Genomic DNA, 57,671 nt, shown 5'->3' with positions numbered 1-57,671 from the left:
ATTAACCATGATATATGAAACGGATGACCTACCTATTGTCGCTTGCTCGACTGGCCTAAATGAAAATACGGCCATAGGGGTTATCCGTTTATCTGGTTTTTCCGACATTGGTTCTATAGGACCATTCTTTAAAAAAGATTTATCAAAACTAGAAATTCGCAAGGCCACTTTTACTAAGTTATACGACCAGGAAGGAAACTTCCTAGACGAAGTCGTTATTACGTATTTTAAGGGCCCAAATAGTTACAATGGTGAAAATATATTAGAGATAGCTGCACACGGTAATACACTCAATTTAAAGCGTATTATGAATGCATTCATTAACTCTGGTAACTTTCGTTTAGCAAAGAATGGTGAATTCACTTATCGAGCACTAAAGAATAAGAAGCTCTCACTTGCTCAAGTCGAAGGACTTGATGCTCTCTTAAATGCTTCTTCTTCTCTAATGCTTGATGAAGGTCTTAAACTTCTTAATGGAAGCCTTTATCAAAAATATACAGATCTCTACGATAAGTTTTTAAAACTGAAAGCGGCCGTCGAAATTAATATCGACTTTGCTGAAGACGTAGGGGAGGAACAGTCTCAGAAATTACTAGATGATGCTGTTGCCGATATTAGTGGTCATATTACTTCACTTCATCGAAGTGCTAGTGTGAATGCTAAGAGTTTAATGTCACCGGATATTGTTCTCTGTGGTGAACCAAATGCAGGAAAGAGCTCACTATTCAATTTATTCTTAAATGAGTCTCGCTCAATTGTATCTGATATTGCTGGAACCACACGTGATTATATTTCTGAATATATCAGCCTAGGAAATGAAACTTTTAAATTAGTTGATACGGCCGGACTTCGCAATACCACTGACGTTATTGAAGAAGAGGGGATTAAAAGAAGTCGTAATTTAATTGAAAATGCTTTCTATAAAATACTTCTCGTGAATATTAATGAAGTCGAAAAATATCAGTATCACGATATTAAAGAGACTCTTTTTGATGCTCTAATCTTTACACATTTTGATGAATTCAAAGGTGATATCAGTTTAGAAAAATTTAAATCAAATCTTCCAAAGGCTATTAAATACTATAGTGCCGACACTTCAAAAGGCGAGGGAAGTCTTGTAGAAATATGTGGTCCTATCGGACCAGATACACAAAGTGGTTCTATAGAACCAGTTGAAAAAGATCTTGGTCCTATGGGGGCAGACCACAAGAATGGTCCTATAGAACCAAAAGATATTTCTGGTCCTACAGGGGCAAAATCTGAAATGAATCAGAATACTGGTCCTATAGAACCAGCTCATATAACAGAGTTAATCACTCAGGATATATTATCTAAGTATCTGAAATTACGTAATAGCGACCCTATTTCAATCGAAAGACACCGTGTTGTTATCAATGATATTTATGGAAAATTTACAGAATTTTCTAATAATATTAGGTGCTTAGACGATATTGCTATCATTTCATCTGAAGTTTCGATTCTTGAAAAGAAAACCGCAGAACTTATTGGAATTATTAGTCCAGACGACACTCTTACACATATCTTTACCAACTTCTGCATAGGTAAATAATATATAAACCATTGATTTTTCTTAAAATATAGCTTAAATGTTCCACGTAGAACTTTATTATTAGAACTGCGCCTTTTGTTCCACGTAGAACAAATTATGGTAAAAGTTCCACGTGGAACACGTGTAGAATTGGAATTAATATGTTTGATGTTGCCATCATTGGTGGAGGACATGCAGGACTTGAAGCTGCGTGGGCTGCCGCTCAATTTGATTTAAAAGTTGCAATCGTAACAATGCCTGGTGTGAGCATAGCATCGGCTCCATGTAATCCAGCAGTGGGTGGAGTAGGTAAAGGTCAGGTTGTAAGAGAGATAGATGCCCTTGGCGGTATCATGGGTAAACTTGCTGATAGAAGTGCTATCCAATATCGTACCCTTAATGAATCGAAGGGCTATGCTGTACAGTCAACTCGAGTACAGATTGATAAGGAAGTATACGCTAGGAACGCAGAAGCTGAAGTTGCTGCGAATGATAATATAACTGTTATTCGTGAGATGGTAGAGAGGGTAAGCAAGGATCAAGACTCTTTTCTTATTAAAACAGCTGAAGGTGAGTATCTTTCAAAGAAGATCGTTGTGACGACAGGTACATTCTTAGCTGGGAAGATGCATACAGGAGAAGAGCAGTCAGATGGTGGTCGTGTCGACTGTCTGAAAGCCGACTCTCTTGAGAATATCTTTGTAGGTGTATCAGCACTCAAGACTAGGTTTAAAACAGGAACTCCTGCACGTCTTAAGAGAGATTCGATCGATTTTTCTAAGATGGTGGAGCAGGAAAGTGATCCCACTGCAGTAAACTTCCACTTTGGGCATGATTTAAACGAAAGATTTGTTAAACAGGTGTCTTGCCACCTTACTAAAACGAATGAAAAGACCCTGGGGATTATACGCGATAATAAAGAAAGAAGTCCTATCTTTAATGGTCAGATTAAAGGTGTTGGACCTAGATATTGCCCTTCTATTGAGGATAAGGCTTATCGTTATGAAGATAAGGATGTTCACCACGTCTTTGTTGAACCAGAATCACTAGAATTAGATACGTTTTATCCAAATGGTATCTCTACATCTCTTCCTCGTGAGATACAGCTAGACTTTATTCGCACAATCGAAGGCCTGGAGAAAGCAGAGATTGCTATCTATGGATACGCTGTTGAATACGATGTAGTCGATACAACATGTCTGGATAGAACACTTCAGTCTAAAGAAATGCCAGGACTCTATTTCGCAGGACAAGTAAATGGTACTTCAGGTTATGAAGAGGCCGCTGGACAAGGCTTGATTGCAGGAATTAATGCTGCAAGATCAGCTATTGGTGCAGAAAAGTTTATTTTAGATCGCGAGGATTCATATATTGGAGTTATGGTAGAGGACCTTGTTTCAAATAAGAGAGATGAACCTTATAGACTATTTACTGCACGTAATGAAAACCGTCTTTATGTAAGAGAGGATAATACAATTCTACGTATGAAAAAGTATCGTCAACAACTAGGATTATATGCAGATGTTGACCAATACCAAGAATCCTTTGAAAGAAGCTTTAATATCATATGGAATGTAGCTAAGAATTATACATATAAGGCCAACCCAAATAATAAAGACTATTTCACTGAAAAAGGCTATGGACCTCTTAATTCAAATATAACTCTTGCTGAGTTATCAAAGAGGGCACATTTAAATCCTGTTGATGTATTAGCAGCGGAGTTAAATGAGAATAATATGGCCTTCGATCCGAATGTTATTCGTACGGTAGCTATCTCTCTTAAATACGAAGGTTATATTGATCGTGCACTAGTAGAGAATGCAAAGATTAATCGTTTGAGTAAGAAACCAGTTGATTGGAAGGTATTAGTAGCAAGTGAGAATATCTCATTTGAATGCCGCCAACGTATAACAGAAATAAGGCCAGAAAGTTTTGGCCAATTACAAAGAATAGTAGGGATTCGTCCTGCAACCTTAGCTTATGTAGCAGGTAATATTTTATGATGAAAGATACAGAGTTTTGCCAAAAGTACTTAGAACAAATCAATGGTCCATTTGCAGGAATTAACTTAACAAGAATTAATACACCAGAAGAGTTTTTTGATAAGCAATATGTAGATAGTGTTAAACCTATCGAAAACGTAGCTTCACTTAAGAAGATCTATGACAAGACGAAGATCCATGTCGATATTGGTTTTGGCGGAGGCTTTCCATTACTACCACTTGCTAGTTTAAATCCAGATAAGAAGTATATTGGTTTTGAAGCAAGAGGGAAGAAGTCGAAGGTAGTTAACCAGATTGCTGAAGCCATCGGTCTTGATAATGTTAAGACTTATCATCAAAGATTTGAGAACGTATATTTTGATCGCGACTGTACTATTACATTCAAGGCCGTATCAACGATACAAAATCTTCTCCCATTAATTATCACTGATAAGACTGTAAACGTGATCTTCTACAAAGGGCCTAACTTCTATGAATTAGAAGATCTGGATTGGCTTGGAAATAAGTGGGAGATAGTTGAAGAGACCCTTGTCGACATTCCAAATACTGAAGGCCGTATGATGATTGCCTTACGTAATAAGAATGTTCTACGTGGAACAGAAATCACAAGTTTTAGAAAAAATAAAAATAAACAACTTGTCACTTTGTCTTCATTTCTTTAAAAATATAGTAACAACTATATCTTTTGGGAGACATAAATGGCTAAAATTATTGCACTCATGAATCAGAAGGGTGGTGTTGGTAAGACAACAACTACAATTAACCTTGCTGCCTGCCTTGCAGTAGCCGAGAAAAAAACTCTGGTAATTGACCTAGACCCTCAGGGTAACGGTAGTGTTAGCTTAGGGCTTGATTCAGCGCAGCATAATGGAAGCAATATCTATCATGCAATGATTGGTAAAACAGATATTCGTGAATGTATCTACGAAACTGAATTACCTAATCTTCATATCTGTCCATCTGATAATAACTTATCTGGAGCAGAGATTGAGTTAGTAAGTGAATTCGCTAGAGAATCAAAGCTTAAGACAGCTTTTATGCCCGTAATGGATTCTTACGACTATATCCTAATTGATTGTCCTCCTTCACTTGGTCTTTTAACTGTGAACGCGTTAAACGCTGCTCATAGCTTTATTGTACCAATGCAAACTGAATATCTTGCAATGGAAGGTCTGGCACAACTTGTAAACACAGTTAAACTTATTAAAGCAAATTTAAATCCTACATTAGAAATGGACGGAATCGTCCTTACTATGTTTGATGGGAGAGCATCTCTTCACAAGCAAGTTGCAGAAGAGATTAGAAGGCACTTCGGCGAAAAAGTATTTCAATCGGTAATACCTAGAAATGTAAAACTCGCCGAGTGTCCATCTTTTGGTAAACCAATTATCCTTTACGATATTGAATCAAAAGGTTCTGAAGCTTACTTATCACTAGCTAAAGAACTTATTATTAAAGATCGTGCACAATCAGTAGAAATTCAAAATGAATTACCTCAGGTTCCTTCGACTAATGAAATCGATGGTTCACTAGCTGGTAATATTCAATAGGTAAGGGGAAGAGACAATGGCTAAGAAAATGGCGTTAGGAAAAGGAATGGGATCATTACTTGGTGGCACTCAAGGTGCTTCCAAAGCATCAAAGGCTCAAGCAGCTTTTTCTGATCTTCAAAAAGTAGCAGCAGATAATCCAGCTCTTACAAAACCAGTACTTAATACAACTCCAGCTGTACAAGTAGAAACTAATCCTTCAATGCTTGATATTACAGTTATTCATGCAAACCCAAACCAACCAAGAAAGATCTTTAAAGAAGAAGAGCTTCATGAGCTTTCTAATTCAATTAAAGAAAACGGAGTTATTCAACCACTAATCGTTGTTAAGGCCGATAATGGATATGAACTTGTTGCTGGTGAGAGAAGACTTCGTGCTTCTAAACTTGCCGGTCTTACACAAGTTCCTGTTGTTATTAAAAGAGCAACTGATCGTGAAAAGATGGTTATGTCGATCATCGAAAACGTTCAAAGATCTGATCTTAATTGTGTAGAAGAAGCTCTAGCTTACTTTGCACTAATGGAAGACTTCAACTTAACTCAAGAAGAAGTTGCAAAGAAAGTAGGAAAGGAAAGATCTACAGTAGCTAACTTCCTACGAATTCTTAAGTTACCACGCGATGTTGTTGAGTTAATTCAAAAGGATCAACTTTCATTTGGACACGCTAAGATTTTAGCTGGTGTGAAAGAAAGAGAAGATTGTATCCGTATTGCAAATAAAGCAGCTCTTGATAATCTATCAGTTCGTGAAACTGAAAAATTAATCAAGTCAGCGAAGAGACCAACAAAAGTTGGCAAAGAAGAAGAGAACTTCGACTTTTTTAATGGAAAAATGTCACAGTACCGTGAAAAACTAGAACAAAAAACTGGTTATCATTTCGGTATTAAAACAAATAAAAACGGTGGAGGAGAAGTTGTACTTAAATTCTCTAATGAAGCCGAATTTAATGATATTTTTGAATACTTACTTTTAAATAGATAATGTTTTATTGGTCCTATGGGACCAGTCTTGATGGCCGGTCCTATAGAACCAAAATTTAAATCAAATATGGTCCTATAGAACCAGCCACGGAAAGGGTAGATTTATGACACAAGGAACAATGGCAGCGATTATCGAAGACGGGTGTAAGCTCGAGGGTAATATCACACTAAACGGTGTAGGGCGCATTGCGGGAATTGTGAACGGAACTATCTTTTCAAATGATACGGTAATTATTTCCGAGGCTGCTGTAATTAATGCAGACATTATTGCTGACGTAATTATGATTAGTGGAATTGTAAAAGGTGACATCAAGGCGACTTCTCGCGTTGAAATTATCAAGCCAGCTCGCTTTGAGGGTACTATCACTACGCCTTCGCTTATCGTGGAAGACGGCGTTATTTTCCACGGTACAACGAAGATGCACGACGAGAAATAATTAAATAAATTTGATTATTTACAACTTAAATAAATATTAACAATCATTCAGAAAAAAGCGGTTTATCTTGACGATAGGCCAGATAAAGTTTAATTATTAGTGAACTTTTAACCAATCTTATTACACAATTTGGGGTAGTCACTAATGGATACTATCAATACAGTATTAAACTCTCTAGGTATCAACTCTACTTTTTTCATTCAATTGGCCATCGTTACAGTTCTTTACTTTGTAACAAGAAACCTAATCTGGTCTAAGCTTCAAGAAGTTCTTGAGAACCGTGAAGCAAAAACTACTAAAATGGAATCTGGTGCTGACGAAAAGACACGTCTTGCGACTGAGCTAGAAAATGAATATAAGTCAAAAATTGAAGGCGCTCAATCTGAAGCTTTCAACTTAATTCAAAATAAGAAAGAAGAAGTTACTAAGCGTGAAGCAGTTAAGGTAAAAGAACTTGCTAATAAGCTTGAAACAGAAGCTAACTCAGAAAAGGCAAAATACTCTCAAGAATTAGAAGAGAAGAAAGTTGCTATCATGAAAGATGCTGATGAGCTTTCATCACTTCTAGTTGATAAAATTGTACAGTAGTCATTAAAATTATAAGGATACTAAATGAAATTATTATTAGCTCTAGTTTTTAGTAATATCGTATTTGCAGCTGGTGGTGAGTACCACGGTGGTCATTTATCAGACCTACTAGTTCCTGCAATTAACTTCACAATTGTTTTTGGATTCATGGCATGGAAAATTATCCCTTTCATGAAAAACTCATTTGTAGAAAAAGCAGATTCAATTAAGGATCTTGTAGAGTATGCAGCTGAGAAAGATGCAAAAGCAGAAAAAGTATTATCAGCTTCAAAAGCTAAGCTAGATAATATCGAAGGTGAGAAAGAACAAATTATCACAAACGCAAAAAAAGATGGTGATAAGTTCGAAGAAACTTACGTTCAAGAAATCAAAGCATCAATGGAAAAAATGGAAGTAGATTCTTCACACAAATTAGAATCTGAAAAGAAGATGATGCTTAAGCAACTTAATGAATCGCTATTAGATGAAGTAATTTCTAAAACAAAGAATAAAATTCACTCAGATAGTTCATTATCAAATAAAGCAACAAGCAATTTAATTTCAAGACTATAGTTCTAGGGTTAGTAAGATGAAAGAAAAGAATGTAGCCAAAGCGTATGCAAAAGCGATTTTCAGCCTAGGTAAAGAGTCTAATATTAATACAGCACAAGAGCTTACTGCTCTTACAGAAGTAATCAATGCAAGTAATGATTTAGAAAACGTAATGTTTCTAGATGTATTTACTGTTGAGGAAAAAGCTTCTGTTCTAAATGATGTATTAGCAAAGTTAGGGCTTTCTCAAGTTGTAAAATCATTTATTAATTTCCTACTTCAAGAAAAGAGAATTGGTATTCTACCTCTAATCTTTAAAGAAGTTATCGTTATGGATGATCATGAAAAAGGTTTCATGAGAGGAACAATTGAAGGTAATGCAGATTCAATTGATACTGAGTCACTTAATAAGATTAAGTCTTTTATTAAGTCACAACTTGGATCAGAACCTGAGTTAACTTATACAAAAAACGAAAAAATTACAGCAGGTGTTCGTGTGACAGTTGAAGACTATCAAATCGATGCATCTGTAGATAAACAACTTAATACTTTAAAAGAATCAATTATAAATGGCTAATGGCCAATTATTGTAGAGGTAAATGATGTCAATGAATCCAGAAGAAATTACGAGCATTATCAAAGACAGAATTGCTAACTTCGAAACTAAACTTCAAGTAGACGAAGTAGGTACAGTTCTTACTGTTGGTGATGGTGTTGCTAGAGTTTTCGGTCTTAAAAACGTAATGGCCGGAGAGCTTGTAGAATTTGCTACAGGTACAAAAGGTATGGTTCTAAACCTAGAAACTAACAACGTTGGTGTTGCTATTCTTGGTGATGATCCAAAAATCACAGAAGGTTCAACAGTTAAAAGAACTCAAAAGATCGTTGAAGTACCAGTAGGTGACGCTCTTTTAGGTCGTGTTGTTGATGCTATTGGTAATCCAATCGACGGACAAGGTGAAATCGTTTCTGAACACGCTAGACGTGTTGAAATTAAAGCTCCAGGTATTCTTGGTAGAAAATCTGTACATGAGCCACTTCAAACAGGTATTAAAGCGATCGACGCTATGATCCCAATCGGACGTGGTCAACGTGAGCTTATCATTGGTGACAGAAAGACAGGTAAAACTGCTGTTGCAATCGATACAATCATCAACCAAAAAGGTAAAGATGTTGTTTGTATCTACGTAGCTATTGGTCAAAAGAACTCAACAGTACGTCAAGTACAACAAAAACTAAAAGAAGCTGGTGCTCTTGATTATACAATCATCGTATCTGCAACTGCTTCTAACTCTGCACCACTTCAGTACCTAGCACCATATACTGGTTGTACTATGGGTGAGTACTACAGAGATAGCGGTAAGCACGCACTAATCGTTTATGATGATTTAACAAAACAAGCACAAGCTTATCGTCAACTTTCACTACTTCTTAGACGTCCACCAGGACGTGAAGCATTCCCAGGGGACGTTTTCTACTGTCACTCAAGACTACTTGAGCGTGCGGCGAAACTATCTGATGACCTAGGAGCTGGTTCACTAACTGCACTTCCAGTTATTGAAACTCAAGAAGGTGACGTTTCTGCATATATTCCAACAAACGTAATTTCGATTACAGATGGTCAGATCTTCCTAGAAGGTGACCTTTTCAACTCTGGTATCCGTCCGGCCGTTAACGTTGGTATCTCGGTATCACGTGTTGGTGGTTCTGCTCAGATTAAAGCAATGAAAAAAGTTGCTGGTACTCTAAGACTTGATCTTGCTCAGTACCGTGAACTTCAAGCTTTCGCGGCTTTCGGTTCAGATCTAGATGAAGCGACTCAAAAACAACTTTCAAAAGGTGAGAGACTTGTTGAGCTACTTAAACAAGCACAATATTCTCCATTTGATGTTATCGACCAAACTGTATCTGTATACGCTGGTACAAAAGGTATGTTCGACTCAGTACCTGTTGATAGAGTAAGAGATGCTGAAAAAGATCTTCTAGATCACCTAAATACTTCTCACTCAGATCTTATGAGTTCACTAAGATCAGAGAAACAAATCTCTGGTGAGAATGATGGTAAATTAGCAACTGCAATTAAAGAATTTATTGCAAGTAAGAACTACTAATTAATTGAGGAGCCATAATGGCAAATATTAAGGATCTTAAAAAGAAAATCAAAAGTACTAAGGGTACTTTAAAGATTACGGAAGCTATGAAACTTGTTTCAGCTGCAAAGCTAAACAAGGCTCAGAATGCTATTCTGAATGCGCGTCCTTATGCAAATGAATTAGAAGATTCAATTAAGACAATTTCTGCTTTAGTTGAAGGTTACAATCACTCTTTCTTAAATAATAACGAATCTAAGAAAGAAGTACTTCTTGTAATCTCTTCAAATAAAGGTCTTTGTGGTGGTTATAACTCAGGTCTTGCAAAAGCTGTTAAAGCTTATCTTGCAAACCATGAAGATACTAACAACCTTGAAGTTCACTTTATTGGTACTAAAGTAAAAGAACTTGTTGTGAAACTTGTTAATGAAGGTGAAACTTATGGTTTTGAAAGAACAGAACCACAATTTCATGAAGTTCAAAATATTGCGTCTAAGCTTTCTGAGCTTTTCGCAACTGGTGAAGTAGGAAAGGTAAGTATTGCTTACAATATCTTCCATTCTGCTATCCAGGTTGAACCAACTGTTAAACAAGTACTTCCAATGACTCTTGATTCATCTGAAAGAGATGAGCTAAAGGAAAAGTATCCGTTTGATTTCAGATACAACCCTGGTGCTGAAAATATTTTAGATGGCCTTATCCCAGAAGCATACACAAGTGCAATGTGGACTGCAGTATTAGATGCTACAGCAGCGGAGCATGGATCACGTATGTCAGCAATGGATAGTGCCGTTGGAAACTGTAAAGATGCAATTAGAACACTAACTATTAAAATGAATAAATTGAGACAAGCGGCGATTACAACTGAACTTATTGAAGTTGTATCTGGTGCTGAGTCCCTCAATGGTTAAGGAGCGTAGAATGTCACAAGCAAAAGGTGTTATTCGTCAAGTTATGGGTCCTGTTGTAGACGTTGAATTTGCTGATGGAAATTTACCGGAAATCTATAACGCCCTTTTAGTTACAAACTCAACAATCAACGACAAAGAAAATAACCTTGTTCTTGAAGTTGCAACTCACCTAGGTGATAACGTTGTTAGAACGATCGCTATGGACCAAACAGAAGGTCTTTCAAGAGGTTTAGTTGTTACTGACTCTGGTGCTCCAATTCAAGCGCCTGTAGGACGTGAGTGTCTTGGTCGTATCATCAACGTAGTTGGTGAGGCTATTGATGAAGCTGGTGAATTAGGTAATAAGAAATCTTATTCAATCCACAGAGAAGCTCCATCATTTGAAAATCAATCAACAAAACTTGAGCCATTCTTTACTGGTATTAAAGTTATTGACCTTCTTGCTCCATACCTAAAAGGTGGAAAGATTGGTCTATTTGGTGGTGCTGGTGTTGGTAAAACAGTTCTTATTATGGAACTTATCAACAACATTGCTACTCAACACGGTGGTTTCTCAGTATTCGCAGGTGTTGGTGAAAGAACTCGTGAAGGAAACGACCTTTACGAAGAAATGAAAGAATCAGGAGTTATCGATAAGACAGCTCTAGTATATGGACAGATGAATGAGCCACCAGGTGCACGTGCACGTGTTGCTCTTACTGGTCTTTCTCTAGCGGAATACTTCCGTGATGAAGAAAAACAAGACGTACTATTCTTCGTTGATAATATCTTCCGTTTTACACAAGCTGGTTCAGAGGTATCTGCACTACTTGGACGTATTCCATCTGCCGTAGGTTACCAACCAACTCTTGGTACTGAGATGGGTGCTATGCAGGAACGTATTACTTCAACTAAAGATGGTTCGATTACTTCTATCCAAGCTGTATACGTACCTGCCGATGACTATACTGACCCGGCTCCAGCAACTACATTCGCTCACCTTGATGCGACTACAGAACTTTCACGTTCAATTGCTGAAAAAGGTATCTACCCAGCGGTAGACCCACTTTCGTCATCTTCAACAATTCTATCTCCAGCTATCCTTGGTGATGATCACTATGATACTGCTCGTTCAGTTCAACAGATCCTTCAAAGATATAAGGAACTTCAAGATATCATCGCGATTCTTGGTATGGATGAACTTTCTGAAGAAGATAAAGTACTTGTTGGTCGTGCTAGAAAGATTGAGAAATTCCTTTCTCAACCATTCTTCGTTGCTGAGCAGTTTACAGGTATCCCAGGTCAATTCGTTGATATCAACGATACGATCAAAGCATTCAAAGCTATCTTAGCTGGTGAATGTGATGAAGTTCCTGAGCAAGCTTTCTACCTTGTTGGTAACCTAAACATGGTATATGAAAAGTGGGAACAACTTAAGAAAGACGCATAACTAAGTAGTAGGTTCCATGGGCCAAAAGCCTGTGGAACTTAAGCAAAGGATTAATAAATGAGTAACTTTGTTGTAAATATTCTAACGCCTAGCTCAGTTGTTGCGAAGAACGTACCAGCAGACTCAGTTTTCATCCCTACTTTAAAGGGTGAGATTGAAGTTCTTGATGGTCACACTCACATTGTTGAGAAGCTAGCTACTGGTAGCGTTGCTGTACACGGTGATGATTCTGAAAGATTCTTTACTGTTACTAACGGTATCGTAAAGGTTTTAAACGACCAAATTACTATCCTATCTATGACTTCTGAAGAAGATTGTCAGATTGATGAGGAAAGAGCTACAAATGCACTAATTTACGCTCGTGAAAAGCTGAAAGGAACACTAACTGATGAAGAATTAGTTAAGTACCGTCGTAAGCTTGATAGAGCGGAACTTAGATTACAACTAGTTAAGCAAATTTCGAAATAATAGATTAGGCCCTGGAAACAGGGCCTTTCTTTTGCCAATTAGAACTCACCCGGCAATTTCTGCCCCTTTAGTCTTAAATATCCCAATAGTGAGAAAATAGAGCTAATGATTATTAGGTTTATTTTTCTCTTCATTTCTTTATTTTTAGCAAATGCATATGCATTAAGTGGCGGAGATATAGTTACTCTTAAGCCTAAGAGTTTCGATGTTAAAGAAACATTTGAATTGCATAAACGTTTTGTCCCACCGGTCGCTTATCAAGGGCATGTTGAGTCTGATGAAATTGTTATGGCGAGTTCTGGGGTTCAAAAAGGTGCTAAGGTAAGCGGTAATATCAAAGATGGGGAAGAACTCGTTTTCTTTTCTTACGGCGATAATAAAGGCAAGAAAGAAGCTCTTAAGAACCCTTCTGCTTTAACGAAGGCACCAATTGTTAAAGTTAAGCCAACAGCATTAGGGAAACCTAAGAATTATAAACCAGTCATTGATTTTTCAAGCTTTATTCAGTCAGCTGCACGTAAGAAGAAATCAGTTTCAAATTTCAAAGTAAAGTTACGTGAGTTTGGGCCTAAGGGTATTTCAAAGAATAATTTAACGGATTTTGACTTAGTTCCTACGTATAACTTGAATGAGCTATTTACTGATGCAGGGATGGGTGAAATTACTATTCCAATTTCTAGCGATGATAGCTTTTCAACTTTTCGGGGTTCAGTTGCTGCTCAAGGAATTATTAGAACTAATTTTGAGTTAAGTGCACGAAGTGATACGACCTTTGATATTCCTGTCATTAATGGTGATTATCTTTTCAAGATATTAGAAAAGAATAAAGTGAAAGAAGAAACAGGGGCCCATATTTTAGTGGATCTTGGTGATAAGATTGATACGTCTACTTTCATGGGTAGCTTCAAAAAGAAGGTCTTTCTTAATCGAAACTTTAAAGAAGTCGACCCTGGGGATGCCTTTGTTTACGAGCTCTATCTCGATGTTGAATTAGGAAATCATCTAATTAAGTATATGGACTTTAAGGGCAAGGTTGCACAAAAAATTATCCATCTTGTTCAAGATGAAATTACATATGAGGCACCTTTACTCTTAGATGCGAAGGCCATTAATTTTTCTGTTTATGAAGAAAATCTTGCAGCTAAAACACTGCAGTCTTTGAATTTGAACGATAATGATATTCGCTACTTTAACCGTGAAATTTCGGCTTCTAAAGTGGGGCTTAATCGCTATAAAATTCTTACCCCATTGCGGGATGCCAGTTTTAAACACTATATTGAAGTTGGTAAAGAGACCTCGGTCTTTGTGGGATTCAACGATATTAAGAAAGTCGTGATTCCATCCATTGAGTATATTGATTACTTAAAAGAGCTCTTTCAAAATCGGGCCGATAATGGTGCATGTGTTATTCAAATTAATTTGAATAATCCGTTAGTTGGTTTTGAAGCTTATATGTCGTCACAGCGGCCATCCGGTTCCTATGATTTTTATTATATGGACAAGGATGGAACAGTTAGTGCCGAAATAACAGGACTTACGGAGAAGGTATTTGTGATCTCCCATGATTACGGGATTATGAATACGAAAATTGACTCTGGGGAAGGCAATATTCAATACACCCAAAGTTTCTGTACTGAAGGATTATATATTATTGAAAATATCTAGTTTGAGAGAATATTACTAGATTTATCTTATGAGGAGATTGTATGAAAAAGATTTTAGTTGCAATGATGATTATGATTGCTGGTTTCCAAGCACAAGCTGGAATTTATGTTGAGCCATACCTAGCTTATAATATTCTAGGTGATACTGATGGTGATGATACTACTGGTACAAATATCGGTGGTCGTTTAGGTTATTCACTTCCAATGCTTGTAAGTTTTGGACTTGATTACAATATGGGTTCATATACTATTGATGATGCAACAGGTGATGTTGATGCTGATACTACTAATCTAGGTGTATTCGTAGCAGTTGATCTTCCAATTCTTTTAAGAGGATATGCAAGTTATTACTTCTCTTCTGATATTGAAGCATCAGGAGCAAGTTTTGATGGTTCAGGAGTTGCTGTTGGTGTTGGTTTCACAATGCTTCCATTTGTATCACTTAACTTAGAGTACCGTGCAATGAGCTACGATGGTGCAGGTGGTTTCCCGGACTTTGATGGAAAAGAAATCCTAGTTGGAATTTCAGTTCCACTTGATCTTTAATCAATAAAAGATTTTAAATATGAAGGCCCACTTATGTGGGCCTTTTTTATTTCTTTAAATTTCTAAGATTCGTATTCTTTATTATTAAATATTTCCATTGTTCGCTTGTAGCCAGCTTCTAGCATCTTAGTCATCTTCTTCGGATTTAAGCTGAAAATATCAGCAAAGAAGAGATTGTAATCATCATGCTTTGGATAGATATCGATAAGCTTGACGTCAGGATTGAAGTTAAGCTTTCTTTCGATAATTGAAGTGATATGGCGTCGCTGCTCATTGCTGAATTTTTCGTTGAGCATATACTGATTTACTGTATCGATAATATCTTGAGCGGCAATACGTCTGGCCCTCGAATCAACAATCTTCTTTTGAATCATTAAGTAAATGGCCTGTGTACAAATGGCCGGAAGGCCATAGTTAGCAAGGGAGCCAATTTCATCTTGATAGTGATAAGGAGTATGGGTCCAACTTGAGATGATATACTCACAATTATTATCAACGGCCACGTGAGTTGAAAGGGTTTCACGAATTTCACCATCAATATAAAAATCAGTCGTATCTGTTACTGTATTATGAATTGGATATGGAGTGTAGAAAGGTGGAACACTCATCGATGCAGTGGCCGCCTCGGCAATGGGAATATCCGTATAGTAGTGAGCTGTTGGGTCATGGCTTGGATTAGGATAATTATAGCGAGAAAAAATTGTCTTTCGCGAGTTATCTAATTGAGTGGCAATGATAAAAAGATCAGCATCGTAGTCATCGAAGTTATTTGATTTAATAATATTATCAATAATATATTCGTGTAGTCCTGTTGTCGAAAAGAGTCCAGAGACTGTCATGATTGGCTTTAAAAGGCTTTTGATAACAAGAGGGAAACCATCTAATGGATCGTAGAGATTTGGATGGTGGGGCTTTAAATTTGGCCTTTTAAGTGAAAGCATATCCTTGTATGTAATAGGCTTCAAACCAGATTTGTTTTTATGAATAAAAGCTTCAATGACTTCAAGTGGTGAATGGCCAGAGGCCAAAAAGAGACTGATTAGGGCCCCTGCACTCGAACCAACATAAGTTGAGATTTCATAATCAGGATTTACATCAGAATGATTATGCTTGAATGTAAACCCAAGGTCGTGAAGTGCCCAACTTACTCCAAGGTGCCATGCGGCAGCTTTAACGACACCGCCCGAAAGAACCAGGGCAGTCTTTTTATTCCTGAAGTTTTCTATATCAACTCTGTTCATAAAAAAATTATACTCGAAATACGAATTTATGTATTGATAATTTTTGGCAAAGCACGTCAAGTTGGTTAAAATTAAGAAATGATTTGGATGGACATAAATGACTATTCATTGTTGAAGGGAATCTCAATATCAACAATTCGTCGCTATATAAAAAGAGATAAATTAATTTGGAAATTTGATCAGGGTAAATATCTGATTCAAATGAACGAGTGGGAATATAACGATTCACTAAGTGCATCGAACGCCATCGTATACCTAAAGCGTTTACAAGAAGAACATGAACTTCTTAAAAAAGAATTAATTAAAACCAAGCAAGAAAATAATGAATATAAAATGCTCGTAGATCTCTACGAAGGTCGTCTCAATGAAAATAATCAAATTACTTATAACTAGTTTTTCACTTTTACTAGCACTTGATGCTTTTGCTGCACCAAGCGCACGTCGTTGTATGGTTCTACCTGTAAGAGACTCTGTCGGTGGAGCACTAGGTTATGAGGTCTTTGCTAAAATTGAAGGTTACCTAAAATCATCACGTTGGTGCTACTATCAATATAATTCTGAAATTATTAATATTTTATCAAATTATAAGAAGAATCTAGATGCGGCCTTAGAGAATCCAAAAGTTTTAAAATTGGTTTCTGAAAAAACAAATGCTGGCTCATTAATTAAAGTTAAAATAGAAAGCCTTCCAAAAGGTGTTGCTGTTAATATGCAAATCTTTGGAGCTAATGGTAGAGATATCTACTTCAATGAAAAAATTGAGCTTAATAGTGACGATCCTGGATTAATTGCTCAGACGGCCAATAATTGGCTCGATCAATATGAAAAACAAATTCCATACGATGCTCGTGTACTTGGAGTTCTAGGACAACAGTTCTCAATTGATCTTGGAAAAGATGCCGGTATCTTTACTGATTATGAAGTAAAGGTTGTACGTCCGATGCGACGTCGAAAGCACCCACTTCTTCAGGAAGTTGTTGACTGGGAAACAAAAACAATTGCTACAGGTAGGATTATTCATGTTGGTGAATCACTATCTCAAGTAAAAGTACTTCGCTATGAAGATAAGAGTCTTATTCAAGCTGAAGACTGGGTATTAATTTCTAAGAATACAAAAGAGTCCGAAAAGAGAGATTTAAAATACGATCCAGTTGAAGGTAATGATCGTACATCTTCATTTGGTCGATTAGGTGAATTTGGACTGGCCCTTAAGATTGGGACAGGATCAAATAATAATTCATCAATTTCAAATGGAACAAAATCAATTAACGGAGTTGATTTTGCAATCGCCTTTGATAGTGAGCTGTGGCTTACAAGAAATTATTGGGTTGGGCTAGAATTAGAAAAAGGTTTTGGAAAGTATTCAAAAGATGCAGGTAATTTAGTTTCTGATAGTAATTCGATGGACTCATCTCGTTTTAGATTACTAGCAGGTTATAAATATCTTCCGATGGGCTTCTTCTATGGCCCACAAGTTGATGTCTTCTTTGGTTACGGATCATATACACATGGTTTTGATAATCAAGTAGCAGATGGATTTACTGAAATAAACTTTAGTGGAATCTTAGTCGGTGCCAGAGCAAGTATGCCACTGGTTAGAGGAATTAGAATTTATTTCCAATTCGATTTTATGCTTGATCCTGGTTATGAAGAAGATGTATCGATTTTTGGTAGTGCAAAAGATACAAGTAACTTCCACGTTGCTGCTGGTGCTGAATATAAGTATGGACCAAATATCAATCTTTACGGTGGAATCGATTACTTAAGCGATAAAGCTGAATTTGCAAGCGACGGTACTAAAGTAACTGTTAAGAACACGGCCCTAAAGGGTGGTGTGAAATTTGCTTTCTAAAATGACAATCTAAATTAGAAGAGAAAGAACATGAAACGTATAAAAGAATTGGCCGATCAAATCAAGATCCATAAGGCATTGTACTATGCTGGAAAACCAGAAATTACAGATATTGAATATGACAAATTAGAAGATGAGTTAAGAAAATTAGATCCAGAAAACTCAGTTCTCAATCTTGTTGGTTCAACAATCACTTCACTTGATAAAGTAAAGCACGACAAGAAAATGTTATCACTTGGTAAAACCTATAAAGTCGATGAGCTAATTTCTTGGGCCAAGAAATACGAAGTCTTAGGAATTTATAAAGTTGATGGTGTCTCTTGTTCTCTTATCTATGAAGACGGACACCTAGTGTTAGCTAAGACTAGAGGCGATGGAACTTACGGTGAAAATATCACACAAAAAGTTCAATGGATGAAAGGTGTTCCAGGATCAATTTCTATTAAGGATAGAATTGAAATTCGAGGTGAGATGTATTGTGATGAACAATCTTTTTTTCACCTTTCAGAAACAATGGTTGCTCAAGGGTTAGAGAGACCTTCATCTCAAAGAAATATTGTCGCAGGTCTAGTAGGTAGAAAAGAAAATATCAGTCTATGTTCTTATATCAATTTTAAGGCCTTTGATCTAATCGGCCTAGACTTCGAAAAAGAAAGTCAGAAGTATGAAACACTCAAGAAAGAAGATTTCGATATTCTTGAATATACTCTCATGCATACAAAGAAAGATTATGAAGTTGCGATTGATGATGCCAAAGACTTTATGGCCAATGGAGATTATTTGATTGATGGGCTTGTTTTTGTCTACAATGAAATAAAGCTACATGAAGAACTTGGAGAAACAGCTCATCATCCACGTTATAAGATGGCCTTTAAATTTGAAGGAGAGACGGTACAAACAACTCTTAATTCAATTACATGGCAAGTATCTCGAAATGGTATCTTAACTCCTGTAGGTGAAGTTGAGCCTGTTTCTATTAGTGGTGCTGTCATTTCTCGCGTGACTCTGCATAATTATGGAATGGTTAAACAGCATAATTTAAAAGCAGGGGATAAGATTCAGATAATTAGAAGTGGAGAAGTTATTCCTAAATTTCTTCAGACAATTGAAGAGTCTCAAAATGAATTTCTAATTCCAGAATGTTGTCCAAGTTGCGAGTCTAAAGTCGTCATCGAAGACATTCGACTCTTTTGTAAGAACCCTGCTTGTCCAGCTCAAGTTAAAGAAGCGATATTAAACTTTATTCAAAAAATTGGTATTGATGATCTAAGCTCTAAACGTCTTGAAGAGATGATTCGTAAGAAGTTAGTAACAACAATTGAAGATCTTTATAAGCTAGAAATGGATCAGTTACTAACACTTGATAAAGTGAAAGATAAATTGGCCACAAAACTTCTTACAAGTATTGAAGGATCAAAGAAGGCAGATCTAATTACATTTATTTCAGCTCTAGGAATTACAGGTGGTGCCTATAATAAATGTGAAAAAGTAGTTCATGGTGGTTTTGATTCAATAGAAAAACTATTAAATATGAATGCAGATGAGCTTGCAACTCTTGAAGGATTTGCAGAAAAGTCTGCCACAACTTTTGTAAACTCATTACAAGAAAAGAAAGATTTAATTAAAAATCTACAAGCTCTTGGTTTCACTTTTGAAGTATTAGAAGAAGAAGTTGGCTCTGGATTGGCTGGATTAAAAATTTGTATTACTGGTTCTCTATCACGAAAAAGAAGTGATATCGAAAAAGATATTAAGGCCGCAGGTGGAACACCTGTTGGTTCTGTTAGCAAGAACACTGATATTCTTCTTACAAATGAAACTGAAGCTAGGTCTTCTAAATATAAGAAGGCACTAGATTTAGGAATTACGATAAAGTCAGAAGATGAAGTAATGGGAATGATTGATTAATGGCCAAGAAAAGTAAAAAAGTTTTTGAATGTTCAAATTGTGGATTTCAAACTGCAAAGTGGATGGGACGTTGTACTGACTGTGGCGAGTGGAATAGTTTTGTCGAAGAAACTTTTTCACCTGTCCAAGAAAGTATAAAAGTTAAGGCCGTTGGTGAAACAGCACCAAAAAAGCTAAAGGAAATCGAAGTTGAAACATACAACCGTGTAAGTACTGGCATCGGTGAATTTGACCGAGTCGTAGGTGGAGGCTTAGTTCCAGGCTCTCTTATCTTAATTGGTGGTGAACCCGGTATTGGTAAATCGACACTACTTACAGAAATGCTTTCAAAACTTTCAGGTCAGCAAAATGATCAAAGCTTTCTTTATGTTAGTGGTGAAGAAAGTGAGGGACAGGTTGCTGGACGTGCAAAACGCATGGGCCTTAAAAATGATTCATTCTATATTTATAACGAAACAAATTGGCAAAATATTCTAAATCAAATCAAAAAAATTAAACCACGTTTTATGGTTTTAGATTCGATTCAAACGACAACTTCAAGTGAGTTACAATCTCCTCCGGGAACAGTTTCTCAAATTCGTGAGGTTACTTACGAGTTAATGAATCATGTTAAAGCAACAGGAATTACTTGTTTTGTTGTTGGCCATATTACAAAAGATGGTGCGATTGCTGGTCCTAAAATTCTTGAGCACATGGTAGACACGGTTATTTACTTTGAAGGTGATCAGTTTGGTCACTATAGAATGCTAAGAGCTATTAAAAATCGTTTTGGAAATACAAATGAAGTAGGCATTTTTGAAATGCAAGAAGATGGACTGAATGAAGTTAAGAATCCATCACAATTCTTCTTAGATGACGATTTAGAAGATAGCTTTGGAAAAAGCTTAACTTGTATTAAGGAAGGGACGCGACCTTTATTTGTTGAGGTTCAAGCTCTCGTTGCTGAAAATAAGTTTGGTAATGGACGTCGTACAACTCAAGGACTTGATAATAATCGAGTTGCTATGATGGTTGCAATCATTGAAAAGTATGCAAATATTCCGATGGGCATGAATGATATTTATGTCAATGTTGTTGGAAGTATGAAGCTTACGACTCGAGAGTCAGACTTAAGTATCATTGCAGCTCTTTTAAGTTCATATAAGTCTAAACCAATTCCTAAGGATACAGTTTTCTTAGGAGAAGTGGGACTTACTGGGGAAGTTAGGACAGTTCCTCATATGGAGATGCGAATTAAGGAAATGGAACAACTCAATTATAAGACCCTTGTGGCCTCTCCAAAGGTTGCAAAAGATTACTCTAAGAAATCAAAATTAAAAATTATTCCAGTTAGAAAAGTTACAGATATATTTAAAGTACTAGGGGACTAGCCCCTAGTATATTTAAAAATTTACTTGAATATATCTATTCCAAAGATTCTTTTTATAATCGAAGTATTCAGAATTAGCTGTTGAAGATTCAAAGAATGATTCTTTTTCCCATTGCTTACTTACATCATCAATAGACATTAGACCTGCGCCAATAGCAGCAGCTAAAGCTGCACCATAAGAAGTCGTTTCAATAACCTTAGGTCTCGTAACATTGATCCCCGAGATATCGGCCTGAATTTGCATTAAGAGATTATTTGCAACAGCACCACCATCTACTTTGAATTCTTCAAGATCGCTTCCCATGTCGCTCTTCATGGCCTTAATTAGATCATTAATACTTAAAGCAATTCCCTCAAGAGCAGCACGACAAATATCATTCGTATCCGTTGCGCGTGTCATTCCAATTAATGCCGCTTTTGCATGAGGTTTCCAATATGGTGAGCCAATCCCTGTAAAGAATGGAAGTAATATAAGATCTTTAATTTGATTTAGATCTTTAATAGCATTTGCTTTATCTTCTGTTTGAGCTGCATTATCAATGATTTGAAGATTATCTCTAAGCCATTGAACACATGCCCCTGCAATATAGCAAGAGCCTTCAAGAGCATAATAAGTCTTACCCTGATACTTATAAGCAACTGTTGTTAGAAGGCCGTGTTCAGAATATTTTTTTTCTTCACCAGTGTTAACCAGCATAAATGCACCAGTACCATAGGTACACTTTCCTGTTCCCTTTGTGAAACAAGCTTGGCCAAAGAGTGCAGCTTGTTGATCTCCTAGTATTCCATTAATAGGAATTCCGTCTGGAAGAAAGTCTAGGCCTTTTGTTTTTCCAAAGTCACAGATAGATTCACATACTTCTGGTAAGCATGTCTGATCTATTCCTAGAGCTTCACTGAGATTTGCGTCCCAATTACATGTATCAAGTGACATAAGTAATGTTCTTGATGCATTGGATACATCTGTTCTATATGCTTCACCATTTGTTAGACGATAAAGTAGGAAAGTATCGATTGTTCCAAATCGTAGGTCATGATTCTTGTAGGCTTCTTTCACGTATTGGTTATTATTTAATAACCAATGCATTTTCGTTCCTGAAAAATATGGATCAAGTGGAAGACCAGTAACTTTTTTGAAATTGTCCTCTTGGGCCTTCATGCTTTCACAGAAATCTGCTGTTCTACGATCTTGCCAAACGATGGCCTTGGCCAAGGCATCACCTTTGCGGTTAAAGGCACAAGTTGTCTCTCTTTGGTTAGTAATTCCAATCGAGGCAATATCTTTGGCATCAATATTATTTCTTTTAAGAACACTTTGAACGGTGCTCTTTACGCTCTTCCAAATTTCATCGAGATCGTGTTCAACCCAACCTGTGTCTGGGAAGTACTGTTTGAATTCTTGATTTTCTTTATCAACAAACTTAAAAGTTTTAGCGTCGATAATAGTAGCAGTAGTACCTGTAGTACCTTGGTCTAAAGATAAAATATACATTTTTACTCCAGTATAAGAGTTAATTTATAGTAAAAAGCTATTCAGTTAATTTTACACCGGGATTATGGCCTGGGTAATTACGCGCAATGCTGTTGATTGCAATTTCCCATTGTTTAGCTAAAAAGAAGTTACTTCCCTTTAGAAGTGTGACGGATAGACCGATTAAGATAACAAGTAAAAAGATGAACTCGACAAAGGTTTGCCCAGCTTGATTAAGAATTTTTTTCTCTAGCTCTTTGTCTTGCGTTTTTTGCATAGTGCAATCTTACCTAATTAAGTGTATAATACCATTCTAACTGGGGTTAAGAGTTGAGTACAGAAAGAAAAAAATTTCCATATAAGATCCTACTAGTTGCATGCGTACTAGTTCTTGGGTCACTATTTGTGACTGATGACAGTTTTACAACTGCCAAGGTCGCTGGTGTGGATGTTAAAAAGATTCAACATTATGAATCAATGCTCGTTCGTCCTGATTTAAAATCAACAGAAGGTAAAACTTATAAAAAAGAAGAGCTTTCTAAGGGTGTTGTTATTTTAAATTTCTGGGCCAGTTGGTGTACACCATGTCTTGAAGAATTTCCAAGTCTGGTAAGTCTTCGCTCTGAAATTAAAGATCCAAAACTTAAAATTATTGCAGTTAACTCTGACGAAGGTCAAAAGCAACTAAAGAAGATTAAAGACGTTGTAAAAAAATACAATGTAAATTTCGATGTTGTTAAAGATTCTCAGGGTAAGCTAACAGATGCCTTTATGGTTTCTGCCATCCCTGTATCAATTGTTTACAAAGATGGCCGCGTCGTTGAAGTTGCAAAAGGCTCGAAAGATTTCAACTCTGAAGAATTTAAAGAAAAAATTCGCGAGTGGCTTAAATAGAGTTCTTATCAACTGCTAGGTTTCTTCCCCAATTATAAGTAATTTCAGAAATAGTATTCGTTTTAAAGATACTAAAACGAGGCTTAAATCTTTCGATGATTGCGCCTTGGTCATACTTTCCAACAGCAGCAGCTGCATTTAAAGTAATCCCTGCCCACATCTGAGTCATGTTGATCTTATACATTGGGGCACAGATTGAAGCTAAGAGAAGTAAGTTGTCACAGTGGCAAGATCCTGGATTATAATCTGATGCAATGGCCAGCTTGCAGCCACCGTCAGCTAATTGCTTAGCATCTGCTTTAGGCTTTCCTAAGTAGATTCCAGTTCCAGGAAGAACGGTTGCTACTGTTTTTGATTCAGCTAATTTCTTTATTCCATCTTCAGTTGTACACAGAAGGTGATCAGTACTAAGCGCTCCTAACTCGCAGGCAAGAATAGCACCTTTATTGTCATTAAATTCATCAGCATGGGTTTTTAATGGTATGCCATATTCCTGAGCTGCTTGAGCTAGCTTCTTAACGTCTTCTGAATCAAAGTAGCCTTGTTCATGGAAGATATCCACACAATCAATGATATTAAGTGGAGCGACTTCATGAAGAAGAGGGATGACAATTTCATCCATATACTTCTGTGTTGAATCATAATTCTTTGGAAGAGCATGGGCGGGCATGAATGTATTGAAGATTTGAATATCTGGAGCAAACTCTTTTTTAAGTTGCGCGATTAACTTTGTCATTCGCATTTCACCTTCAAATGAAAGTGAATAACCAGATTTTACTTCAATTGTTCCTACACCGTAACTAGCAATTCTCTTAATTCTGTCTCGACAGCTATTTAGTAGTTCTTCGTCACTTGTATTATTAGTTCCTTTTGAAGTTGCAACAATTCCACCACCAGCTTTTGCAATTTCTTCATAGTCTGCACCATTTAATCTCATTTGGTATTCGTTTGCACGATTACCACCAAAGATAAGGTGTGTGTGAGAATCGACAAGTTCTGGAGTGATTACATAACCTTCAAGGTCTTTAACAAGCTTCGCTTTTTTTAGATACTCTACAGGAATACTATCGCTGTCACCAACCCATACGATTTCATCTTCTTCAAATACGATTGCACCGTGGTGAAGAATTGAAATATCTTCAGGAAGAAGATTGCGGCCATCTTTTTTTTGGGCCGCTTCAAGAGTTAAGACTTCGTTAATATTCTTGTAGATGATCATTACTGTAATTTTCCTGTATGCTTTTCAACTGCTCTCAGTAACTCACCATTAGCAATTAGAGCTTCAATATTATTGATGTCACGATAGAAAACTCTATCTTCCACAATTTTATCAACAGATTTTCTAATGTGTGAAATTAACTCTTCAATTGCTGGTGAAGATTTAAGAGGGCGATGAAATTCAATAGCTTGTGAGTTACATAGTAGCTCAATCGCTAAACATTTTGTCGCGTTCTCAATTACTTCGTGAAGCTTACGCCCTGAAGTTACACCCATTGAAACATGATCTTCTTTATCTGTTGAAGTAGGAACCGAATCCACACTTGCTGGATGACATAGGTATTTATTTTCTGAAGTTAGAGCTGCTGCAGTAACGTGTGCGATCATTAGACCACTATTTAGTCCTGATTCAGGAGTTAAGAATGCTGGTAGATCAGAGAATGTTGGGTTCATCATTTTCTCAACACGTCTTTCACTGATATTACAAAGTTCAGCTATACCAATTGCTAAGTAATCCATTGCCATTGCAATAGCTTCACCGTGAAAGTTTCCACCTGAGATAACTTCGTCTTCACCTAAGAAGATAAGAGGATTGTCTGTAACAGCGTTAAGTTCAATTCCTAAAACTTCTTTTGCGTGAGCAAGAGTTTGTCTTGAAGCACCGTGAACCTGAGGAACACATCTTAGTGAGTAAGGGTCTTGTACCTTTCCACAGTCAACATGCGAGTCTAAGATTTCACTACCTGCGATGATATTGTTCACGTTAATAGCACTTGCCATTTGTCCTGGATGTGGCTTTAGTCCGTGAATTTTATGATCATATGCTCTAAGTGTTCCACGAACTCCGTCAAGAGTTGTTGCTGCACAAATATCGGCAACACGAACTAAGTTTTCTGATTGTTTAATTGCAATTGCACCAAGTGCTGCCATAACGGCCGTACCGTTAATAAGTGCAAGCCCATCTTTTGGCCCTAGGACTACAGGCTCTCTACCAATATCTCTAATGGCGAAATCAGAACGAACTTCCTTTCCACCATAGATAACTTCACCTTCACCAATAAGTGCTAGGGCAATATGTGAAAGGGGAGCAAGGTCACCTGAGGCTCCAACAGAACCTTTTTCAGGTACCACTGGAATAATATCATTGTTGATAAACTCAATTAATAATTCGATAGCGTCAATTGTTACACCAGAGAATCCTGATGCAAGACAATTTGCTCTAAGAAGCATGATTGCTTTTGTTACTTCTTTAGAGAAAGGTTTTCCAACTCCAGTACAATGTGAACGGATTAAGTTAACTTGTAGTTGAGCAAGGTCTTCTCTTTCAATAAATTTATCAGATAAAGCACCGAAGCCAGTGTTGATACCATAAACTGGCTCACCTTTATCGACGATATTTTGTACGTACTCTTTTGATTTTAAAATATTTTCACGAGCGATGTCGCTTAGTTTAACTTTAACTGTATCCTTTTTTGCAAATGATACTTCATAAATGTCATCAACACTTAGGCTGTGGCCATCGATAATAATTTCTTTCATCTTTGTCGTCCTATTTTGTCTAATCTTATCTTAATGTCTCTATTTGTGTTTTATATTGATCCTTGGCCTTGCCGAAAATATACGACCCAGCAACAAGGTTGTGAGCACCTTTATCAAGACATTGTTTTGCAGTGTCTTGATTGATCCCACCATCAACTTGTATTTGTAATTTTAGGTTATGTTCTTCTTTCATCTTTTTAAGGTATGCAATTTTGTCCAAAGCATTTGGCATAAAACTTTGTCCACCAAAACCTGGCTCGACAGACATAACGAGAAGTAGATCGATCTCTTTTAAAAGATCAAGTGGGATACTTTCGATATCTGTTGCTGGTTTTACCGACAGGCCAATGCTTTTATAGTTGTTGCGATACTTCTTAATCAATGCGTGATGATCACAATTGATTTCAAAATGATATGTAATATTCTCGATTTCAGAATCTTTTAGTGCTTCAAAGTGGAACTCTGGATTTGTCACCATTAGATGAACATCGAGTGGAATATTAGTGATTTTTTTAATCTGTTTAATTACAGGAATACCAAATGTTAGGTTTGGTACGAAGTGGCCATCCATAACATCAAGATGAAGCCAAAGGTCTTTTACATCCTCAATTACTGAAATATCAGATATTAGGTTTGTAAAATCAGCAGCTAAAATGCTTGGTGAGATAATTGTTTGCATCTAAATCCCCTTAGCAATATTGTTATGAAATTTTAAAACTATCGAATTTATTAGTAAGGCCATTGACTGCGTCTGTATCACGGCAAGCTTTTTTACCTTCAAGTTGGATCATATTTAGTCTTATTGTCGAATCAGTACATCCAACTAAGATTTTATTATCCGCTACTTTTACTTCCCCAGGCTTAAGTCCAGCATTGTCATACTTAGATATCTCAATAACTTTCAAGCGTTTCTCATTTAAGAAACAATAAGTTCCTGGCCAAGGCTTTAGGGCCCTAACTTGGTTATGAATTGTATTAAAGTCACTTTCTAAAAACTTGATATGACCGTCTTCTTTCTTAAGAGTAGGAGCAAAGCTTACTTTCGACTCATCTTGCTCATACGAAGTAACTTCGTCATTAAGCATGTCAGTGACAAAATCATTAAGTGTTAAAGATGCTGCAAACTTAAGTCTTGTGTAAAGCTGTCCACCAGTTTCTTCAAAAGCAATATTAAGCTTTGATTCTTTTACAATATCGCCAGCATCCATTTTCTTAACCATCTTTTGAATTGAGACACCAGTTTCCGTGTCACCATTTAATAGAGCGTATTGAATTGGAGCTGCTCCTCGATACTTAGGAAGTAGAGAAGTGTGAATATTGAAACATCCTAATTTTGGTTTATTTAATACTTTTGAGCCAAGGAATTGAGCAAAAGCAAGAACGAGATAAAAGTCTGCATCGACTTCATCTAATAGCTTTAGAAGCTCTTCATCCTTATTGATATTTTCTGTTTGATAGAATTTAATCTTATTGTCTTTGCAATAAGTAATAACAGGAGGTGACTGAAGTTTTTGTCCTCTTCCTGCTGGCCTATCTGGCATACTAATAACAAGTTTAAGATCAATTTGTGGGTGATTGGCCAGAAGTTCTAAACTTGGGCATGAAAAATCTGGTGTACCAAAGAATACTGCCTTAAGTTTTTTCACTATCTACCCTTAACCCTTTTCATATATCTCTTAGTTAAGAAGTTTCTTTTAAGAGTTGAAAGTCTTTCAAGAAAAACGATCCCATCTAGGTGATCATTTTCGTGTTGAATACAAACAGATAGAAGTCCATCAACTTCTAAGACTTGTTCGTTTCCTTCAATGTCTTGATAAGTAACACGAATTTGTTCTGAACGTTTTACTTCTTCATAAATTCCTGGAACTGAAAGACACCCTTCTTCATAAAGAATTTCACCTTGAAGTTTTTCAATCTTAGGATTGATGAAAATTCTTGGGTTAAAATTTGATAGCTCTTGATCTTTTGTCCCGTCAGCACGAGTAATTTCTTTGCTATGAAAATCGATATCCATAACAAAAATGCGATCAGAAACACCAATTTGTGGTGCCGCTAAACCAATTCCCGGGGCATGGTACATTGTAAAAAGCATATCCTTACAAAGCTTTTTGAGCTCGTCGTCAAACTTTTCAACTGGTGCTGCCACCTTTTTTAGAACAGGTGCTGGGTAAGTAAAAATCTCTAGCTTTTCACCTTCTAGAGTGTAATCTTTTAAAAATTCTTCTGATTTATTCATGGAATTCTTATAGCATGTGTGCGACGCACAAGTCCAGCTTTCAGCTGTAAATCGTTTACGTTAAACGTCTGTTTTTAAAGAAGATAAGAACGATTACAATGGTGAACAGAAAGGGGACTGAAAATGTCGCTAAGAACGGACTAATTTTCAAGTTTTTACCTAGCTCAATAAAATATGATTGCACTAGCCAGTATAGAATTGTGAAAATAAAAATAAAGGCAACACTGCGCCCAAATGAACTATTTCGACGATTTGGATTAAAGATACTAGTTGCTGCAATGAGTGCGAAGATAATACAAATAAGTCCTTCGGAAATATGCATATAGAACATAACTAGGTACTCATTAACATTAATGCCATTATTGTTTAGCTGGGTTATATAGTCGTAAAGTCGTAGAAAAGTTAATGTTGAGATATCTGCTTCAATTTTAGTAAATTCTTCAATACTTTCATTGAGTGTAAGAGGCAGTTCCACAATATCTATTTTTGGAAAAGATGGTGAATCAAGTTCATCATAACCTGTTCCGTTTGTTGGCCACCATCTCTCGGTGCGAGAGTCATAGCTTAACATTTTGAAAGTATCAATCTTCGTTAACTCTCGTCCCGTATTATAGTGATAAATCGTTACTTCATTTAGGGTATTGGTTTTCTTATCGAAGCTTGAAAAGGCAAAGTAATACTTAGGTGACTTATACCAGATCTTACCAGACTTAATTGTGGAAGAAGAGAGTCCTTTCTTTTTGAAGACTCTAAACTTTTCATCTGGACTATCAAGGATACTAAATCTTCTCGAGTTAATATACGGGCTGATATAAGCACTTAGGATGAATTGAAAAATTGCGATATAAATAGATGTTAGCAGGATATCTCTAAGATAGCTTTGTCGAGAGTAACCACCGGCGAAGATGGCAACCAGCTCATTTCGACTTTTAAGTTTATTAATAGAAAATAAGCTTCCAATCAGACACGAGATTGGAATAACCTTTATTAAGAAGCTTGGTAGCTGGATAAAGTAACTCAGAAGAACTTCTTTTGCCGTTACATTTTCTCTTAAAAAGCCTGAGATGAGATTTCCTAGAGAGAGCAATAAGAGTAGAACCACTGCCGAAGCAGCGAAAAATTTTAGCCATTCTCTTGTGATTAGGTTTCTAACTACACTCATCTTAATATTTTATAGATTAAATAAATTAATGGTTTAATTAATAACTTATTAAAAGTGAAATCTAAAGATTTATTCTCTTTAAATATCTTAACAATATGAGGTGATACCTCATAATAGCGATTGATGAATCCTTGTCCTAATTTGTATTTTGCTAGGGTTGGTTTGATACCTCTTAATGTATCAAGAAGATCTTCATTATTTGGATAGGCATGTGTTGCTAAATAGCAATTTTTAGAGCGCACATTTATTTTATCGTAAGCTTGCTGAAAAGCTTTTTTATTATGGGCCTGGCCTGATCTTAAAAACTTTTTTACAATTTGGGCATTAGCGTGCTGATATTTATAGCCAATTGAAAAGGCAATAAATTGTTGTAGGCAACGCATTGACTCACTACGAAGCTTTGGACTCTTGTCATAAGATTTTGCAAGGTTCCAATATGCCTGACTAATCAATAAGAGCTCTGAAATATCTTTTTGTGGATCAAACATCTTTGGCGTTAGATGTTTTTCAGTTGTACGATTATATGCTGCTAAAATTCCTAAGTAGTGATTGAATTTCTCAACACTATGAGGAATGTCGTTCTTTGCGACAAAGTCGAGTGCAAGCTTTAAGGTTTTCAAACGATCAGTATAAGCGTTCTTTACACCTTCGTTAAGCTCTTCTTCACCATCTTTAGATTTGTTTTGGGGCTTCTTTGTTGCCATATGATCAGCTTTTAGAAACGATAAGAAACAGAAAAAGATGTTTCTTTAATATCTTGTGCAACTTGTTTTAAATCAACAGACTCCTCAAGACTTATATTTCTGATAGCAAAGTTTAGTGTAAGCTTTGGTTGAATCCAACTAAGTCCAAAACCAGAACCTGATTCAAGAGCAATTTGATCATCATACACACCAGCTCTTAAGTAAAAATCACTTAAGACTCTAAACTGAATGGCCGCACGCCATAATGAATTTTCCGAAATTTCTTCATTATAATTTGCACCAGCATCTAGCATGAGAGAAATATATTGTTGAAATTGATACTGCATCCCTAAAACAGCTTTTGTATTATTAGGTGATTTTTCAAATGGATCCATTGCAACAAGGCCTAATGAAAAATTAGGCGTGATAGCGTGAAATACACCAATATTTACTTGTTGATAATCTGACTTCTCTTTCACTCCAAGGTAGACATCTTCGCGCTTCATATCTTGATATGTGAAACCTAGAGAAGATTTGCGACCTATTGTTGAAGCAAATGAGGTTGATAGTTGTTTATAACTCTCTTCACCACTTTTTGCTTTTACATACGATACCGAACCTTTTAGGGCCTTCGAACTATCAGAGGCAATAACGGCATAATTCGTTGAATCACCAATTGGTGAATCATTGAGGTCTGTATTATCAGCTTTAGTTTGCTCTAAATAGACTGATGACATATTAAAGAATGCAATTGGTGCAGGATTTAGAACAGTTGCTTCATCCATAAGTAGTGAAGCAACACCAGCACCACCTGTCGACTTAAGGCGTGTTGTCTTATAGTCCATGATCTTTGCAGATGTGTTGAATTGAAAAACTAATATAGTAGCAATTAATGAAAGTGTTTTAGTCATGTATTATCCTTAATGTATATAACAATTATAATCACAATTTTAAATTTCGTCACTTAATAGTGATTGACCAAAATACTCAGTGTTTTAGTTGTTACGACGAGAATACTTTTTTGGTAATATAGGGGAATAATTTAGGAGATATATGAAAGTAATAACTTTGTTGGCAACTATATTAACTGTAAATGTATTCGCAGCGATCCCTTCACTTGAGGGACTAATGAGAAACTCATCTAATAAAGAACTTGATAAACAACTTGTCGTTGCACACGTCGTTGTTAAGCGAGTTGGCGCCAATGAAGAGTTTGCTACAAGTGAAAATCTTGTGACAAATTATTTTAAATATATGTTCATAACGGCAGAAAATGAGAAGGACTACAAAAAGTCACTTGTGATTCGTTATGATGATCCTTCATACAATGTGTCTGGTGTCTCAAATGTTACGGCCTTTGATAATGTGGAAAAGCTCTTAGGTAGAGATATGACAAAAGACATTTTACAGAGCGCTATTCTAAGCTACACATTTAATAGTTCTCTCGGTTTTAATAAAGTCTTTAAGGCGATTGAGCCAAATTACAAATCAAATTCTGATCTTATTAATAAAGAAAAAGCCTCTTTAATTGAGGACTATAAAAACTTTCTCGTTAAGAAGAAAGAATATGAAAAGAAGGCCAAGGAGTATGAGGAGTCTGTTGGCGAAGCTCCTGTGTCACCACTAGAATCAGATAATGATCAGAAACAAGCTGAGCTTAAGAATATTATGAACTCATCTCTATATAAGGGAAGTAATAACTTAAAATTAGTAAAACGTAATCGTGAATTTGTTTGGTCGATTCAATTAGATAATATTAAGGGTGAATTTAAAAATGAAAATCATCAATTAATCTATTTAGACCTAAACACTGATAATGGAAATTATACGATCGTTCCAAAGAGCTTTGTTACTTATAACGGGCAATATACATTACCAAAGTATATTGAAGTAACGACTTCTGATTACCGTTATGAAATTGAAATACCAACTTACTATCTTCTTAACTCAACAAATAAATCAATTGCCGATCGAAATCGTGAATACTTAAAGTATCTTGAGCGAAATCAACAAAGGCAAGGGACTCAAGTTAACGTTGAAGGCCAAGAAATTGAAGCTAATATTAATTTATTGTTATAGCTAAGTGTCTGTTATTACAGCTTAGTTGTTATTAGCCTTTAAGTATTTAAAAAATTATCCGATATGACTTAAGCGATACTTTAAGTAGGGTAATATATGAAAAAGGCAAATCAATTAAAGTTTTTAATTTGTACACTGGCACTGGCGTCTACACAGGCAAAGGTTGTCTTCTCTGGTATGGGATCGAGCGGGACTCGAAGTACAAATCAATCAACGGCCGGAACAGTAACAGTTTCATCATCGAGTCAATCAACTACGATTGAATGTCGAAGAGGTGATGCAGTTTCATATGGATTTATGAAGACACTTCTTTTAGGAGATACTCCAAGCTATACAATTGCTAATGGAAAAATCTTAGTAAATCTACCAACAAGGGTTTCTGCTTGTATTAAAGATATAAGCGCCGAAGCAATTACAAATCCTATTGATAATAATGTTTACTTGAAATTCAATGTGAAAATTGACTCTAGCCAATATCCAGCTGGAACTCAATCAATTGAAAAAGAATATGAAAAATGTATGGCCCATCTCTCTGGTGGTGATTCATCTTTTTATACAGTTGAAAAATTAAGAGAAAAGGGGCACCTAGCTCCTCCTGTAACTTTAGATACTGATCTTCCAGATATTGATGGAAATAGAAACTCTGAGTTAGTTATCGCTTCTACAAATAAGGACTTTGACTATAAAAACGATATGCCATTTGGTTTAGCTAACGTTGCTCAACATACTTCATTCAGCGATTCTTCGTTTAATTGTATGGATTATGCAAAGCCAGCAGATCATAAAGTTATGGCAAATAAAACGAATGAATACGAACTTCGAGAAGAGGCCATTGCTGCCTGTAATGGAAAGAACCTTACAGATATAGCTGAAAGTCTTAAAAATCTAAGAAGTGATTCAGGTGGAAATTATGATGACCTAACGAGAATTCTTTCTGGAATTCAACATCAACTAATTGATGAGGAAGTAAATCAAATGGTTGCAAGAATGGAGCAGATTGAAAGTGATATTTCTCCATCAGTTGAAGATGTAAAAGAAGGTGATAAGTTTGGTGTTAGTAAAGAAGCTAGAAAAAAACTACTTCAAGAATACGCAAGTCACATGAATAAATTTTCTAAGGAATTACTTCCTGCGATGAAGGCCGAGCTAGAGCACTTAATGAAAGAGTATGCAGATCTAGGTGATAGCGAAGCAGATGAGAGACGTAAAGATCAAATCAATGAATCGATTGAGAAAATTAATGATGTAATTGCTAAATTTAATCGTCAAAATGAAAATGGTGCTGAATATAAGAAAGTTGTTGAAGCACTTCGCGAAGGTAATATGCAAACTTCAGGTAGAAAAATTCTATCAGGAATTATTCTTGCTCAAGAATTTTCACACGTAAAACTTGAAGGAACTAATAAGAGAAATGTAGAAGAAGCAGAAAATAATAGTGAAAGAAGTATCACACGTCTTAAGCAGGGAACACTTGCTGACTGGGGTGATGAGGCCCTAATTAGAGCAGGTGATAATTCTCCAATTAAGAGACGTCAGCAAATTCTAAAAGGTATTCAGCAAAGAGCTTCTAAAGATCGTAAAAACTATATGACGAAGCTTAATGCTTATGATGACTATATTCAACAATATGCTCAAGACCTTGCAAGTAGTTACTGTACATCAGGTGGTAGTTATGAAGATTGTATGACTGTTAGAAGTACTTATCTTCCATATATCTATAACCAGTATAGCTCTTGGAAACAAAACTCTTATCAGGATTATAATCAATCATATAATGCAAAATATGGTGCTGCTTATAATGAACAAAAGAGTATCTTAAGTCGCTTTAATGGCCTTTATAGTAATTACAAGTTAAATGCTATGCAAAGTCAGTTAGCTGGAGCAACAGCTAGTAGTCCATTTGATCTTTGGACAGGTGCGGATACTTCTTATTCTTCTGGTATACCTGGATTAAATTTTGATCTTTCAGGTGCTGGAAATGCTAACTTTAATAATAATTTTAACTTAATGCAACCGCAGCAAAGAACACCAAGTAGTTCAACATGGAGTAATCCATATCGATAAAAAAAGGCTTCCAAATGGAAGCCTTTTTTATTTCTTAAAACTTAATGTCTGCACCAAGATAAATTAGGTAAGTATCATTTGTTTCGTTAGGAGTCGCTGCATTTGAGAATGCGTAGTAGTCTCCAACAAAGAAGTAACCTAGATTTGCATTTAGAGTTACTGAAGTATTCCACTTATAAGAAAAGTTTGAGTCAATTTCAAAACCAAGATCATCTGCTTGATCTGCATTTGCAGTGAATCTCTTATTCTTTTCGTGGTTAATAGCATCTGAACCAGCTTTTGCAACTTGATCAGCTTTTGCCCAAACAACAGAGTTAGTCCAAGACCAAGTTCCTGAATCATAACGATGCGCAAATTTTGCATAAGTTGCGTTTGCAATTCCAGAATTAAATACATTTAAGTCTGTATTAGCAATGGCCGCAAGGTTGTAACGGAACATGATATTTGCAACTTGAAAGTTTGGATTTAAATACATCGCCCCGTAAGTTTGGTTGTCAGCATCTGAACCAGAAACCATACCAAAGTCAAAGTGGAATGAGTGATTTGTATTTAATTTGTAAGTGTTATTAAGTAGGAATGCCTTTGCATCAACTTCTGTATCTGTCACACCTGGATAGATTTCACCCATATCACCAGTCATGAGAGGAACTTCTGCTTCAACTGTGTACTTACCAAAAGTCTTCTTTAAGTAAAGGTCAATCATTGTCACACTAGTTGAACCAAGATCCGTAGATGTTGTGTCACCATCAACATCTGTTTGAATTCCTGTTGCTGATCCAGAAGTGTTCTTATTGTAAAGAGCACCAAATGTGAATTCCTTATCTAGGTTTTCATATAGAAGAGAAATTCCCATCTCTTTTACACGACCAGTTTTTGTCAGGTTATTTGCCTTAATCTTTGAGTAGTAAGGTGAGAATTTGAAGTTTCCAATTTTGAAATCAATTGTGATCCCATCTCTCATTGAAGCAAATCTTGAACCTGGAGCATTTCCATCATTATAGATTGCACCCATACCCCAGTTAAACTTTTGACGTCCAACTGTATAAGTTGCAGTATCAGAATAAAATACTGCATTGGCCTGAGTTAGGTTCACAGGATTACTTGTTACTGTATTGAAAGAGTAGCGAGCATTTGCATAAGAGTTTAATGGATTTTGAGTTTTAGTTCTTCCATCATTTGAAGAGTCACCAAAATTTCCACCGTAACCATAGCCCGAAGTTAGCTCAGCATTAATCGTTGTTGAATCATTAACGATAATTGTTGGTTGTAGCTTAAAGATATATGTTTGGAAATTAGATGAATCTGGATCTGCATCTGACATATCAAATGCTTGGTCACCATTATCAAGTGGTCCAGCACCTTGTTGAACTGAACGATTATAATCACCTAGTGAGTGTAGGTCTGTTTGTAGTTCACCATGCCAATCAATTGGAAGTGCCAGTGTCGAAGTTGCTAACGTGGCAAGAATTGCGGCCTTATTTAAGTTCTTTAACATAAGTTGTTATTCCTTTTATAATTTAACAAAATTGTACTGAAATAATATAAGATGACTTTATATAACGTCAAAAAAATAGGTGTATTCAAAGGTGTTTAAAAAACGATTAAAGATATTATTATTCTTGATGATAGGATTAATTGGCCTGTGTGTCATGTATTCGATCAAGACTATAAATGACGCAGACTTAACACGTATTATTTCACCTAAGGCACCTGATGCAAATACTAAGACTGTTCTCTTTGAGGAAGGAAGCTTTGTAAAAAAGCGTGATTTTCTCTTTTTTAAAGCAAATTCTAGAGACGAGCGTTTTAATTCTGTCTTTCTTGAGAAGTTTGATGATCCTAAGAAATCAATATTAAGTGTAAAAGAAAGTTTTGAATTAAATTCAGTTCGTAATAATGATTGTAATTACAACCGTTGCCTTCAGTACAAAATTAATTTCTACAATATCCCAATCATTCTTTCTAAAGGGCTTATTGGGATTGAAGATTTCCGCTTTCTTGAGCATATAGGAATTGATTATATATCGATTATTCGTGCGATTATTGCAGATATTAAGGCCGGGGCCCTCGTTCAAGGTGGTTCAACTCTAACTCAACAATTAGTTAAGAATATCTATTTTACTAATGAAAAGTCGTTTAGCAGAAAAATTAAAGAAGCTATTCTAGCGGTTTATATTGATTTTAAATTTGATAAGTCTTCGATTCTTGAAGCCTACTTCAATGAAGTATTTTGGGGAAGTCTTGGTGGTATCAGGATTAAGGGTGTAAACACTGCGGCCGTTCTCTACTTTAACAAACCAATTTCTGAACTTGACCCGTATGAGTCTGCTATCTTAGTTTCGATGCTAAAAGGACCTAGCTATTATCATCCAATCTATCGTACAGATAGACTGAGAGGTCGCGCAGACTTTATCTTCAATAAATTACAAAGCCTAGATCTCTTTGATAAGAACACTGATTATCAATGGTCAGATGAGAAGTGGCAAAGTTGGCAGAAGCAATTAGTTGCTTTTCAAAATGATTCATTCTACGAGGCGATCTATTTAACAACAACTCGAATTAACAAAGACCCAAAATTGAGTGAATATCGTTTTTTTAAAACGGTAATGGCATCAAAGAATCTCTTACGTGACTTAAAGGGAATCGAAGAGAACCTTGCTGTAAAGATAGCCTTTGGTGGAGCAAAGCATAAGAGTTTCTACTATTCAAAATTTGAACGAAATGTTGAAAAGGCCTTTAATGATGAACGCCACAGTGTTGGTTCAACACTTAAGCCAGTACTCTTTCAGATTTATCTAGAGCAAGGTTATAAGATCGACGACTTGGTTTCAACCAAGCCAATCACTTTAGATCTTATCAGTGGTAAGTGGACTCCTTCTGAGTCACATACGCCTTCTGCGAGTGAATATCCAATTTCTCAAGCTTTACAGGAATCCTTAAATAATCCTGTGGTAAGACTTGCGCACGATATTGGCTTTGATAAAGTAGAGGAGATTCTAAAGAAGAAAATTTCTCATTTAAAGACTCCGTTAGCAGAATATCCAGCACAGCTTTTAGGTGCAATTGAATTGTCAGTGGCCGAATTATTCAAGTTATATGAAGACTTTATGGCCGCTCAGTGTAGTGTCGGATCTGGCGTCTATGAATCACTTGCAGACCCAAGTCAAACAACAATTCGACGAATGGTTAAGCCAGCTCTGAGACAGCAGCATTTCTTTGGTAAAACGGGAACTTCGAATAATGGTTTTGATAACCTCTTTGTGGGCTATGACGGCCATGACCTTTTTACGATCTGGGTCGGATATGAAGGTGTTCGAACAAATAAGAAAGGTTTAAGACTTTACGGAAGTACGACTGCTTTTAAGCTATATCAGGAGATAATTCTATATTCTGGCCAACGAATCGCGTCTTTGGCCTGTGAATAACTAGGCAAAATTAAAAATTTCTTGTCAAAAATAAGAAACTAGCTTATATATTACATACAAATCTACATTGCTGGGGTATCGACAAGTGGCTAAGTCAGCAGATTTTGATTCTGCCATTCGAAGGTTCGAGTCCTTCTACCCCAGCCATTTTCTCACGGATAAGAGAAAGGAATAAGGTGATGAAAAGGATCGTACTCGTATCAGGCACGTCAAATCCAAAACTTTCTTCCGATATCTCCAAAATCTTAGATGTACCCTTAGTAGACCCCCAAGTTATTAAATTTGCCAATGGTGAAACTTTTTGTGAAATCGAACAAAATGTTCGCGGTGCTGATGTTTTCATTATTCAGTCAACGTGTGCACCAGTAAATGATAACTTAATGGAGCTACTAATTATGATTGATGCTCTTAAGAGAGCGTCGGCAGCTTCGATAACAGCAGTTATTCCACACTATGGATATTGCCGCCAAGATAGAAAGGCATCGCCTAGAACTCCTATCTCGGCAAAGCTTGTGGCCGATCTAATCACGGTAGCAGGTGCAAATCGTGTGATTACAATGGATCTTCACTCTGGACAAGTTCAGGGATTCTTTAATATTCCTTTCGATAATATTTTTGCTTCTCCGGTACTTCTAAGCCATATCAAAAGAGAATTAGTTACTGAGAATACAATCTTTGTTTCGCCAGATGCTGGTGGAGTTGAGCGTGCTCGTCATTATGCTAAGAAGTGTAAGTGTGACATTGCAATGATCGATAAGCGTCGAACAGGTAAGAATGTTGCAAAGGCCATGAATATCGTTGGTGATGTAAATGGTAAGGACTGCATTATTCTCGATGATATGATCGATACGGCGGGAACTTTGATTGAGGCCTGTAATGCACTTAAAGATAATGGCGCTAGAAGTGTTGTTGCCTGTGCTACTCATCCAATTTTTTCTGGACCTGCAATTGAAAGAATTAATAACGCAGAATCTTTAAATAAGGTTCTAGTAACAAATACGATTCCTCTGAGCAAAGAGGCACGTGAGAGCGGTAAGATTATATCTGTTTCGGCCGCTGAAATATTGGCCAAATCGATTCATCGCACGTTTAATAACGACTCTGTTAGTTCATTATTTTTATAAACGGATAACCTATGAATTATTTAATTGTTGGACTCGGCAATCCGGGTTCAGAGTATAAAGGTACCAGACATAATATTGGCTGGGATGTTATGAATTTCATTAAGCCTATTAAAGACTTACCATTTAAAGAGAAGTTTAAAGGTATTTGGTCTTCATTTGAAACTGATGAAGATAAATTCTATGTTCTCATGCCTCAAACATATATGAACCTAAGTGGTGAAAGTGTTATTCCATTTGCTCAATACTTTAAGATTGATCCAGAAAATATTTTAGTTATCCACGATGAATTAGATTTAGCGTGGGGAACAATTGCATTTAAAGATGGTGGCGGTCTTGCGGGACACAACGGCCTGAAGTCTATTGCCGGGCAATTGGGGCACAATAATTTTAAACGTTTACGTATGGGGATTGGACGTCCTCAACACGGAAGTGTTTCTGACTGGGTACTTGGCCGTTATTTCGGTGCTGAGGCCGACTTTATTGACGATTACTTAGAAAAAGCTTCAAAAGCCGTTGAATGTTATGTAAAAAATGGCTTTAAAACAGCTATTCAAAGATATAAAAAGAAACAATTATTAGATTTAAGTAAATAAATATCAGGAGAAAATAATGGCCCTAAATTGTGGGATTGTAGGACTTCCAAACGTTGGTAAATCAACGATTTTTCAAGCTCTAACTTCGGCTCCAGCTGAAGCTGCTAACTTTCCATTTTGTACAATTGAACCAAATATTGGAATTGTAAATGTTGGTGATATCCGCATGCAAAGAATTGCAGAAATCATTGGGCCACAAAAAGTAATTCCAACAATTGTAGAATTTGTTGATATCGCAGGTCTTGTTAAGGGTGCATCAAAAGGTGAAGGACTTGGAAACCAATTCCTTGGGAATATTCGTCAGGTAAATGCAATCGTTCATGTTGTTCGTTGTTTTGATGATCCAAATGTTGTTCACGTTCACGGTGAAGTAAACCCTGTTGATGATATTGAAACAATTAATATGGAACTTGCTCTTGCGGACCTTGAAGTTGCGCAAAGAAAGCAAACAAACCTTCCAAAGCTTATGAAGAATCAAAATAAAGAAATCTCTTCAAAAGCAAAGATGTTAGTTCCTGTTCTTGAAAAATTAGTTGCTCACTTAGAGCAAGGTTTAGCAGCTCGTATTCTTGAGCTAGATAAGGAAGATCTTGAACTTATTCGTGATCTAAACCTAATCACTCTTAAACCAACTCTTTATCTATGTAACGTAGATGAAGATAGTGTTGGTGAGGATAACGACTATGTTAAGGCCGTAAAAGAATTTGCTGAGAAAGAAGGTTCTCGTGCAATCAAAATTTGTGGAAAGCTAGAGTCTGAAATTGCTGCTCTTGAAGATGAGGCAGATAAGAAAGACTTTATGGAAGCTGCTGGAATTGAGATCTCTGGTTTAGAGACTCTAACTCACGAAGCTTATAATATGCTAGGTCTTCGTACATACTTCACTGCAGGTGTTAAAGAAGTTCGTGCATGGACTTTCAAAGATGGTGCTAAGGCCCCAGAAGCAGCAGGTGTTATTCACTCTGACTTTGAAAGAGGTTTCATTAAGGCAGAGATCTATCACTACGATGATCTAATTGCTAATGGATCTGAAGCCAAAGTTAAGGAAGCCGGAAAGCTTCGTATGGAAGGTAAAGAGTACGTCGTAAAAGACGGTGATATCATTCATTTTAGATTTAATGTTTAAGCACCCGCGAAATTGACTGGCTTAGGCCAGTCTATTGTTCGCGGTGCTAGCTCCCCAATACTTTAGCTAGAGAAATATATTCAACAAGCCGGGTTCAAGCCCGGCTTTGTTGTCTCTGGAGCAAAAAATCTTTGCATAAGAACTTACTTTTTTATTGTTTACAACTGAGATGAAATTGCGCGTTTGGCTTCCTTCTTAGGAAAGGCATTAAAGGTCGATGCCACACTCTTTTCTAAAATGTAATTATCCTTCATAAGATTATAGAAGAAGAAATTACGATAGATGAGTTTTACGTATAGCCTTGTTTCCTTATATGGAATTTGTTCAATTTGAAAGATAGGATCTTCTACATCCATTAGGTCTTGTGCCCATCTTGTAACTTTGGTTGGCCCAGCATTATAAGATGAAAGTGCATAAATGATATTGCCATCGAATTTATTTAAGAGCTGTTTAAAGTATCTCACTCCAGCATCGATATTCTTGTGTGGCTTAAGTAATTCATCAGTCTTTCTGAATGTTGTCATCTGCCTTGCTGTTGCAGGCATTAGCTGCATTAACCCTAGCGCTCCAACTGCTGACTTTGCATTTGGATTGAATGCACTTTCTTGTCTAATGATAGATAAGACTAGAAGAGGATCAATATCAGCATTAACACCCTCGATCTTATCTAAGTGAAGAACAGGAAAGAGTGTTGTGATATCAATTTTTGATGGCCTAATAAGATTTAGATCAATAGTTCTCGAGACCAGTTTGAAACTCGATAAGAAATCTCCGCTTTCTTTAAAGTGATGTAAAAAGTAATTAAAGATTGCTACTCGTTGTTCTTCAATTGGAAGAGTATCAATCTTATTTCTATTTTTAATATCAGTTTCTGGATTAAAGCGAATAAACTCATAAATTAGTTTATCGACTTTCCCGACGAATTTTAATTCGTGCCATATATTTGATTCACGAATATTTCTTTGTTTTGCCTTCGTAAAGTCTGCTAATTCAAGCTTAGGAAGGTTAACCGTGTTCTTATGAAAGTATAATGATTTTACGTAATTCTTATCAAACTCAGGAAGGTAGTCCTGGGCGATAATAGAGTAGAAACTCAGCGGATTACTATTTATCATCAGCTTGAATAAGTGTTTAGCAAGGGACTCATTGCCATCTTTCATATAGCTATACGCAATCCAAAATTTTGTCTTAGTATAGAGATTAGAGAAATCATCAATTAGTTTATAATTTTGTACTGTTACAATACTCTCTTTGTAGTTTTCATGCTTAATTGAATTCCAAAGAAGAAGGAATAAAGACTCGTTTTTTGATTCGTCGTTGTAGCTAATTTCGTAAGAGCGGGCAAAGTAGCGATTAGCATTTTTAATATCATTATTATTTAATAATAATTTTCCAACATAACGAACACGCTTCCACGATGACTTCTTATAAATATAATCTTCGTTTGCTTTTTCGAAAGTTAAAAACTTTGTTAACTGTGAATTGATATCTGCTTTTTTAGTAGCATTGTCTTTAACAAGTTTTTTGATGCCTCTATATTGCTTAATAAATTCATTTGTAATCGTAAGCTTATTCTTCTTTATTCGATGGAGGTTATTCTGAAAGAGAAGAGTAATATCTTTGTCAAAATCGATATGTGAATAAAGTCTAGCATCGATCTTTAGGCCATTGATTAGTGTGATTTCAATTAATTGTTTCTTAATGTGTTGATAAATCTTTGAATCTTTATCAACTTCTTCTAGCTTCTTAATAAAAAGAGTGTTTCGTGAAGTTGCTAGATACTGAATGGCCTTAGCAAAATTCTCTTCATCTTTGGCGATATCATTAAAGTATTTATCGTTAATAAGATAGTTTACGGTATGGAAACAGTAGTTTTTAATATTGCGAACAAAATCGTCTTCAACACGATTCGTTTTATTACTTTTGATATTGCAAGAAAAGTATCGATCTTTCTTGAGTGATGTTTTTAATTCACTTAAAAACTCTAGGTGAGTTAGATAGTTCTCGAAAATTCCACCGTCTTTGATAGACCTAATGGCACTGGATATTTTATGATTGGGTAGCTTCTTTCTTTTGAGAATGCGTTCAATCTCAGAAATATGGCGAGCAGCTTTAAGCTCTCTATCCTTGAGAGATTCTTTCGCAATACTTGTAAAAGACAAGCTAGCGGTAATTGAAAAAAGAAAAAACTTTTTACCCAATAAACTCATTGAAACGACCTTCCATACTTTTTAACTTAGTGACTACATCACTTAAGATTAATTTCTTATCGTCAGGTACAACTTGTTGTAGGTTCTTTAAGTAGTTACAGATTTCATCAATATAGACAGTGTCTTCCTTAAAATGAGTTTGGAAGTACTCTACTGTTAAATTAACTTCATCTGCGACATCTTGAAAATAATCGCCTTCTCTAAATGAAAGCTTTCTTTCAAACCCTGTGTGTCTTAGTCCAGCAAGATATTGTTTTAACTTATAAAGCGGGCCTGCAACTTTGTGAGTAAAGAAAACACATACTACAAAGATGAGGATCCCAAAAAATGCTTGGCATAAAATGAGGAAGTTTAAAAGATCACTCTTCATTGTTGCAATATGCTCAGCAGATTGTGGAAATTTTTCTGAAATATTGGTTAATACCTGATAAATCACAAGTGGGTAGAACGCACTAAGAACTAAGATTACGATACAAATTAATGCACTGAACCTCAGCTGAAATTTAGAGTCGACTATGATTATTGAACGCTTATATGGCTTAGACACAATTTCTCCAAACTTTAATTTAGTTTCTTTAATAATTATAACATCTTATGAATTTTGTTGTAGGGCAAAAATTTGCTTTACTCGTTGAATAAGTGCCCAATATTTAATAGAATCCTCGCATAAAACGTTAAAAAACTGAGAGAATTAGTATGCTAAATATTGAAGTAGTTAAAAGTAAATTAGTTGAGGTTAGTAACCCAAACACTGGGAAGTCTTTATTAGATGAGAATCGTTATAAAGATATTGCAATTGATGATAAGAAAGTAACAATTGTCTATAATCGCGATGGTATCACTCCTGCACAAAAACGTGAGATTGAAGATGCTATTGTTAATTCACTATCAACAGTGGTTAGTGAAGATGATCTTTTTATTAAAACTATTTCAACTCAGGAAGCTCCAGCTCAACAACAGCAAAAGCCTCAGCAAGGCGCAAAGCTTGAAGTTGGCCACGCTAAGGCAGCACCTCAAAAACGTGATATTCCGGGCGTTAAGAAGATTATTGCTGTTTCGTCTGGTAAAGGTGGAGTAGGGAAAAGTACAGTATCTGTAAACCTGGCCTTGGCCCTTAAGAATCAAGGTAAGAAGGTTGGTCTTTTAGATGCCGATATTTATGGGCCTTCGATTCCAATGCTACTTGGACAAAGAAATGCAAAGCCTCTTGCAACAGATGATAAGAAAATTGCCCCTATAGAAGCACATGGACTTAAGTTCATTAGCTTTGGACTATTTATCGAAGAAAAAGACGCCGTAATTTGGCGTGGCCCAATGCTTGGCGGTGTTCTAAATCAATTCCTTTTTGATGTTGATTGGGGAGAGCTTGATTATCTTGTTCTGGACCTTCCTCCAGGAACGGGAGATGTACAGTTATCAATTGCCCAGACATTAAATTTAAGTGGAATCGTTGGTGTATCGACTCCACAAGATGTTGCTCTTCTTGATTCAAGAAAGGGCTTCAATATGTTTGAACAAGTTAATATCCCTGTTTTAGGGCTTATTGAAAATATGAGCTACTTTGCTCCAGATGATATGCCAGAGAAGAAGTACTATATCTTTGGTGAGAAAGGTGGGGCGGACATTGCTAATGAACTAGGCTATCCATTTCTAGGTGAGGTTCCAATCGAAATCGCACTTCGTGAATCTTGTGATAAGGGAATTCCTTATATGTCTAATAATTCATACGAAAATAGACCAGTATGGAAAGCATATTCCGGTATTGCAAAAAAGATCATTGAAATAGAAAATAATGATGGTGAGGGAAAAGGTTTTTTCTCAAAAATTTTCAAAAGGTAGTAAATGTCCATCATACAGAAAATTGAAGAGCAGTGCTCTTTTAATTTCACTGGCAGAATTAATATTTTAAAAAGAGCCGATCGACAGTTCTTAGGCGTTATTTATATTAGCGAGGGGATTGTTGTTGCGGCTCAATTCTCTAAGAAGACAGGACTTAAGGCCCTTTACTCTCTTGTTATTTTTGAAATGGATCATATTGAAGAATTCACTCTTGTGGCCGAGCCGGAAGTTGTTTCTGAAAGTGATTATGAATTCAAACTAAAATTTAGTGAGTTGAAAAGCAATATTGAAAACGCCTACTCACAGCACTTAAAGGCGAAGTCGCTTCGTCCACCAGAAAATATTCACATTTTGATCAATTCCGCGTTTATAAAAAATGGAAAAAAGACTGGTGCAAATGAATTTTTACTATTAAAAACTATAGCTGAATACAGCAAGGTTAAAGATATTTACAGCAATTGCGAATTATTTGATTTTGAAGTTACCCAAGCATTAGTAAATCTAAGAAAAATGGGTGCCTTGAAGGTCGTAAAGTAGGAGTTTTAAATGAAAGATCAATTACATAACACAGGCAATCTTAAAGAGCTAAAAGTTATGATCGAAGAAAACGTTGTTACATCTTTTGAGCAGATGTCTGAGAATACAGGCATTGAGCTTGAAGAGCTTATTGTTGTCGCTCTAAAGCGCTTTAGAGCTTCTCATAGTGATTATGAGAAGAAGACTTTCCAAGTTGATTAATTATTATTCATATTAGAGTAGACACACCTTCTGGTGTGTTTACTTTTTCTACAGTGTTAAAAATTTAACAGTCTTATTCCTAAACAATTCAATAAAATCCATTAAATCCGAACGTGTTTTCGTATAGTTAGCAGATATACGTATTTGTTCAATTTGGCACGAGTGTTGCTTCTATATACGCATATAGGTTTTAGGAGCACTGTATGAAAGCAACAGCTATTTACAAGAAATTCATTATCGCATCAGTACTATCAGGGTCATTCCTTGTATTCGGTGGAATCTACCAAGGAATTTCAGTAACTGATAACTCATTTATGCAACAGAAAGATATCTCTTTTGAGAAGAGAGTAGATGAGAGTGTTGATCGTATCGTTGCTTCTTCTGATCGTGAGAAGATTTCAGTTCAATACCTACCGGTTGCAGAATATGCACAAATTATTGATGGCCAGTGGGAAATCGTTAGAGTTGAAAATCACGAAGGAAATGAAATCTTTAATGAAAGAAATGCTAACTCTAAAAGACTAGTAGATATGAAGTTAATTGGTACAGGTCTTGTTCAGCTTAATGAAAGTGATGAGTATACATTTGATGTTTCTTTCCTTCATGAAAACAATAAGAATATCTCTATCTTTAGAGCTTACGAGGATGGTTTTGAATTAATTGAAGCTAGAAAAGTTATTGAAGAGAAGAAAGAAGAGTCTTTAGAAGTTAATGTTGATAAAGCTCTTGAAGAAGTTGCAGTTATTAATGAAAACGAAAGAAAAGAACTAGTTATTGAAAGAGTTGTTCTTCCACAACTTAATAACAAGCTAATTCGTGGTGAAGACAAAATTGAAGGAAGTGTGACTGTTGGTCCAAATGGTGTTCAAGGTCTATACTTCAATGTTTTTGATAAAGACATCAACGAAGTTCTTGGTGACATCAAGCTTAAAGATGGAAACTCTTTTGAAGTTGAACTTCAGGGACAACTATCTCACGGTGTATTTGCTAGAAATGGTGAAAATGGTTACCGTCTAAGATTTACTACTGGTCCATATGCTGGTGGTCTTATTAACTATGTAACTTATGATGAACTAGAAAGAGTAAATGCTGAATTTGAAAATATGGAAAGAGCAAAAGAAGAGTCACGTTTTGAAAGATCTCTAACTGAAGAAGGATCTTTTGAAAATGATATCAACTTAGCTCAAGGTAATGCAAACCCAGTATCTTTTGAGAAACAAAACGAAGAGCAAGCTGAAGAAGAAAGATTCGAGGAAAGATACGAAGACGAGCAATATGAGGAAGAAGCTTTAATTGATGATCCAGCAGCTAGATTTGAAGAGCAACAAGAGCTTGAGTATGAAAGACAAGAAGAATTAGACAGACAAGGTTACGGATTCTAATCCTAAAATATAAAGAGAGAAGAGAAGAAAAACAAAGGCCCTCAAAATTGAGGGCCTCTTTTTATTTTTTAAAGGCTACAAAACCTTCTTAAGTTCTTCTTGAAGAAGAGGTACGATTTGGAAAAGATCTCCAACAATACCGTAGTCAGCTTTAGTAAAGATTGGCGCATCTGGGTCAGTGTTGATTGCAACGATAACCTTAGATGTTCTCATCCCTGCTAAGTGCTGAATTGCACCTGAGATACCACAAGCGATATAAAGTGATGGAGCAACAGTTTTACCTGTCTGACCAACTTGCATTGCGTGTGGAGCATATCCTGAGTCAACAGCTGCACGTGAAGCACCAACAGTTGCACCAAGAACTTCTGCTAGATCTTCAAGAATCTTGAAGTTCTCAGCAGACTTCATCGCACGACCACCAGAAACGATGATATTCGCTTCAGTTAGGTCAAGCTTCTCAGAAGCACCTTTAACGATTTCTTTGATAACAGCTTTGATATCACCTGCGTTAGCAGCAACTTCATTAGTTGCACCAGCACCGGCCGTTGGAGCGTCTGGCATACCAAGAGCGTTTGGTCTTACTGTAATGAAACCTGGCTTAGGTCCATCAAGTTCAACTTTTGCTAGAACCTTACCTGCAAATAGTGGTCTTGTTCCTGCGAAGTTGTCACCATCCATTACAAAATTTGTAACTTCTGAGGCCATCCCTGCGTCGAACATACCTGCTAGTCTTGGCATAAGGTCTTTTGCAAGAGAAGTTGCACCAGCAAATACGTAATCGTAGTTTGAACCGATGAACTCTTTAAGTGCGTTAGCGTAACCTTCTGGTGAATACTGATCTAAGTTTGCACCTTTTAGGTTGTGTACGTTTGCAGCACCATATTTTGCTAGGTCAGCAGCAGCGTTTGCGCCCATGTCACCAACAACTGCAACGTCAACAGTGTGACCAGCAAGCTTTCCTAGGATTTCAAATGTAACAGACTTAACTGTTTCACCACTTGTTTCTGAAAATACTAATACTTTTGCCATTTTAATAATCTCCCTTAGATAACCTTAGCTTCTTCTCTTAAAAGCTTAACAACTTCAGCAACAACACCTGCTTGAGCAGCTTCATCCATTGCTTCAAATTTCTTACCAGCTGGTTTCTCTGGTGGAAGTTGGAAACCTGAATACTTAACACGACGATCATCAGCAGATACACCTACATCTGAAAGTGAGTGTTGAGCAAGAGGCTTTCTCTTAGCTTTCATAATACCTGGAAGAGAAGCGTAACGTGGGCTGTTTAGACCTTTGTTAGCAGCGATAACAGCTGGAGAAGTAACTTCGTAAACTTCTAGTGCTCCACCTTCGATTTCTCTTTTTAGAGTGTATTTCCCACCTGCTTCTTCGCAACCATCAACAACAGTTACAGAAGGCATTCCTAGCATTTGTGCTAGAAGTTGTGGAACTTGAAGACAATCGTCATCAATAGCTTGTTTTCCAGTGAAAATTACATCTGGATTTTTACCTGACTTTTCGATTGCACCCTTAAGTGCCTTAGCAGTCATGTAAGAGTCTAAGTTGTCATCTGCTTCAACTAGGATTGCATCGTCTGCACCCATAGCAAGAGCAGTTCTTAGTGCTTCAGTGTCCTTAACACCACCAACTCTAACAACTGTAACAGTTGAACCACTATTAGCAGCTTTAGTAAGTAGAGCTTGCTCTACCGCAAATTCATCATATGGATTCATGATCCACTTAATCGAAGAAGTTTCGATATAAGATCCATCACCATTTGGAGTAATTTTAGTTTCCGTGTCTGGAACTTGTTTAATACATACAAAAATGTTCAATTTTAGCTCCTTGTAAAAATTTCTTTAGCAATAACTAATCTTTGTATTTGTGAAGTGCCTTCATATATTTGAATGAGTTTGGCGTCTCTCATTATTTTTTCAACTGGGTACTCTTTGCTATAACCATAGCCTCCGAATACTTGTACCGCATCTGTCGCTACCTTCATGAACATATCAGCGGCCTTAGCTTTTGAATATGAAGAAAGTTCTGGATTTGGTTTTCCATTATCAATTGACCATGCTGCTTTTTGAACAAGTAGGCGTGCAGCTTCAATCTCGATTCCCATATCGGCAATCATCATTTGAATCGCTTGATGACGAGAAAGGGGTACTCCAAATTGTACTCTTTCACCTGCATACTTAACTGCATGGTCCATGGCACATTGAGCTCCACCTACTGCTGAGCTAGCTACCATTGGTCTTGAGTGATTTAAAGTGGCCATTGCAATTGGCCAACCTTGACCTGGCCCACCCAAGATATTTTCTTTGGGAACTTTTACATTTGTAAATGTCACTGCTCTTGTATCAGAACAACGATGTCCCATTTTATTTTCTTTTTCACCAAGTTCTATGCCCTCGGCTTTGCCATCAATAACAAGTGCCGTGATACCTTTGTGCTTTAGTGCCGTGTCTGTTGTTGCATAAACGACAAAAAGATCTGCATAGCCTGCATTTGTAATCCACATCTTATTTCCATTCAATAAGTAGTGATCACCATTATCTTTGATTGTTGTTTTGATACCTGCTGCATCAGATCCGTAACCTGGTTCTGTTAAACAGAAGGCCGCAATTTTGTAATCTTCTGTAAAAGGAGATAAGAATTTTTTCTTTTGCTCGTCATTACCACCGATAACTATTGGAAGGAGGGCCAGATCATTTGCCATGATCGCTGTATTCATTCCTAGACAACCGTAAGCTAGTGCTTCTGTTATAATCATTGAATCAATAGTTGAAAAGCCTGCACCGCCGTATTCTGCAGGAATACATGTGTTAACTAGTCCTAGCTCCCATGCTTTGCGAAGAATCTCAAGAGGCATTTGGGCCTTCTCATCATATTCGCCAGCTTTTGGCATCATCTCATTCTTTGCAAATTTCATTGCAAGGTCTCGAATTTCTTTTTGCTCGGAAGTTAATTCAAAGTTGATCATGATGGAACCTATTGTTCGAAAGATAATGTGACATTATTATAGATATGTTTTCAGTATTTAGTAAATAGGTAATAAAGGCTTAAGATACCGTAATAAAACACGATGGTACTATTTGAGTGGTGTTGCATCATTATGGTCTAGATCAACAATTTTATAATATGATTTATAGTCACTGTAGCTTGGAAGATCTTTTAATGGTTCGAGAACAAAACTTCTTTTTCTAAATTCTTTATGGGGAATAGTTAAGTTCTCTGAGTGATAATTTAATTTATCAATAAAAATAATATCGATATCAATTTCTCTGGGGCCCCAGTGGTAGCGGTGTTTGCGTCCTAGTTTCTCTTCAATTTCTTTTGCAATGTGCAAAATTTCTTCCGGCCCAATTACTTGAGCCGTCTCAATCTCTAGAGCGATATTATAAAAATTTGGTTGATCTTGTGGCCCATAGGGTGGCGTTTCAAAAATACGACTTGTGTATGCCTTGGCATCTAGGGCCAATTCGATTTCTTTAGTTGCGCTAAGAAGCATCTCTGCTTTGTTGTCTAAATTTGAACCGAGGCTAAAGATGATATTCATTAATTAGAGTTTGATTGTTTAGAAGACTTCTTAGTTTCTTCTTTTTTGTCATCAATCTTAGTTTGTGACTTAGGTCTTAGTACTTTTTTATTTTGTTCAATAAATGAAGGAAAGTTGTCGTTCTTAGGTTTTGGCGGAGCCTTAACTCCACATGAGACAACGATAAAAGAAATGAAAGTGAAAAATATTTTAGAACTCAAGTGCAAGTCCGACTCCCATTACATCTGTTCCAATATCTACACGTAAAAACCAACCAGGAACAAGTCTTTTGAAACCTGTCGCTCCAAAGACAAACTCATCTTGTTCAACACTTGCTACAAGGTCAAGTTCTCTTTGAGCTTGATCACTACCAACCTTAGATACGTCTCCTGCACCAGGGCTGTCAGCTGTTGCAAATTTATAGCCTACATATGGCATAAAGATAGTGTATAAAGGACCTTCAAAAGCGTACTTTGCTCTGAAGATATATTGGTTTACGGCCGTATCGATATCTTCGGCAGGAAAGGCACGTATTAAGTGTCTTCCAATAAAGCCTTCTACCCAAATATTCTTTTCAACTTGAAATGACCAAGAGGCATTATATTGAGTATTTGTATCTTGTTTCCCTGCTGTATTAAAGCCATCAACAAGTCCAATACCCACGGATGCAATATTATCATTTTTGATAACACCTGTTTGTTGGTTGTCTTCCCCATACAGGTCTTCTTCCAACAAAGTGGTATCGTCGTATAGTGATTCACTATCTGTAATTTTAAATTGATCTTCTGTATTTTCAGAAGGCTTACCATAAGCAGAGTCATCACCACGTAAGATTTGAACGTCTTGATTAACAAAGAAGTTCTTGAATAAATCTTCATCGTAAATTTTTGTGATTTTTACGGCCGCTTGGTTTTCTTCTTGTTTTGGAACAACTCCACGTGCAACGGGAACCTTATTAATAAGGATAGTAATATAGTCACCTTTAGCGAAGCTATCCTGACTATTACTAACAAGAATAATTCTTCTTGTTCCTGAAATTCTTAATAGCTTTTCATTAGCTAAGTCATAGTTAGCGGAATTTGAGAAATCATTTACTGCACTTTGAGAAAAAGCAGTAGTTGATAAAAATAGTAAGAATAGGATCAATATATTCTTCATACGGAAAAATTGTACATTGCATGAAGAAATTAGTCTAGGCGGTTAATATTTAAATATCTATTTAAAAGTAACCGAAGGGAATTACATATAATTGTTACTATTAAAAAGGGGTAATATACCATGAAAAAGATATCTTTATTGTTTCTAGTCTCATCTTTAACGTTCACTTCATGTTCGTTCTTCAAGAATAAAGAAGGGGATGTAGCTGTTGCTGAGCAAACTGAGGAGATCTCTATTGATGATTCTGACTTTGTTGTTGATGCAAATGAAGACTTAGATCAATTAGAAGAAACTTCAGCAATGTCGTCATCTGATGAATCAGTTGCCGTTCTTGGAAGCGAGCCTGTTTCTCCAACAGATGAAATCCTATTAGAGGAAAGTGTTGCTTTAGAGAAAGATGTAGTCGTTACAGCTTCAGATTATTATGAAGTTCAAAAAGGTGAAACACTTATGTGGATTGCTTTTAAACTATATGGTGACTACAGAAAGTGGAGAGATATTCAAGCGATGAACCAAGAAGCTCTAGCTGATGGCCTACAAGCAGGTGATAAAATTAAATATCAAAGTGGACAGTTTAATTGGAATCCAGTTGGACTACCTCACCTAATTAGAAGAGGTGAAACACTAGGTGTTATTTCACAAGATAAATACGGAACTCCTGCGAAGTGGAGATCTATTTGGGATAATAATAGAGATATGATTAAAGACCCTAACTTAATTTTTGCTGGTTTTACTCTTTATTATGTTCCAGAGGAAAGAGATGTTGCTTCCGAGTCTATGTAATTCATGTATAATAGATTAGTTATATAAAGCTCTCATTATGAGAGCTTTTTTATTTTTTACTTTATAGATGATGAGAATTTTAATCTTTTTAACAATATTTACTTTAACGTCATGTACTTATCTTTATAAGAACGATAACGATTATCCTTATAACTACCAAGATACATTCACGTCGCAGGACTACTTGAATCATCTTGAAGGTATCGCTAACTTATTCATCGAAAATAATAAAGTAAAAAAACCGAATCAAAGATCACGTCGATATTTAAATAAAATTGCAAAAGAACTCTACCTTAATAACCAAGGTCTTTTTCAAAAAGATGACTTCGGAATCAATTTCTATATCGTTGAAGATAGTCGAAATTTTTATTTTTCCCTCCCAAAAAATAATGTCTTTATGTCTAGGGGGCTTCTAAGAAATTACATGAATAGTGAAAATATCTTTGTTGCTGTTTTGCTTGGTGAGCTTATTAGAAGTAAAATAGGAATTTACGAAAAGAAGAAGCTTATTCCTCTTAACTCATACACGATAGACGACATGATTCGTATCAATAATCTAAATTTAAATGCTAAACGTGACTTAAATAATTTAGTGTACGAAGTTTTAATTAAGTCAGGATATGATCCTGAAGCACGTCTTCTATGGTTGCAAACTCTAAACCGACAATCAATCAGCTTTAGCGTGCAGGGAGTTCACTCTCACGAATTATCAAAAGAAGAATTCTTACTGAAAAACTATATGGTGAATAGTGGTGAAGATGAAAATTTAATTTTCGAAAAAAATTCATCACGACAATTTTACTATTTTAAAGAAAGTATCTAATGAGTATTTAGGATGAATAAAGAATCAATCACACAAAAGCTGGAAGAAGCTGGTTTCTATAATGATAAGAGTACACTGGAGAAACTCTCTGGAGATGCCTCTAGTCGAGAGTATTATCGACTAACAAATGACTCCCAGTCTTTTGTCGTATGTGTTGAGTCATCTAATGGCCAGCAAAGTTGTGACTTTCATAAAGTCACCAATAATATTTTAGATAATATCAAAACTCCTGAAATTTTTTATTATGATCCGCAGTTCTCAATTCTTGTTTTAGAAGATATTGGTAGTGTTTCACTGAAAGATTTCTATGAAGCCTCAGGGATAAGCAAGCATATCCAAGCAGTAGAAGATATTAAAAAATATCAAAAGATGCCTTTAGAATTTTGTATGAATCGAATCTTTGACAGAGAAAAAATTGGATTTGAGTTTGATCTCGCTTGTAATTTTTTCTTGAATCAGTACCTAGGTGTTAGTTTAAATACACAAGAGACTGGCATTGTTAAAGAAGTTCGAGAATTCATTATTGATTACTATGAAGCTCATAGGGATGTTGTCTGTCACCGCGATTATCATTCGAATAATTTATACGTGAAAGATAATACTTTGTTTCACATCGATTATCAGGATATGAGAGTTGGCCCAAAAATGTATGACTTGGTCTCACTTGTTGACGACTGTTATATTGATTTTTCTGATGAAGAAAAAAAGAAATTACTTCTTACTTATGATGAGAAGTTCTATGAAAAGTATGGCCATGATTATCATGTCGTCCAAGTTCAGCGAACATTTAAGGCCCTTGGTAGTTTTGCATACTTAAAAATAGATAAGAACAAAGAAGGTTATCTTCAGTTCATTCCAACAAATTTGCATAAGCTAATTAGTATTTGTGAGAAGAGTTCAATTGAGGTGTTTAGATCTTTTTCTGATATTTTAAAAAGAGGTTTAGATGATTAAGACTTGTTTCATCGCGAGTGCTGGCTTTGGTACTAGAATGGGGAACTTAGGAAAGATTATCCCGAAGCCTCTATGGCCCTTCTTCAACCTTAGGTTATTAGATCTACAAGTTGCATATGCCAAAATGTTGGGTTGTGAAAAAATTTATATTAACTCGCATCACTGCCATGATGAAATGCAGAACTGGGCACAAGGCAAAGATGTTGTCTTGCTTCATGAACCGTCGATTCTTGGAAGCGGGGGATGTATCCATAATTTAAAGAATTATGTTGATGATGAGATCATTTTCATTATTAATTCTGATCAGTTTTATTTTTTCGATTTTTCTCAAATTAGTGAAGATATTAAACGAATGGTTGAAGATGATGCAATTGCACACTTGTATGCAATTGAAGTTGATCGTGATGCTACTTACAATGAGACAAAAGTTATTGATGGGAGTTTAACAAGTATTGCTCCTCATGAGGGTACTAGTAGTTATTTAACTTACTCAGGGGTTGGGATTTTAGACTTAGCTAAGATTCCTCAAGTCGAAGGTGAGTCTTCGTTTTTCAAAACAGTGGCCGATTTCAAAAATAAAAATGTTCACATGAGTTTACCTAAGGAGCCAATCTTCTTAGATCTAGGAACTCTCGATAAGTATATTGAGGTCATCTCTGAGCTTGAAAAGCTTCCCGCTGTTATTAAGAAGTTTGTTGCGGCAATCGAAGAATTAGACGGCGTGGATTTCAAGTCAACTGCTACTATGGAGTGGGCAGGGGTTACATTTAACTTTGACACACGTACTATTTCTTATGAGGGTAAAGACTATTCTTTTTGAGTAACTTCTTTAATACAGTCTACCGGACAGACGAGAGTGCACGCATTACACAAAGTACATGCCCATGGTTCAATTGTATATTTACCCTTGTCCATAAAAATGGCCTTTTCTGGGCAAATGAGCCTGCAGTTATCACACTCTATACAACGTGAAGAAATTTCGAGATAATAATCCATATATTAATTATAACAAACTTTGAAATTTAAGGTAACAATTGCACAATACTGACACTCTAACATTCAAATTGCTAAATATTCTGTTTGTGGTATTTTCACTGTTCTTTCTGCACACATGTTACTCACTTGATGCAGATGTTTCAGCAATTGACTTAAATCGTTTCATTGGAATTCTTACAACATATAAAATAACAACGGCACTTGCAGTTTTTTTACTCTTTAAGATTCTATTTATGGGAGAACTTACCATAGTGATCTTGTCGGTTTTTGTACTTAATATCTTTTATAAGGTTTTTTCCTTATTCCTAGTTGAGTACGACAAAATTATTCTCCTTATGGCCGTTATCTTCTTATTAGTTTCATATAATATGATCCTGTTATTAAAAGAAGAATTAGCTCAAGCTATCTTTAAACCAATCTTTACGAAAGAGAATTTCAACTTTGATGGCTTCTGCTCTCTTGAAGGGAATGTCTACTTATCTTCTGGTTCTTGTTTACCCGTTAAAGTTTCTAACTGTGATGATAAGGGTATAGTTATCTACACGAGTGAAAAAATATCTAAGGGTGAAAAAGTTGAATTTGAGTTAGAATATGAAGGTAAGAAATTTATTGATAATTTTTGTGTCGAATTAGTTTACCCAAATGGATATGGGTTAAAGTTATTATCAAGTGTTGAAGATAATAGTTATAACTGGATTACACTTTATAATATTTTGAAACGTCGAGGAATTGTTTCATTATAGTCTAGGAAGGATCATTTAATGTTTAAGTATTTAATCATCTTATTAGTTTTTATTTCATGTAACTCTAACAAGTCTCCAGAAGGTGTTCTAAGAGGCTTCATTGAAAAAAGGCTAAATGATGAAATTAAGGTCGCTGATTTAGAGGACTACTTAACAGGAAGTCTACTTGAGGAATATACTCAAGCATTAACTGATGATCCAAAGAAGCTTAATGAGATGTCAAAATACGAGAAGTCTCGCTTATCTATCGTATATAAGAATTGTTCAGGAGATGAGTGTTCAATCACTTATTCTGTTTCTTATGATGACGAGGCCACTGATGGTAAAACAAAACAAGATGTTTCAATTTCAGTTAAGAAAATAGCTCTTATCATCAAGAAAGATGATAAGTGGTTAATATCAGATATTAGTGATGTGAAGTCATTTTACGAATTTAAAGAGACTGACGTCCGTTAAGATATCTTCATTCCTTACCGATAAGTAAGGGGTGAAAAGCGGTAAAATTTTAGATCTTTCATTTGAGAAATTAGTTGGTGAGACTTTCAATTTAACAGAAAGTGCCAACTCTAATGCTCATCAACTAAATTATATTTCAGAAATTAAGTCATATCGACTTTGGATAGGTGGTACGTTTATCGACTTCCCTCAAGGTCTCTCCTTTATCGATGACCTCAAAAAAACGAGCTTTATCGAGTTAAAGCTTTATGACAAGGCCCTTAACGATGGCCTAAAAGAAGTTCTTAGTACTCACGAGGACTTAGTTGTATATATGATGGATGAGGATATTTTTATTGAAACTAAAGAATATGAAGAAATAAAAAAAGCGGCTTAAAGCCGCTTTTTTTTATAGTGTATTGTAGTAATTTTTTAGCATTAATGCGTCATCTTCTAGGTTTGGTGAGTTACAAATCATGTATCCACCACAACCATTTTTCTTAAGTGACTTAAGAAGATCTTTCCAGTTGAAGTCAGACTTCTCAAGGTTAAGGTGCTTTAGATCACCTTTAGAGTTAGTGCTGATTCCTGAAATATGGATGTGCATATTCTTAACTGATTCTTCACCTAGTTCTTCTTTAAGCTTAGCAATTACTTCATCAAACTCTTCTTCAGAGTTGTACTGATTAGTACGTGCATATAGGTGAGAGAAGTCCATACATGGGCGACAAGAGTCTACATTCTTAGTTAAGCTGATTAGCTCTTCTAGTGAACCAAACTGTGAAGTCTTCCCTGTTAGCTCTGGACGAAGCTCAATTTCAATATCAAGTCTACTTAGTCTTTCTTCGATTACATTCATTGATTTTTCAACTAGGTCGAATACATCATATGGAGAATCTTTCATGTAGAAAGCTGCGTGGAAAGTCATTGATTCTGCACCACAAAGATCAGAAATCTTAGCAGTTTGGATAATTCTCTCAACAGAAGAATCAATTTTATCCTGCTCTCTAGCATTTAGGTTGATATAGTATGGGCCGTGTGAAGTTAATGGAACGCCTAGCTCATATGATACTTTTCTTAGATTTGAAGAAACTTCTTCCTTCATTCTTACGCCGTGTGCAAACTCAAGTTGCATACAATCAAGTCCAAGTTCGTGAATTCTTTTAACACCTTCTACTGGATTGTTCTTTTTAACTGTAGAATTAGGAACACCTGCTGTACCAAAAAGTAGCTTAGTATGCATTCAAAATACCCCTTCTGCTTATATTTAAAACGTTAATGCCTTGTGTATCACAATTACGGAATCCACAATAGTCGCGCTGCGAAATCTCGCGTCGAGCGCTT

At 36.1% G+C, this 57,671-nt stretch carries 60 protein-coding genes and 1 tRNA gene (1 of these 61 cut by a window edge); 39 read left to right on the top strand and 22 right to left on the bottom strand.

The features are described 5' to 3' along the window. From yidC to ABMA79_RS13295, 16 genes are all read left to right on the top strand, one after another. Window position 1: a 1-nt sliver of a membrane protein insertase YidC gene (gene yidC / locus ABMA79_RS13370; protein ID WP_392861400.1), read on the top strand. The gene continues 1,472 nt to the left of window position 1, outside the view; only 1 of the gene's 1,473 nt is visible here; the start codon falls outside the window, past its left edge; only part of the stop codon is in view: it crosses the left edge, with 1 base visible at window position 1. A gap of 6 nt (window positions 2–7) precedes the next feature. Then, complete coding sequence (locus ABMA79_RS13365; RefSeq protein WP_393093194.1) at window positions 8–1,570, top strand: tRNA modification GTPase; 1,563 nt, start codon at window positions 8–10, stop codon at window positions 1,568–1,570. A gap of 140 nt (window positions 1,571–1,710) precedes the next feature. Continuing rightward, a complete protein-coding gene (mnmG, locus tag ABMA79_RS13360) occupies window positions 1,711–3,552 on the top strand; it encodes a tRNA uridine-5-carboxymethylaminomethyl(34) synthesis enzyme MnmG (RefSeq protein ID WP_393093191.1) in 1,842 nt (613 codons plus the stop codon). Continuing rightward, window positions 3,549–4,214 (top strand): 16S rRNA (guanine(527)-N(7))-methyltransferase RsmG, encoded by a 666-nt coding sequence (locus tag ABMA79_RS13355; RefSeq protein WP_392861406.1) that lies wholly within the window; start codon window positions 3,549–3,551, stop codon window positions 4,212–4,214. Before mnmG ends, ABMA79_RS13355 begins: the two co-directional genes overlap by 4 nt. A 36-nt stretch (window positions 4,215–4,250) precedes the next feature. Further along, window positions 4,251–5,102 (top strand): AAA family ATPase, encoded by an 852-nt coding sequence (locus tag ABMA79_RS13350; protein WP_392861408.1) that lies wholly within the window; start codon window positions 4,251–4,253, stop codon window positions 5,100–5,102. Between the two features lie 16 nt (window positions 5,103–5,118). Next, a complete protein-coding gene (locus ABMA79_RS13345) occupies window positions 5,119–6,084 on the top strand; it encodes a ParB/RepB/Spo0J family partition protein (RefSeq protein WP_393093188.1) in 966 nt (321 codons plus the stop codon). Between the two features lie 103 nt (window positions 6,085–6,187). Further along, window positions 6,188–6,520 (top strand): polymer-forming cytoskeletal protein, encoded by a 333-nt coding sequence (locus tag ABMA79_RS13340; RefSeq protein WP_103218611.1) that lies wholly within the window; start codon window positions 6,188–6,190, stop codon window positions 6,518–6,520. Between the two features lie 144 nt (window positions 6,521–6,664). Continuing rightward, on the top strand, window positions 6,665–7,108 hold the full coding sequence (locus ABMA79_RS13335) for a hypothetical protein (protein ID WP_392861411.1): 444 nt from the start codon (window positions 6,665–6,667) through the stop codon (window positions 7,106–7,108). Between the two features lie 24 nt (window positions 7,109–7,132). Then, window positions 7,133–7,660, top strand: coding sequence for a hypothetical protein (locus ABMA79_RS13330; protein WP_393056888.1), 528 nt, complete (start codon window positions 7,133–7,135; stop codon window positions 7,658–7,660). 16 nt (window positions 7,661–7,676) lie between these two features. Then, window positions 7,677–8,216, top strand: a complete 540-nt coding sequence (gene atpH, locus ABMA79_RS13325) for an ATP synthase F1 subunit delta (RefSeq protein ID WP_392861414.1) — start codon at window positions 7,677–7,679, stop codon at window positions 8,214–8,216. Between the two features lie 25 nt (window positions 8,217–8,241). Continuing rightward, the gene (gene atpA, locus ABMA79_RS13320; protein ID WP_393093516.1) at window positions 8,242–9,750 is read left to right on the top strand and encodes a F0F1 ATP synthase subunit alpha; all 1,509 of its coding nucleotides are present in this window, start codon (window positions 8,242–8,244) and stop codon (window positions 9,748–9,750) included. Between the two features lie 17 nt (window positions 9,751–9,767). After that, entirely contained in the window at window positions 9,768–10,640 is an 873-nt protein-coding gene (gene atpG, locus ABMA79_RS13315) for an ATP synthase F1 subunit gamma (protein ID WP_393093186.1), read from the top strand. A gap of 10 nt (window positions 10,641–10,650) precedes the next feature. Then, window positions 10,651–12,069 carry a F0F1 ATP synthase subunit beta gene (atpD, locus tag ABMA79_RS13310; protein WP_392861417.1) on the top strand — a complete coding sequence of 473 codons (1,419 nt, stop codon included), beginning with the start codon at window positions 10,651–10,653 and terminating at the stop codon, window positions 12,067–12,069. Between the two features lie 57 nt (window positions 12,070–12,126). Continuing rightward, entirely contained in the window at window positions 12,127–12,537 is a 411-nt protein-coding gene (atpC, locus tag ABMA79_RS13305) for an ATP synthase F1 subunit epsilon (RefSeq protein WP_392861419.1), read from the top strand. Window positions 12,538–12,642: 105 nt separating this feature from the next. Beyond that, entirely contained in the window at window positions 12,643–14,202 is a 1,560-nt protein-coding gene (locus ABMA79_RS13300) for a hypothetical protein (RefSeq protein ID WP_393093184.1), read from the top strand. A gap of 41 nt (window positions 14,203–14,243) precedes the next feature. Then, the gene (locus tag ABMA79_RS13295; protein ID WP_392861422.1) at window positions 14,244–14,747 is read left to right on the top strand and encodes an outer membrane beta-barrel protein; all 504 of its coding nucleotides are present in this window, start codon (window positions 14,244–14,246) and stop codon (window positions 14,745–14,747) included. Window positions 14,748–14,809: 62 nt separating this feature from the next. Here ABMA79_RS13295 and ABMA79_RS13290 read toward each other — a convergent pair whose 3' ends face one another. After that, the gene (locus tag ABMA79_RS13290; protein ID WP_393093181.1) at window positions 14,810–15,988 is read right to left on the bottom strand and encodes a patatin-like phospholipase family protein; all 1,179 of its coding nucleotides are present in this window, start codon (window positions 15,986–15,988) and stop codon (window positions 14,810–14,812) included. A 78-nt stretch (window positions 15,989–16,066) separates the two neighbouring features. On the opposite strand from ABMA79_RS13290, the gene ABMA79_RS13285 reads away from it, so the two are divergent. Genes ABMA79_RS13285 through radA form a run of 4 tightly spaced genes read left to right on the top strand, consistent with a single transcriptional unit; the run spans window position 16,067 to window position 21,118 of the window. Next, window positions 16,067–16,381: a hypothetical protein gene (locus ABMA79_RS13285; protein ID WP_146037886.1), complete on the top strand. Its 315-nt coding sequence runs from the start codon at window positions 16,067–16,069 to the stop codon at window positions 16,379–16,381. Next, the gene (locus ABMA79_RS13280) at window positions 16,353–17,840 is read left to right on the top strand and encodes a hypothetical protein (RefSeq protein WP_393093179.1); all 1,488 of its coding nucleotides are present in this window, start codon (window positions 16,353–16,355) and stop codon (window positions 17,838–17,840) included. Before ABMA79_RS13285 ends, ABMA79_RS13280 begins: the two co-directional genes overlap by 29 nt. 30 nt (window positions 17,841–17,870) lie before the next feature. Continuing rightward, on the top strand, window positions 17,871–19,748 hold the full coding sequence (ligA, locus tag ABMA79_RS13275; protein WP_393093177.1) for an NAD-dependent DNA ligase LigA: 1,878 nt from the start codon (window positions 17,871–17,873) through the stop codon (window positions 19,746–19,748). Next, window positions 19,748–21,118: a DNA repair protein RadA gene (radA, locus tag ABMA79_RS13270; protein WP_392861429.1), complete on the top strand. Its 1,371-nt coding sequence runs from the start codon at window positions 19,748–19,750 to the stop codon at window positions 21,116–21,118. The genes ligA and radA overlap by 1 nt, the downstream gene beginning before the upstream one ends. Window positions 21,119–21,130: 12 nt before the next feature. On the opposite strand, the gene glpK is transcribed toward radA, so the two are convergent. Both glpK and ABMA79_RS13260 read right to left on the bottom strand, forming a co-directional pair. Further along, window positions 21,131–22,609 (bottom strand): glycerol kinase GlpK, encoded by a 1,479-nt coding sequence (glpK, locus tag ABMA79_RS13265; protein ID WP_393093174.1) that lies wholly within the window; start codon window positions 22,607–22,609, stop codon window positions 21,131–21,133. A 37-nt stretch (window positions 22,610–22,646) separates the two neighbouring features. Further along, window positions 22,647–22,865, bottom strand: a complete 219-nt coding sequence (locus tag ABMA79_RS13260) for a hypothetical protein (protein WP_392861433.1) — start codon at window positions 22,863–22,865, stop codon at window positions 22,647–22,649. A 53-nt stretch (window positions 22,866–22,918) separates the two neighbouring features. On the opposite strand from ABMA79_RS13260, the gene ABMA79_RS13255 reads away from it, so the two are divergent. Then, window positions 22,919–23,482 carry a TlpA family protein disulfide reductase gene (locus tag ABMA79_RS13255; protein WP_392861434.1) on the top strand — a complete coding sequence of 188 codons (564 nt, stop codon included), beginning with the start codon at window positions 22,919–22,921 and terminating at the stop codon, window positions 23,480–23,482. Here the strand turns inward: ABMA79_RS13255 and hutI are convergent. From hutI to ABMA79_RS13215, 8 genes are read right to left on the bottom strand one after another with little or no spacing between them, the layout of a single operon-like run. Next, the gene (hutI, locus tag ABMA79_RS13250) at window positions 23,475–24,701 is read right to left on the bottom strand and encodes an imidazolonepropionase (protein ID WP_393093171.1); all 1,227 of its coding nucleotides are present in this window, start codon (window positions 24,699–24,701) and stop codon (window positions 23,475–23,477) included. The genes ABMA79_RS13255 and hutI overlap by 8 nt on opposite strands. Further along, entirely contained in the window at window positions 24,701–26,239 is a 1,539-nt protein-coding gene (gene hutH / locus ABMA79_RS13245) for a histidine ammonia-lyase (protein ID WP_392861436.1), read from the bottom strand. The genes hutI and hutH overlap by 1 nt, the downstream gene beginning before the upstream one ends. Window positions 26,240–26,264: 25 nt before the next feature. Further along, window positions 26,265–26,918, bottom strand: a complete 654-nt coding sequence (gene rpe, locus ABMA79_RS13240) for a ribulose-phosphate 3-epimerase (RefSeq protein WP_393056873.1) — start codon at window positions 26,916–26,918, stop codon at window positions 26,265–26,267. A gap of 22 nt (window positions 26,919–26,940) precedes the next feature. Continuing rightward, window positions 26,941–27,885 carry a methionyl-tRNA formyltransferase gene (gene fmt / locus ABMA79_RS13235; RefSeq protein ID WP_393093168.1) on the bottom strand — a complete coding sequence of 315 codons (945 nt, stop codon included), beginning with the start codon at window positions 27,883–27,885 and terminating at the stop codon, window positions 26,941–26,943. After that, complete coding sequence (gene def, locus ABMA79_RS13230) at window positions 27,885–28,475, bottom strand: peptide deformylase (protein WP_392861439.1); 591 nt, start codon at window positions 28,473–28,475, stop codon at window positions 27,885–27,887. Before def ends, fmt begins: the two co-directional genes overlap by 1 nt. A 55-nt stretch (window positions 28,476–28,530) precedes the next feature. Then, window positions 28,531–29,637: an LptF/LptG family permease gene (locus ABMA79_RS13225; RefSeq protein ID WP_392861440.1), complete on the bottom strand. Its 1,107-nt coding sequence runs from the start codon at window positions 29,635–29,637 to the stop codon at window positions 28,531–28,533. Further along, complete coding sequence (locus ABMA79_RS13220) at window positions 29,634–30,341, bottom strand: hypothetical protein (protein WP_392861442.1); 708 nt, start codon at window positions 30,339–30,341, stop codon at window positions 29,634–29,636. Before ABMA79_RS13220 ends, ABMA79_RS13225 begins: the two co-directional genes overlap by 4 nt. Window positions 30,342–30,352: 11 nt before the next feature. Beyond that, a complete protein-coding gene (locus ABMA79_RS13215; protein WP_392861443.1) occupies window positions 30,353–31,231 on the bottom strand; it encodes a hypothetical protein in 879 nt (292 codons plus the stop codon). Window positions 31,232–31,373: 142 nt separating this feature from the next. On the opposite strand from ABMA79_RS13215, the gene ABMA79_RS13210 reads away from it, so the two are divergent. Together ABMA79_RS13210 and ABMA79_RS13205 are read left to right on the top strand one after the other, a co-directional pair. Continuing rightward, on the top strand, window positions 31,374–32,399 hold the full coding sequence (locus tag ABMA79_RS13210) for a hypothetical protein (protein ID WP_392861445.1): 1,026 nt from the start codon (window positions 31,374–31,376) through the stop codon (window positions 32,397–32,399). A 96-nt stretch (window positions 32,400–32,495) separates the two neighbouring features. After that, window positions 32,496–34,463 (top strand): hypothetical protein, encoded by a 1,968-nt coding sequence (locus ABMA79_RS13205; RefSeq protein ID WP_392861446.1) that lies wholly within the window; start codon window positions 32,496–32,498, stop codon window positions 34,461–34,463. Between the two features lie 34 nt (window positions 34,464–34,497). Here the strand turns inward: ABMA79_RS13205 and ABMA79_RS13200 are convergent, their stop codons facing one another. Beyond that, a complete protein-coding gene (locus ABMA79_RS13200) occupies window positions 34,498–35,958 on the bottom strand; it encodes a hypothetical protein (protein WP_393093165.1) in 1,461 nt (486 codons plus the stop codon). Between the two features lie 127 nt (window positions 35,959–36,085). Between ABMA79_RS13200 and ABMA79_RS13195 the strand changes: the two genes are divergently transcribed. The 5 genes from ABMA79_RS13195 to ychF all read left to right on the top strand — a co-directional run bounded on the left by ABMA79_RS13195 (window position 36,086) and on the right by ychF (window position 40,731). Beyond that, on the top strand, window positions 36,086–37,888 hold the full coding sequence (locus ABMA79_RS13195; RefSeq protein ID WP_393093162.1) for a transglycosylase domain-containing protein: 1,803 nt from the start codon (window positions 36,086–36,088) through the stop codon (window positions 37,886–37,888). Window positions 37,889–37,959: 71 nt separating this feature from the next. After that, window positions 37,960–38,035: transfer RNA gene (locus ABMA79_RS13190), tRNA-Gln, on the top strand. Between the two features lie 29 nt (window positions 38,036–38,064). Continuing rightward, on the top strand, window positions 38,065–39,012 hold the full coding sequence (locus ABMA79_RS13185; RefSeq protein WP_392861450.1) for a ribose-phosphate diphosphokinase: 948 nt from the start codon (window positions 38,065–38,067) through the stop codon (window positions 39,010–39,012). Window positions 39,013–39,023: 11 nt separating this feature from the next. Next, window positions 39,024–39,605, top strand: a complete 582-nt coding sequence (gene pth / locus ABMA79_RS13180) for an aminoacyl-tRNA hydrolase (RefSeq protein ID WP_392861451.1) — start codon at window positions 39,024–39,026, stop codon at window positions 39,603–39,605. Between the two features lie 16 nt (window positions 39,606–39,621). Further along, complete coding sequence (gene ychF / locus ABMA79_RS13175) at window positions 39,622–40,731, top strand: redox-regulated ATPase YchF (RefSeq protein ID WP_392861453.1); 1,110 nt, start codon at window positions 39,622–39,624, stop codon at window positions 40,729–40,731. A 158-nt stretch (window positions 40,732–40,889) separates the two neighbouring features. Here ychF and ABMA79_RS13170 read toward each other — a convergent pair whose 3' ends face one another. Both ABMA79_RS13170 and ABMA79_RS13165 read right to left on the bottom strand, forming a co-directional pair. Further along, window positions 40,890–42,941 carry a lytic transglycosylase domain-containing protein gene (locus ABMA79_RS13170; RefSeq protein WP_393093159.1) on the bottom strand — a complete coding sequence of 684 codons (2,052 nt, stop codon included), beginning with the start codon at window positions 42,939–42,941 and terminating at the stop codon, window positions 40,890–40,892. Then, entirely contained in the window at window positions 42,925–43,488 is a 564-nt protein-coding gene (locus tag ABMA79_RS13165) for a hypothetical protein (protein WP_392861456.1), read from the bottom strand. The genes ABMA79_RS13170 and ABMA79_RS13165 overlap by 17 nt, the downstream gene beginning before the upstream one ends. Window positions 43,489–43,637: 149 nt before the next feature. On the opposite strand from ABMA79_RS13165, the gene ABMA79_RS13160 reads away from it, so the two are divergent. The 4 genes from ABMA79_RS13160 (at window position 43,638) to ABMA79_RS13145 (ending at window position 46,900) form a co-directional block, all read left to right on the top strand. After that, window positions 43,638–44,780, top strand: coding sequence for an Mrp/NBP35 family ATP-binding protein (locus ABMA79_RS13160; protein WP_393056863.1), 1,143 nt, complete (start codon window positions 43,638–43,640; stop codon window positions 44,778–44,780). 3 nt (window positions 44,781–44,783) lie between these two features. After that, window positions 44,784–45,317, top strand: coding sequence for a hypothetical protein (locus ABMA79_RS13155; RefSeq protein WP_021267528.1), 534 nt, complete (start codon window positions 44,784–44,786; stop codon window positions 45,315–45,317). Between the two features lie 9 nt (window positions 45,318–45,326). Then, a complete protein-coding gene (locus ABMA79_RS13150; RefSeq protein ID WP_392861460.1) occupies window positions 45,327–45,518 on the top strand; it encodes a hypothetical protein in 192 nt (63 codons plus the stop codon). A gap of 203 nt (window positions 45,519–45,721) precedes the next feature. After that, entirely contained in the window at window positions 45,722–46,900 is a 1,179-nt protein-coding gene (locus ABMA79_RS13145; RefSeq protein ID WP_393093157.1) for a hypothetical protein, read from the top strand. A gap of 75 nt (window positions 46,901–46,975) precedes the next feature. Here ABMA79_RS13145 and ABMA79_RS13140 read toward each other — a convergent pair whose 3' ends face one another. From ABMA79_RS13140 to ABMA79_RS13115, 6 genes are all read right to left on the bottom strand, one after another. After that, on the bottom strand, window positions 46,976–47,929 hold the full coding sequence (locus tag ABMA79_RS13140; RefSeq protein ID WP_392861463.1) for an electron transfer flavoprotein subunit alpha/FixB family protein: 954 nt from the start codon (window positions 47,927–47,929) through the stop codon (window positions 46,976–46,978). 14 nt (window positions 47,930–47,943) lie between these two features. Beyond that, complete coding sequence (locus ABMA79_RS13135; RefSeq protein ID WP_392861464.1) at window positions 47,944–48,732, bottom strand: electron transfer flavoprotein subunit beta/FixA family protein; 789 nt, start codon at window positions 48,730–48,732, stop codon at window positions 47,944–47,946. Window positions 48,733–48,734: 2 nt separating this feature from the next. Further along, complete coding sequence (locus ABMA79_RS13130) at window positions 48,735–49,877, bottom strand: acyl-CoA dehydrogenase family protein (protein WP_393093514.1); 1,143 nt, start codon at window positions 49,875–49,877, stop codon at window positions 48,735–48,737. A gap of 111 nt (window positions 49,878–49,988) precedes the next feature. Beyond that, window positions 49,989–50,456: a 2-amino-4-hydroxy-6-hydroxymethyldihydropteridine diphosphokinase gene (gene folK / locus ABMA79_RS13125; protein ID WP_393093154.1), complete on the bottom strand. Its 468-nt coding sequence runs from the start codon at window positions 50,454–50,456 to the stop codon at window positions 49,989–49,991. Beyond that, window positions 50,456–50,656 carry a hypothetical protein gene (locus ABMA79_RS13120; protein ID WP_393056859.1) on the bottom strand — a complete coding sequence of 67 codons (201 nt, stop codon included), beginning with the start codon at window positions 50,654–50,656 and terminating at the stop codon, window positions 50,456–50,458. Before ABMA79_RS13120 ends, folK begins: the two co-directional genes overlap by 1 nt. Then, window positions 50,646–51,593 (bottom strand): hypothetical protein, encoded by a 948-nt coding sequence (locus ABMA79_RS13115; RefSeq protein WP_393056858.1) that lies wholly within the window; start codon window positions 51,591–51,593, stop codon window positions 50,646–50,648. Before ABMA79_RS13115 ends, ABMA79_RS13120 begins: the two co-directional genes overlap by 11 nt. Before the next feature lie 120 nt (window positions 51,594–51,713). Here ABMA79_RS13115 and ABMA79_RS13110 point away from each other — a divergent pair, with 120 nt between their 5' ends. From ABMA79_RS13110 to ABMA79_RS13095, 4 genes are all read left to right on the top strand, one after another. Beyond that, a complete protein-coding gene (locus ABMA79_RS13110; RefSeq protein WP_392861469.1) occupies window positions 51,714–52,376 on the top strand; it encodes a LysM peptidoglycan-binding domain-containing protein in 663 nt (220 codons plus the stop codon). Window positions 52,377–52,443: 67 nt separating this feature from the next. Further along, window positions 52,444–53,199, top strand: a complete 756-nt coding sequence (locus ABMA79_RS13105; RefSeq protein ID WP_392861471.1) for a hypothetical protein — start codon at window positions 52,444–52,446, stop codon at window positions 53,197–53,199. 12 nt (window positions 53,200–53,211) lie between these two features. Further along, window positions 53,212–54,153, top strand: a complete 942-nt coding sequence (locus ABMA79_RS13100) for a phosphotransferase (protein WP_393093151.1) — start codon at window positions 53,212–53,214, stop codon at window positions 54,151–54,153. Continuing rightward, a complete protein-coding gene (locus ABMA79_RS13095) occupies window positions 54,146–54,973 on the top strand; it encodes an NDP-sugar synthase (protein ID WP_393093150.1) in 828 nt (275 codons plus the stop codon). The genes ABMA79_RS13100 and ABMA79_RS13095 overlap by 8 nt, the downstream gene beginning before the upstream one ends. Here the strand turns inward: ABMA79_RS13095 and ABMA79_RS13090 are convergent. Further along, a complete protein-coding gene (locus tag ABMA79_RS13090) occupies window positions 54,961–55,149 on the bottom strand; it encodes a DUF362 domain-containing protein (protein ID WP_084710518.1) in 189 nt (62 codons plus the stop codon). The genes ABMA79_RS13095 and ABMA79_RS13090 overlap by 13 nt on opposite strands. Before the next feature lie 86 nt (window positions 55,150–55,235). Here ABMA79_RS13090 and ABMA79_RS13085 point away from each other — a divergent pair, with 86 nt between their 5' ends. Genes ABMA79_RS13085 through ABMA79_RS13075 form a run of 3 tightly spaced genes read left to right on the top strand, consistent with a single transcriptional unit; the run spans window position 55,236 to window position 56,724 of the window. Next, entirely contained in the window at window positions 55,236–55,892 is a 657-nt protein-coding gene (locus ABMA79_RS13085; protein WP_392861476.1) for a hypothetical protein, read from the top strand. A gap of 18 nt (window positions 55,893–55,910) precedes the next feature. Then, on the top strand, window positions 55,911–56,348 hold the full coding sequence (locus ABMA79_RS13080; protein WP_393093148.1) for a hypothetical protein: 438 nt from the start codon (window positions 55,911–55,913) through the stop codon (window positions 56,346–56,348). A 31-nt stretch (window positions 56,349–56,379) separates the two neighbouring features. Further along, complete coding sequence (locus ABMA79_RS13075; RefSeq protein ID WP_393093145.1) at window positions 56,380–56,724, top strand: hypothetical protein; 345 nt, start codon at window positions 56,380–56,382, stop codon at window positions 56,722–56,724. A gap of 12 nt (window positions 56,725–56,736) precedes the next feature. On the opposite strand, the gene ABMA79_RS13070 is transcribed toward ABMA79_RS13075, so the two are convergent. Beyond that, window positions 56,737–57,570, bottom strand: a complete 834-nt coding sequence (locus ABMA79_RS13070; RefSeq protein ID WP_392861480.1) for a TIM barrel protein — start codon at window positions 57,568–57,570, stop codon at window positions 56,737–56,739. Window positions 57,571–57,671: the final 101 nt, after the last annotated feature.

Origin of the sequence: Halobacteriovorax sp. HFRX-2_2, assembly GCF_043196705.1 — a bacterium.
GTDB lineage: Bacteria > Bdellovibrionota > Bacteriovoracia > Bacteriovoracales > Bacteriovoracaceae > Halobacteriovorax_A.
This window is presented reverse-complemented; position numbering and strand designations above follow the sequence as displayed.

Excerpts from the sequence above, each read along its gene's own strand:
- ABMA79_RS13330 (WP_393056888.1), top strand. The coding sequence starts at position 7,133 with ATGAAATTATTATTAGCTCTAGTTTTTAGTAATATCGTATTTGCAGCT.
- ABMA79_RS13195 (WP_393093162.1), top strand. The coding sequence starts at position 36,086 with ATGATAGGATTAATTGGCCTGTGTGTCATGTATTCGATCAAGACTATA.
- pth (WP_392861451.1), top strand. The coding sequence starts at position 39,024 with ATGAATTATTTAATTGTTGGACTCGGCAATCCGGGTTCAGAGTATAAA.
- ABMA79_RS13345 (WP_393093188.1), top strand. The coding sequence starts at position 5,119 with ATGGCTAAGAAAATGGCGTTAGGAAAAGGAATGGGATCATTACTTGGT.
- ABMA79_RS13105 (WP_392861471.1), top strand. The coding sequence starts at position 52,444 with ATGATGAGAATTTTAATCTTTTTAACAATATTTACTTTAACGTCATGT.
- ABMA79_RS13210 (WP_392861445.1), top strand. The coding sequence starts at position 31,374 with ATGAAAGTAATAACTTTGTTGGCAACTATATTAACTGTAAATGTATTC.
- hutI (WP_393093171.1), bottom strand. The coding sequence starts at position 24,701 with ATGATCATCTACAAGAATATTAACGAAGTCTTAACTCTTGAAGCGGCC.
- ABMA79_RS13340 (WP_103218611.1), top strand. The coding sequence starts at position 6,188 with ATGACACAAGGAACAATGGCAGCGATTATCGAAGACGGGTGTAAGCTC.
- atpC (WP_392861419.1), top strand. The coding sequence starts at position 12,127 with ATGAGTAACTTTGTTGTAAATATTCTAACGCCTAGCTCAGTTGTTGCG.
- ABMA79_RS13355 (WP_392861406.1), top strand. The coding sequence starts at position 3,549 with ATGATGAAAGATACAGAGTTTTGCCAAAAGTACTTAGAACAAATCAAT.
- ychF (WP_392861453.1), top strand. The coding sequence starts at position 39,622 with ATGGCCCTAAATTGTGGGATTGTAGGACTTCCAAACGTTGGTAAATCA.
- ABMA79_RS13070 (WP_392861480.1), bottom strand. The coding sequence starts at position 57,570 with ATGCATACTAAGCTACTTTTTGGTACAGCAGGTGTTCCTAATTCTACA.
- ABMA79_RS13145 (WP_393093157.1), top strand. The coding sequence starts at position 45,722 with ATGAAAGCAACAGCTATTTACAAGAAATTCATTATCGCATCAGTACTA.
- folK (WP_393093154.1), bottom strand. The coding sequence starts at position 50,456 with ATGAATATCATCTTTAGCCTCGGTTCAAATTTAGACAACAAAGCAGAG.
- ABMA79_RS13335 (WP_392861411.1), top strand. The coding sequence starts at position 6,665 with ATGGATACTATCAATACAGTATTAAACTCTCTAGGTATCAACTCTACT.
- ABMA79_RS13290 (WP_393093181.1), bottom strand. The coding sequence starts at position 15,988 with ATGAACAGAGTTGATATAGAAAACTTCAGGAATAAAAAGACTGCCCTG.
- ABMA79_RS13295 (WP_392861422.1), top strand. The coding sequence starts at position 14,244 with ATGAAAAAGATTTTAGTTGCAATGATGATTATGATTGCTGGTTTCCAA.
- ABMA79_RS13350 (WP_392861408.1), top strand. The coding sequence starts at position 4,251 with ATGGCTAAAATTATTGCACTCATGAATCAGAAGGGTGGTGTTGGTAAG.
- hutH (WP_392861436.1), bottom strand. The coding sequence starts at position 26,239 with ATGAAAGAAATTATTATCGATGGCCACAGCCTAAGTGTTGATGACATT.
- ABMA79_RS13150 (WP_392861460.1), top strand. The coding sequence starts at position 45,327 with ATGAAAGATCAATTACATAACACAGGCAATCTTAAAGAGCTAAAAGTT.
- def (WP_392861439.1), bottom strand. The coding sequence starts at position 28,475 with ATGAATAAATCAGAAGAATTTTTAAAAGATTACACTCTAGAAGGTGAA.
- glpK (WP_393093174.1), bottom strand. The coding sequence starts at position 22,609 with ATGTATATTTTATCTTTAGACCAAGGTACTACAGGTACTACTGCTACT.
- ABMA79_RS13100 (WP_393093151.1), top strand. The coding sequence starts at position 53,212 with ATGAATAAAGAATCAATCACACAAAAGCTGGAAGAAGCTGGTTTCTAT.
- atpH (WP_392861414.1), top strand. The coding sequence starts at position 7,677 with ATGAAAGAAAAGAATGTAGCCAAAGCGTATGCAAAAGCGATTTTCAGC.
- ABMA79_RS13280 (WP_393093179.1), top strand. The coding sequence starts at position 16,353 with ATGAAAATAATCAAATTACTTATAACTAGTTTTTCACTTTTACTAGCA.
- ABMA79_RS13170 (WP_393093159.1), bottom strand. The coding sequence starts at position 42,941 with ATGAGTTTATTGGGTAAAAAGTTTTTTCTTTTTTCAATTACCGCTAGC.
- ABMA79_RS13080 (WP_393093148.1), top strand. The coding sequence starts at position 55,911 with ATGTTTAAGTATTTAATCATCTTATTAGTTTTTATTTCATGTAACTCT.
- ABMA79_RS13095 (WP_393093150.1), top strand. The coding sequence starts at position 54,146 with ATGATTAAGACTTGTTTCATCGCGAGTGCTGGCTTTGGTACTAGAATG.
- ABMA79_RS13205 (WP_392861446.1), top strand. The coding sequence starts at position 32,496 with ATGAAAAAGGCAAATCAATTAAAGTTTTTAATTTGTACACTGGCACTG.
- ABMA79_RS13215 (WP_392861443.1), bottom strand. The coding sequence starts at position 31,231 with ATGACTAAAACACTTTCATTAATTGCTACTATATTAGTTTTTCAATTC.
- ABMA79_RS13140 (WP_392861463.1), bottom strand. The coding sequence starts at position 47,929 with ATGGCAAAAGTATTAGTATTTTCAGAAACAAGTGGTGAAACAGTTAAG.
- ABMA79_RS13260 (WP_392861433.1), bottom strand. The coding sequence starts at position 22,865 with ATGCAAAAAACGCAAGACAAAGAGCTAGAGAAAAAAATTCTTAATCAA.
- ABMA79_RS13160 (WP_393056863.1), top strand. The coding sequence starts at position 43,638 with ATGCTAAATATTGAAGTAGTTAAAAGTAAATTAGTTGAGGTTAGTAAC.
- ABMA79_RS13090 (WP_084710518.1), bottom strand. The coding sequence starts at position 55,149 with ATGGATTATTATCTCGAAATTTCTTCACGTTGTATAGAGTGTGATAAC.
- rpe (WP_393056873.1), bottom strand. The coding sequence starts at position 26,918 with ATGCAAACAATTATCTCACCAAGCATTTTAGCTGCTGATTTTACAAAC.
- ABMA79_RS13285 (WP_146037886.1), top strand. The coding sequence starts at position 16,067 with ATGATTTGGATGGACATAAATGACTATTCATTGTTGAAGGGAATCTCA.
- ABMA79_RS13220 (WP_392861442.1), bottom strand. The coding sequence starts at position 30,341 with ATGGCAACAAAGAAGCCCCAAAACAAATCTAAAGATGGTGAAGAAGAG.
- ABMA79_RS13110 (WP_392861469.1), top strand. The coding sequence starts at position 51,714 with ATGAAAAAGATATCTTTATTGTTTCTAGTCTCATCTTTAACGTTCACT.
- radA (WP_392861429.1), top strand. The coding sequence starts at position 19,748 with ATGGCCAAGAAAAGTAAAAAAGTTTTTGAATGTTCAAATTGTGGATTT.
- atpD (WP_392861417.1), top strand. The coding sequence starts at position 10,651 with ATGTCACAAGCAAAAGGTGTTATTCGTCAAGTTATGGGTCCTGTTGTA.
- ABMA79_RS13200 (WP_393093165.1), bottom strand. The coding sequence starts at position 35,958 with ATGTTAAAGAACTTAAATAAGGCCGCAATTCTTGCCACGTTAGCAACT.
- mnmG (WP_393093191.1), top strand. The coding sequence starts at position 1,711 with ATGTTTGATGTTGCCATCATTGGTGGAGGACATGCAGGACTTGAAGCT.
- atpA (WP_393093516.1), top strand. The coding sequence starts at position 8,242 with ATGTCAATGAATCCAGAAGAAATTACGAGCATTATCAAAGACAGAATT.
- ABMA79_RS13155 (WP_021267528.1), top strand. The coding sequence starts at position 44,784 with ATGTCCATCATACAGAAAATTGAAGAGCAGTGCTCTTTTAATTTCACT.
- ABMA79_RS13365 (WP_393093194.1), top strand. The coding sequence starts at position 8 with ATGATATATGAAACGGATGACCTACCTATTGTCGCTTGCTCGACTGGC.
- ABMA79_RS13225 (WP_392861440.1), bottom strand. The coding sequence starts at position 29,637 with ATGAGTGTAGTTAGAAACCTAATCACAAGAGAATGGCTAAAATTTTTC.
- ABMA79_RS13115 (WP_393056858.1), bottom strand. The coding sequence starts at position 51,593 with ATGAAGAATATATTGATCCTATTCTTACTATTTTTATCAACTACTGCT.
- ligA (WP_393093177.1), top strand. The coding sequence starts at position 17,871 with ATGAAACGTATAAAAGAATTGGCCGATCAAATCAAGATCCATAAGGCA.
- atpG (WP_393093186.1), top strand. The coding sequence starts at position 9,768 with ATGGCAAATATTAAGGATCTTAAAAAGAAAATCAAAAGTACTAAGGGT.
- ABMA79_RS13300 (WP_393093184.1), top strand. The coding sequence starts at position 12,643 with ATGATTATTAGGTTTATTTTTCTCTTCATTTCTTTATTTTTAGCAAAT.